Here is a 57,671-nt window from a genome sequence, read left to right on the forward strand (position 1 = left end):
TTCGGTACGCTGGCGTCGATGCCGTTTTTGCTGCTGCTGGCACCCTTGCCACTGTGGCTCTATGTATTGGTCCTTCTTGTGGCGTTCGGCTTCGGTTGTTACTTGTGCGAACGCGTGTCGCAAGACATGGGTGTGCACGATCATGGCGGCATCGTCTGGGACGAGTTCGTCGGTTTATGGATTACCTTCATCGCCGTGCCATTAAATGCCTGGACTCTGGTCGGCGGTTTTTTGCTGTTCCGCTTTTTCGACGTCATTAAACCCTGGCCGATCGGCTGGATTGATAAACGCGTCGCCGGTGGGTTTGGCATCATGATCGATGATGTCATCGCCGGTATTTTCGCCTGGGTGGTACTGCAAGGGCTGATGCTGTTGTTGTAACCACTGCCATGACCGAAGGAGTCGCGGTTCGATGAAGCAAGCCTGGCTGTTCTGTCTGACCGCCTTTTTCACGAGCGTTGCTTGGGCACAAACGCTGCACGAGCTGCACTGGTTCACCGAAGATTTCCCACCGTATAACTACGCTCAGGGCAACGGCGCGGGCGGCCTGATGGTCGATGTTCTGCAAGCGGTCAGTGCGTCGATGGAAGAGCCGGTCGATCCACAAACCATTGAAGTTTATCCCTGGACGCGCGCGGTGCATAACGCAGGCAATAACGATCGCTCCGTCCTGTTTAGCCTGGCGCGAACCGAACAACGCGAATCACATTATCAATGGGCCGGGCCAGTGGTGCCCATTCGGATTGTGTTGATCGGTTTGCCAGCCGCTGCGCAGATTCCTCCGCAAGATTGGCGCATCGGTGTGGTGCGTGATGACGTTGCAGTGCGTTTGGTGACTGCCGCCGGTCACCGCAGTGACCAGTTGGTGTTCAGCCAGTATCCGGCGTCGATAGCGCGCATGTTGCAAGCTGAGCGCATCGACGTGTGGGCGTATGGCGAATTACCGGCGCAGCGTCGGCTCGACGCATTGCCGGGCCACGAAAACTGGCAGGTACTGGAAGTGTTGTCGGCTACCGAAGCCTATTTCGGTTTTCACCCGGCCGTCGATCCGCAGTTGGTCGCCCGGTTTCAGGCGGGTCTGGACGCCCTCAAACAGCCAGACGACAGCGGCGTTGCACCGCTGGATAAACTGATCGAGCGTTACGCTACCGCTTACTGAACTCTCAAACGTTTACTGAACTCTCAAAGGTTTACTGGACTCTAAAACCTTTATTGAACCAAGGCACCCAAACCAAGGCTGCGAATGTGCGCGTTGAGCATTTCCCGGCGTTCGGCTTCGGTGCTGCAATCGCGCGATTTATCGAGCAAGGCGACGCAGTCGTTCAAATGCAGATGGCGAATCAGCCACTTGATGCGCGGTAAATGGAAAGCCGACAAACTCAGTGTGCGAATGCCCATGCCCAGCAACAAAATCACCGCGGCCGGATCGGACGCCATTTCACCGCAAATACTCACCGGCAAATTCAAGCGCCGACATTCGCGCACCAAACCTTGCAGTGCATCCAGCACCGCCGAATGCAGGTGGCTGTACAACGACGCCACGCGCGGATTATTACGATCAACCGCCAGCAAATATTGGGTTAAATCGTTGGAACCGATGGATACAAAATCGATGTTGTCGCGCAGACGCGGTAACAGCCACAGCACCGCCGGGACTTCTACCATGATGCCTACGGGCGGTTTGGCGACGGCGTGACCTTCTTCGTTTAATTGCGATACCGCTTCATCGACGATGGCGTGAAATTGCAACAGCTCATCTTCGCGACTGAGCATCGGAATCATCAGTTTCAGGTTTTGAGTGTTCAGATTGGCCAACAACATGGCGCGAATCTGGTCGAGCAAAATGTTGCGGTAATCGAGTGTGAAACGAATGCCGCGCCAGCCCAGGAAGGGGTTTTGTTCCTGAATGGGGAAATAGGGCAGGGCTTTATCGCCGCCGATGTCGAGCGTGCGCATCGTTACCGGTTTGGGGGCGTAGGCTTCCAGTACGCCTTGATAGATGCGCAACTGTTCTTCCTCGGTCGGGAAGTTGTTGTGCACCATAAACGGAATTTCTGAACGATACAGGCCCACGCCCTCGGCGCCGCGTTCCAGCCCCGGCGTAATGTCGGCGAGCAGACCGGTGTTGGTGTGCAGCTGCACGGTGGTGCCGTCTTTGCTTTCTGCGGGTAATTTTTTCAGATGCGACAAGTCGGCCTGCAAGGCTTTTTGCTGACGCTTCATGCGCTCAAATTCCGCCACCAGACTGGCCGGGGCATGCGCGATCACCTGACCGCGATAACCATCGAGAATAATTTCCGAGCCGTTCACGCTGGTCAGGTCTTCATCGCCAATGCCGACCACCGCCGGAATACCCAAAGCGTTTGCCAGCACCGCCGTGTGCGACAGCGCCGAGCCTTCCAGGCTGACAATGCCGGCGAGCTTACTGCGATCGATGCGGGTGAAGTGCGAAATGTTGATTTCACGGCCCACCAGAATCACCGGTTGTTCCGGATCGATGCGCTCGTTCAGGTCGTCTTGCAAACGCCGATAAATGCGAATGGCCAGCACGCGCAAATCTTCGGCGCGTGCTTTTAAATAGGGGTCGGCCATCGCTTCGAACACATCAATCTGTTGCTGAAAGGCGTGTTTTAGCGCCGTACTGGCGCTGACGCCGGTAGCGATCTGCGCTTCTATGGCGGTACTCAGTTCGGGACTGTCGAGCAGTAACTTATAGACATCGAGCAGCGAATTCAGAGTGTCGTTGGCGCTGTTGCCCAGCTGGTCGAGCCCGGAGTCGAGTTCTTCGCGAGTCTCGGCCACGGCTTCTGCAATGCGGCGGCGCTCTACGGCTTCGCCACTGCCGCTGCGTTCGGCAATGTCGTCCAGACGGATGTCGTCTTTTACCACCCAGGCCGGCGCAATTTCAATGCCCGGTGCGCCTTTAATGCCCTGAAAGCGGGTCACCGGCAATTGCTGGTTTTGGTTCGGGTCAATCGGCCGGACCGACTTTTTAATGTTGCCACCCAGGCTGCCCGCCAAATGCGCCGCCATGGTGATTAAAAAGGCTTCTTCTTCTTCGGTGAAGCGCCGCGTTTCGCGTACCTGCACCACCAGAACGCCCAGCGTATGGCCCAGGTGAATCATCGGAACGCCGAGAAACCCCTGATAATGCTCTTCGCCGGTTTCTTTGAAATAGCGGAACGCCGGGTGTTTATCGGCGTGATCCAGGTTCAGCGGATGCTGGCGTTTGGCAATGGTACCCACCAGGCCCTGGCCCGGCGTCATACGAATCTGGCCGATGGCTTCCTGCGCCAGACCCTGGGTCGCCGTGAGCACCAGCTCACCGTCTTCGTTCATCACATACAGACTGCACACATCCACATCCAAGGTGGTGCGGATGCGTTCCACGATCAGCCGCACCAGCGCGCTGCTGTCGGTCGCTTGTGCGGCCGCCTGCAATATTCGCTTGGCCGTGATCAAGGGGTTGAGCATTCGAAAATCCGTCCTGTGGTCATCGCGTTATTGTCCATGCTTTAGCCGGGCAGCACCACTGCCAATGGTCTTGATCATTGCGTGAGATTTGATGAACAACAGTGCTGGCTGGAGGTCGCGGGGCGGACTAAAGTCGCGTTAATCAATCGATTAATGTGGAGTCTGCATGGCCGATCTCAATGATGACAATGCCCGCGAGCGCTTATTAAACGCCGGGCGTTATCTGTTTTTGCGGCAGGAGTACCACCGGGTCTCCATTCGTCGCCTGGCCGAACGTGCCGAGGTGAACTCCGCCATGATTGCCTATTACTTCGGCGACAAGAACGGCCTGTTTCAGGCCGTGCTGCTCAGCTACATCGACCCGATGCGCAACGCCATGCTCGAACGGCTGGTGCAAACGCCGGAACTGACCTACGCCGAACTGTTCCGCTATTTCTTCCGCTACGCCCCGCGCGACTTAATGCGGCTGATCATCCGCAACGCGCTCTTTGAGCCGGATGAACACTGGCGCTGGATTCTCGACAAGCTGCTGCGTCCGTTGCTGACGGAAGTGGAGCAACGCTTTGGCCGGGTGTTGCCCGAAGGTCCGTTGCAGCGGCCCGAGCAAGCGCGGCTGGCACTGCAATCGTTGCTGGTGTTTCCCATCCTTGGGCAGACGCTGCTCGAATCGGTGCGCGGTGCACCCATGGACGACACCTTCTTTGATGACCTGGCCGACTACTTCGGCTTATTGCTCGACCGAGCCTTCGCACCGGAGACCGACCAATGAACCCATCACCCTCCTGGCTCGACCGCTACAGCGATGCGCTGATACACACGCCAAAGCGCATTTTACTGGCCGTGCTGCTGCTGGTCGCAGCGCTCGCCAGTCAGTTGCCGACGCTGACACTCGATACCAATCTTGAGCACTTTATCAGCGCTGACAATCCGGCGCGTCAGGCGTACGACCGGGTGAAAACCGTGTACGGGCGCAACGATGTCATCGTGGTCGGTATCAGCGCCAACGATGTGCTCGCCGCAAGCACATTAACGCAGCTGGCCGATCTGCACCGCCGCATCGAACAGGACGTGCCCTGGGTTAAACGCGTCAACAGCCTGATCAATGCGCCTTACCAACAAGGCCAAGGTGACGCCTTACTGGTTGATGACCTGATACCGCAACCCGTTGCCACACTCAGCCGCGCGGACATTGAAGCGCGGCTGGCGCAAACGCCAACGCTGGAAGGCATGGTCATCGACGCCGAGCGAACCTTTACCACCCTGGTCATTGAACCGTTCACCTACGACTTCGACCCCACTGCCGTGGCTCAGGAAAACGATGCCTTTGGCGATGCGTTCGGCGACGATTTCACAGCGGTTCCCGATGCCGCCGAAGCGAACACCACCAACGACGACTTTCTGCCCATCGGAAAAACCAACGAACTGATCGATGCCTTGCAGCAACAATTGTCAGCGTCGGATCTGCACAGCGTTGTTGCTGGTATGCCGGTGGTGAATCAGCAGCTCGAACAAACGATGAAGACAGAAATGCTCACCTTTATTCGTTTGACGGTGGCGCTGATTATTATTGTGCTGGTGTTGTTTTTCCGTCGCGTCAGTGCCGTGGTTGCCCCCATGGTCGCAGTGATTCTGGCCATCGTTATGACCTTTTCGCTGCTCGCCCTTTCCGGTCAGGCCGTGCAGATGCCGCTGATCCTGGTGCCGTCGTTTTTACTGGCTATAGCCGTCGGTGATTCGGTGCATGTATTGACGCATTTTTTTAATCAATACAATGCTGGAAAAACCCGCCGTGATGCCATGCGCCATGCCTTGGGTGTGACGGCCTTGCCGATTTTATTAACCTCACTCACCACGGCCGCTGGTCTGGCAACGCTCGCCAGTGGCGATTTAATTCCCATCGCCAACCTGGGTGTTTTCTCGGCCATCGGTGTCATGCTGGCGCTCTTGTTAACGCTGGTGGTATTACCCACCCTGATGGCGCTTTGGCCGTTAGCCGCACCCAAGGCGACGCATCCGTCGGCACAACAAATGCCGTTGCTGCAACGTCTGTCGAATGTGAACTGGCGCTTCGGCGGTCTCTTTGCAGGCATCTGGCTGGTGGTGGTTGTCGTTGCCATGGTGGGCGTGTTGCAACTGCGCTTTTCGTTTAATCCGCTGAACTGGATGCCTGTGAATTCGGCCATTCGTCAGGCCACCGAAACGGTCGATTCGCGGTTAAGTGGCACCATCAATATGGACGTGGTCATTGCCACGGGGCGCGACAACGGCATTAAAAACCCGGCGTTATTACAAGCACTCGATGACGCCCTGATCGATTTGCAGGAAGACACCCCCGGTGGCGTTCGCATCGGCCACGTCAATTCGTTAATCGATATTGTTAAAGGCACGCATCAGGCTTTGAACGAAGGCGATGCGGCGTTTTATCGTCTGCCTGACGATGCCGGTTTGCTGGCCGAAGAATTACTGTTGTTTGAAAACAGCGGCGCCGATGAATTAAGCCGACTGGTCGACTCATCGTTCAGCGAAACCAAGGTCACGCTGATCGTTCCCTGGCAAGACATCCTCGCCTATCAGGCGTTTATCGATGTTGTCGAGCAGCGTCTGGGCAACGCCGTTGAACCCTGGGCACAGGTTTCGGTCACTGGCTTATTACCATTACTCAGCGAAGCGTTGAATGCGGTTATTCGCACCACGGCCTGGAGTTATGCGCTGGCCGCGCTCGTTATTGCCGTCATGCTGATGCTATTGCTGCGCTCGGTTAGCCTGGGTCTTATTGCCATGTTGCCGAATTTGGCGCCCATAATTGTGGTGATGGGGCTGATGCACCGTGTCGGTATACCGCTCGATTTATTCACCATGCTGGTGGCGACCATTGCCATTGGCATCACCGTCGATAACACCGTGCACTTTGCGCATCACTTCCGCAGCGCACTCTTTGAACAGCGCGATGTGCGCCGCGCTACCGACAGCGCTTTTCAAAATGCGGGCAACGCTTTGCTGACGACCGCCGTGGTATTAACCGCTGGTTTCTATGTGTTTTTGTTCAGCGACGTCTCGAGCATTTTCAATTTTGGGTTTCTCAGTGGCACCGCCTTTTTACTGGCGTTGCTGTCGAACTTTACGCTGACGCCAGTGCTGCTGCGCTGGTATGCGCCGGTGTTATTGCGCCAATCGTCTTCGCAACAGGAGCATTAACTATGACTCGTTTTTCGCTCAATCCCATTGTTGGTTTACTCATCCTTTTGGTAGCCGCTGCGCACAGCATGTGTGCCCGCGCTGAAACCGGGCTCGAGATTATGACGCAGGTGGATGCGCAGCAAGATCCACCGGTGATGGCCGCCGACATGACCATGACGCTGATCGACCGCAACAATAATCAACGTGTGCGCTCGTTACGGTCACTGAGCAAAACCTTTGACGAAGCCGATCGCCAACGGTTGTTTTTTCTGGAACCCTCGGATGTACGTGGCACCGGTTTTTTGGTGGTCGACTACCACGACGCCGACCGCGATGACGACCAATGGCTGTTTTTGCCCAGCCTGAATAAATCGAAACGCATCGCTGGCAGCGACCAGAGCGGCAGCTTTATGGGGTCCGATTTATCGTACGCCGACATGGCGTCACGCAACCTCGACGACTGGACGTACGAACTCATTCGTGAAGACAGCGTGGGCGACGACGCGGTGTGGATCGTTAACGCCACCGCGGCAAACAGCAGGGTAATCGACCAGACCGGCTACACCGAATCGCTGCTCTACATTCAGCAAAGTAATTACCGCGTGATTCGCGCCATTCACACCCAGACCGGCACCAACCAGCGCAAGCTGCTGAACATTCCGCAGTGGGAGCAGCGCGACGGTTATTGGCTGCCCAAAGTCATGCAGGTGGTCAGTCAGGAAGGTGGGCAAACGGTGCATCGCACGCAACTGACATTCAGCCGTATTGACCTGAATGTTGATGCGCCCGATGCCGAATTTTCCGTGCAACGTTTGGAGCAAGGGCTGTGAACACAACGCCTTTTCTCGTCACGGCAGCACTGATGACCGCCGCTCCGTTGTGCGCCCAGGCCGAAGACGACCCCTTTGCCGATGCCTTTAATGATGCCTTCGAAAACGTACGCACCGACGCCCCCGAACAACAGACCCTTTATGTGTCGCATCGGCTGTTCACGGGTGGGCAACTGAACCTGGCGCACGACCAACCGGAGGCGGGTGAAACCGACCATCGGGGTTTATCGGGCCTGACCACCGGCTGGCAACCTCGCCTGGAATGGCGGCCGAACGATGCGCTCGACGCCGTGTTGGATGTTCGCCTCGAACAAGACTGGGTGTTTGCGTTAAAACCCGACGCTGACTGGCAAGACGATTACCGCGACAAACGCGAAACCCGGCTCGCCATCGAACAGGCCACGCTCGGCTATCGGTCGTTGCGCGGCGCGGCATCGGTGGGTAAGCAAACGCTGGCCTGGGGGTTTAACGATGTGCTCTCGGTGAACGAGCCGGTCAACCCGCCAAAACGCAGCCAGCCCGGTCTGCAAGATCCGGACGATGCCTTCGTGCCACGCTGGTTAACCGAAGGCCGGTATTACATGGGTGACTGGACGGTGCAGGGCGTGATCGCGCTCGACAACCCCGTTGCCGAGCAGCCGGTGTTCGGCAGCGACTACTACCCCATGCCCACCGCCCTCAATGACCAAACCCCAGCCTCACCCTTTGAAGACGCCGAAGCATTGTCCGGTGGTGTTCGGTTCAGCGGTTTGCTGTTCGGGGCGGATGCCGGTGCCTTTGTTTGGCGCGGCTATAACAGCGCCGGTCATATCCAAAACGGGCGCCGCCAATATGAGCGCCTCACTCAGGTGGGGGGCGGTTTCAGCGTACCGGTCGAGCCGGCGGTGCTGAAAGCCGAACTGCGCTGGGAAGACGGGTTGGTTTTTGCTGACCAGGCCACTGAACGCCTGGCCTGGACGCTCGGTGCCGACATCACCTTGCCCGCCGACAGCCGCCTGATCATCGAACACCAAAGTCGTTATTTACCCGGCTACCAATCCGCCATGGCGTCCATCGGCGATGAATTCGAACAGCAATGGGCGCTGGGTTTGGAACACAGCCGTTGGAACGAGCGGCTAACCTTCAAAGCCATGGTGCTCGGTTTCGGGAACGATTTGGACAACGGCCAGGTGATGCGCACCTCCGCGGAATGGACAGTGAGTGACCACTGGCAAACCGAAGTCGGCGGGGTGATTTACCGCGATGGCGATGCCGCTTTACCGAGCCTCGCCGCCGATAACGACCGCCTCTACTGGCGCCTCGATTACCGGTTTTAGCGACCTCAGCGCCAAGCGGCGACGCCCAGAAACATAATGAGGGAAGACGAACGGCTGAAAATCTGGACAATGGCGCCCTTCAGGCCCCAGGCAAACCCCATTACCCGGTATTCTCGTCATGGAAATCAACGTTCGTTTTCTCGACAACCTCAGGCTCGAAGCGCTGTTCGACGACTTCAGCGTCATCACCGACCAGCCGATTCGCTACAAAGGCGATGGCTCCGCGCCCAGCCCGTTCGACTATTTCCTGGCGTCCTCAGCCTTGTGCGCGGCCTACTTTGTACTGGTGTACTGCAAAGCGCGTGATATACCGACCGACAACATTAAGCTGTCGCAGAACAACATCGTCGACCCGGAAAACCGCTACAACCAGATTTTTAAAATTCAGGTCGAACTGCCGGAAGACATTTCCGACAAAGACCGCCAGGGCATTTTGCGTTCCATCGACCGCTGCACCGTGAAAAAAGTGGTGCAAACCGGGCCTAGTTTTGAAATTGAATCGGTCGAGCATCTGGCCGAAGACGCCAACGCCTTGCTGATGACCTTGCCCGAAGGCGACGCTCAAACCTATATCGAAGGCAAAGACCTGCCACTGGAAAAGACCATCGCCAACATGACCGGCATTCTGGCCAACCTGGGTATGAAGATTGAAGTCTCTTCCTGGCGCAACATCGTGCCGAACGTCTGGTCGCTGCACATTCGCGATGCCGCCTCACCGGCCTGTTTTACCAACGGCAAAGGCGCCACCAAAGAAGCCGCGCTGTGTTCGGCGCTGGGCGAGTTCATTGAACGACTGAACTGCAACTTCTTCTACAACGATCAGTTTTTTGGCGAAGCGATCGCCAACAGCGAATTCGTGCATTACCCCGATGAACAATGGTTCCAGCCGGGCGACGACGATGCCTTGCCCGACGGCATTCTCGACGACCACTGTCGCGCCATTTACGACCCCGATGGCGAGCTGTGTGGCTCGAACCTGTACGACACCAATTCCGGCCGCACTGACCGTGGCATTTGTTCGCTGCCGTTCGTGCGCCGCTCTGACAATGAGACCGTTTATTTTCCCTCGAACCTGATCGAAAACCTCTTCCTCAGTAACGGCATGAGCGCCGGTAATACGATTGAAGAAGCGCAGGTGCAGTGTCTGTCGGAAATTTTTGAACGGGCGGTAAAACGCGAGATCATCGAACAGGAAATGGTACTGCCGGATGTGCCGAAAAGCGTGCTCGCCAAATACCCACATATCGAAGCGGGCATCGCCGGTTTGGAAGAGCAGGGCTTTCCGGTGCTGGTCAAAGACGCCTCGCTCGGCGGCCAGTTCCCGGTGATGTGCGTTACCTTAATGAACCCACGCACCGGTGGTGTGTTTGCATCGTTCGGCGCGCACCCCAGCTTTGAAGTCGCGCTGGAACGCAGCCTCACCGAGCTGTTGCAGGGCCGCAGTTTCGAAGGGTTGAACGACGTGCCGCAACCGACTTTCAACAGCCTGGCGGTGTCGGAACCGAACAACTTTGTGGAACATTTTATCGATTCCAGCGGCGTAATTTCCTGGCGATTTTTCAGCAGCAAAGCCGATTACGAATTTAATGAATGGGACTTTTCAGGAACCAACAGCGAAGAAGTGACGGCGCTGTTCGGCATTCTCGATAAGCTGGGCAAAGAAGCCTACATCGCCAACTACGACGCGCTAGGCGCACCGGCCTGTCGTATTCTGGTGCCGGGCTATTCGGAAGTCTATCCGGTTGAAGATTTGATCGAAGACAACACCAATGTGGCGCTCGATTACCGCGCCGACATTCTCAACCTGCACCGATTGAGTGACGACGAACTGGAAGACTTATTGCAGCGTCTTGAAGCCAGCCAGCTCGACGATTACATGACCATCATCACGCTGATCGGCATCGAATTCGACGAGAACACGCCCTGGGGCCAGCTCACCATTCTGGAACTGAAATTGTTGATTTGCCTGGCGCTGCAATGGCATCAGGACGCGCTCGATCTGGTCGAAGCCTTTTTGCAATTCAACGACAACACCGTCGAACGCGGTCTGTTCTATCGCGCGGTCAATGCGGTGCTGGAAATTGTGCTCGACGACGATCTTGACCTCGACGACTTCGAACACAATCTGCGCCGCATGTATGGCGAAGCCACCATGGATGCCGTTATCGGTTCTTGCGCTGGCAGTGTACGTTTCCATGGACTGACCGAAACCAATATGCAGTTAGACGGGCTGGAAAAACATCAGCGCTTAATTGAAAGTTACCAGAAACTGCACGCCGCAAGAGCGGCTCAGGCGGGCATTAAACTGAGTTGATCGCAAGCCGATTGAGACCCACAACCACCTCCACTGTGGTTGCGGGTCTCAACCGGTGCTGCCGTTGGCTGGCGTTATTGATCCAGCCAGGCAGCCAGTAATTGCGACGACTGATGCATCTGCTGCGGCACGCGGTTGCCAAACAATTCCAGCAAGCGTTCTAGCTGATCGTTGCGGGTGTGGATGATTTTCCCCCACTGAGTTTCTTCATCGCGGTTACAAGCGGTGCGGGCTTCGGCGTCGTAACAATCCCACACCGCTTCGTGCGTGGTTTGCGAATAGCCGTCATAGCCTTCTTCGCCGTTAATGCTGAAATTCGTGGCTTCAACGTACGCAATGGGAATGCCCGAGCAGGCAAAGTAACGCTGGTCCGACCAATCGCCGGTTTCGCCCGGCGCATAACCGGGGTAACCCGGGTGTTCAATAAACGCCAACCCGGCTTGTTCCGACACCGCTATTAACTCTTCACGCAGATCGGCACTGGCGCTGTAGGTCGATGCGTCCGCGCAATGTTCCGACGGCGTGCTGGGCGCACTGTGAATGTACAGAATGTCACCACCGGCAATGGTGTCGAGGTTGACCATGGCATCCACATCGTCGGCGTGCCCGGCGCGCACAAATGCCTGCGAACCGTACATGCCCAATTCCTCGGCACCGAATAAGGCGAAGGTCAGCGTGAAGGGCGGCTGCTCATCGTGCAGTGCCAGGTGTTCGGCCAGGGCGACGATCAGCGCCACACTGATGCCGTTATCCGTGGTGCCGTGCGATTCGAACATCTGGCCGGCGTTGTCGTAATGTCCGCCAATCACGACATGGCGGTCGGACGCGCCATCAATCGTCACCCATAGATTGCGGCTGGCTTGGGTGCGGCTGGCGAATTCAAAATCGAAGGTCTGCCATTGCACCATTAAACCGGCGCCTTCCCACGCTTCGGCCAATACATCGGCGGTGGCGGTTTCTACCTGATTACCCGCAAAGCGGTTGCTCAGGTGCTTCTCCAAGACCTGGGTAATCTGCCAGGCGCGTTCACTTACCGCCAACGCATCCACCGCCAGCGCCGGCGCAGCCGACAGCAGCAAAGACAACATCACAACGGAACTTTTGAGCAAACGGGCAATCAGACTAGGTTGGCGAATCATCATAGGGGTCCCTTTTTACAGCCTTTGGTGACACAGTAGTCAACGCTACCGCTAAGCACGGAATATCAGCACAGGCCGGGCGATAACATCAAGCCGGGCAGTGCGATGAACCCACACACATAAAAACAGAGGTGACCATGCCAGAGATCAACATCAGCCTGAATCGTAAAGGCGCTACCGCCAGCGAAGCGCACATCCGCAACCACAGCGTGGTGATGGACCGCCCCACCGAAAAAGGCGGCGAAGACCAGGGCCCCATGGGCGGCGAAACCCTGTTGGCCGCACTGGGCGGCTGCTTTATGTCGAACCTCGTGGCCGCTGCGGCTGCCCGCGACATCGACCTGGGAGATATTGATGTCGCCATCACCGGCCACCTCGACGGCACCCCACCGGTGTTCAACACCATCGACATGGCCGTCACCGGCCCGGCCGGCATCGATGACCTGGAAAAACTGGTCACCATCGCCGAACGCGGCTGCATCGCCTCGAATACTTTAAAACAGGGTTTGAACGTGCGAGTGACCACCCACACGCGCTGATCACACAAGCCAGGCCCGCTGTTCCGGCCCATAACGCCAGCGGGCCGGAACCTCACCAAACCGCCTTTCTAACGCGGGCAGCCAAGACACCGCCTAAGCCTAGACTTGGCCGTCACCCACGTTATAATGCCGCCCTCGTTTTCAGACCAGCGTTCGCTGGCTGATCTCAAAGGGCCCATAGCTCAGTTGGTTAGAGCAGTCGACTCATAATCGATTGGTCGCTGGTTCAAGTCCAGCTGGGCCCACCATAGAATCCTCTAAAGCTTTATTGTGTTGTTGCGACCATAACTTGTCCGCTTCGGACAGTTTATGATCACAGTTACCCATAAACTGTCCTCATTAGCTTAACTGGGGCTAACCCTAGGCAGCGCCATCTCAAAGAATGTTTCGAGATGAAAATAGTCTTACCAAGATGGCAATGGTTAACGTCGCTATCTATGAGTAAACCGAATACTCAACCTTTATGACACAACATCCGTGCGCCTGTTAGTCCCTGCTCTGAATGTCTTTTTGATTAATACCACGAGAGATATGGAGAAAATTTCGAATCTTCTAGTTGTTAAAGGTCGAATTAATACGCAGATAATAGTGCTATCGTGACCTGCCCCCAAGATTCACTCCAACGGCGTCCTAGTAATGTCCGTTACGTTTGAACCTTTTGTTTTCTGTCGAACCATCGCTGCAAACTCCAAAGGCGTTGGATAATCCAATGATGAGTGCGGTCGGCATTCATTGTAATCCAGTCGCCAACGGTTGATCTCTTCCCGCGCATGCGCCAAGTCTCGGAACCAATGTTCGTTAAGACATTCGTCGCGGAATTTTCCGTTGAAGCTCTCGATGTAACCATTTTGCATGGGCTTTCCCGGCTGGATCAATTTCAGCTAGACGCCGTTGTCATACGCCCAATGATCCAACGCCTTGCTCGTGAACTCCGGACCTTGGTCAGTTCTGATCGACTTCGGATACCCTCTAAAAAAAGCAGCTATGGCATCGAGCGTTCGAACCACTTGGTTACCGGATATTCCCATGGCAACCGGAATATCCAAGCACTCCTTGGTGAAGACATCCACGATGGTCAGGCATTTGATGTGGCGGCCCGTGGCCAACGCATCCATGACAAAATCCATCGACCAGGTATGATTCGGTGCCTCGGGTAACATCAGCGGCTGTCGCTCAACCATCACGCCATGACGGCGCTTGCGCTTGCGAACCGCCAGCCCAGCTTCGCGATACAATCGGTAGACCTCCTTGTGGTTCACCTCCGTTCCCTGTCGACGCAGCATCTAATGGACGCGTCGGTAACCGAACCGGCGTCGCTCATAAGCAATGGATCGGATGCGATCCGACAACGCCCGATCCTCCACTGACGACTTGGGCTGATACCTCAGGGTGGCGCGGGATAAGCCGACGAGTGAACAGGCTTTGCGCTCCGATACGGACGTCTTTAAGACCATGGAGCGCACCGCCTCGCGCTTGTTCTCGACGGTCAGTACTTTCGGTTCAGCGCCACCTTCAGGGCTTTGGTATCCAGCATGGACTCGGCCAGCAGCTTTTTAAGCCGAGCGTACTCATCTTCCAGTGCTTTGAGGCGACGGGCCTCAGAGACCTCAAGGCCGCCGTACTTCTTCCGCCAGGTATAAAAGGTGGCATCCGAGATACTGTACTTCCGGCACAGCTCTTTGATGGGTAAGCCCGCATCGGCTTCCTTCAGGATGGGGATGATCTGTTCTTCGGTGAATCGCTTCTTCATGTTCATCGTCCTCTCTGGTGATGAACATTACTCAGTTCACTTTGGATTAAAAAGTTGGGGGCAGGTCACTGGCCGCTCTACGACAAACGCCCGAGTCAGATGGTTTGGAATATCCGGTCGTTCAACCGTGGCCTGTTTGTAGGCGCGAGGGCCTGGCTGCTTACAGATCACTCCCAGTTCACTCATCAGCCGTCGACCCTTGAAACGACCGACGACAACGCCTTCCTTACTGAGCAGGCCTTTGATGATCCGGCTGCCAGAAGAGCGACGACTCTTCGTACACAAAAGACTGGCCTGAGCCTTCAAGGTTAGGCGCGACACCGAATTTTAATGTTAATTTTCGTAAACTTATAAAAAATCACACGACTACTAAGTTTACGAAAAGAGTTGTTAAAAAATTCAAACAAATAAATCATCAATTTTTCTTGCAGTTCTTAAAAAGTGAACTAACTTCCTTTTCAAATCACTCCTAGGACTTTGTTCTTATTGGTGTTTTTACTAAACAAAGCGGACAGATGTGCGCCTTTTAAATGAATTAATTATTGGAATAAGAGCGCCAAGAGACACCAATATTCCGACTCTCTAACATCAAAATTAACGGACTAATTTATGTATTCCACTTAGACTTTTAAAAGTGGAACGGAGTTGCTTATGCTGTTAAAAAATCGTTTCCAGACCTTCCTTCGGATTCTTGTTGCCGTACTTTTTTTTAGTTTATCTTCGGCCAGCTTTGCGGTTAACAATGCTTACGAATTTTCCAGTGGCGATACTTTAACGCTTACGGGCGCTGCTGCTGAGTTGTCCGAACTGGACGAATTTACGATTGAGTTCTGGGTAAATATTGATAGCAGCCTCAACATATTGGGCACTGTCAATCTTGTGGAATTCGATGGTGCAGGGGGCATTGCCCTGCTTAAAACGGCATTAACTACAACGCTTATCACCGACCTGAGCGGAGATTTAATAACAGGCGTTACCGCATCAGCCAATTTCAACACGAGCCTTAGCTTCGATTCCTGGCACCACTTGGCTATCGTGTTCAACACAGGCAACTGGCAATTCTTTCTCGATGGAGTGCAAATTGGCAGCAGCATTCCTGATCTTGGACTTTTGTCTCAAGTTCCTGATTATGCCGGTAGCGGCAACAATCATTTGATTATCGGCAACTCATCATTAGTTGGCATAACCGACTATGAAGGTCGCTTTGACGATATTCGCCTTTGGAATATTGTCCGATCTGAAGCACAGATTAATGCCAATCGAAGCGTTGAGCTCGAAGGAAATGAAGCAGGCCTTATCGGTTATTGGAAGCTGAATGAGACAAGCGGAACGACGGCCAACGATAACGTCTCAGGCGGAATCTTGGATGGCACCTCCTCAGGCGTATCCCTGGCTGTTGAAGGTGCCTTCCCGGTCAATTCAGCGCCCGAGTTCTCCAACCTTGATGGCGACAGCGTGGCCTGGGCGGGCGTCGGCAATCTGGTTACGTTGGACGTCGGCAATGATGCCTCACTGATCGACCTCGATCTCGACTTACTCAACAGCGGCAATGGCAATTACGACGGCGCGACCCTGACGGTGGCACGACAGGGCGGCGCCTGGGACGCCGATGTGTTTAGCATTGATGACGACGGTGCCACATTCGATGACACCGGCTCCGCCTTGCAAGTTGGAGGCAATTCCTTTGCCACTTACACCAACAGCGGCGGTCAATTACAGATCACTTTTGATGACTCTCTGATCACGCCAACGGCTGCATTGCTCAACGATCTTCTGGGGCGTATTCAATACCGCAACGACACACCGGCTGGCGACGCTTTGATTCGTTTGTCGTTGAGCGATGGCCTTGAAGTGGGTGTTGCTGACGTTACGGTAACGGCCGATATTATTTACGTCACCAGCAACACCGACACCGCAGTACAAGACCTAAGCAATGGTGTGAGCTTCCGCGAAGCACTGGCGATGGTTGAAACCGATGCCAGCGGTTTGTTGACGTTGGTGCTCGACAGCTCCCTGAATAACGACACCCTTGCTATCAGTGGCACAACCACCTTACTCCATGATTTAACCGTCAATCTGGATTTGGTGCCTGATATCACTCTGAATGCCGGCATTCTTAATATTGATACCGGTGTCACTCTGACCCTTTTTAACGGCACTTCTGACACCGCCACCCTCGATATCACGCTGAGCGGTGCTGGCTCTTTGGTCAAAGATGGCGCTGGCACTCTGATCATGACCGCCACCAATACCCTGACCGGCCTGACTCATATCGTAGATGGCGTACTTAACTTAACCGGCAGCCTGCTGGGCGACCTGACCGTCGACGGTGATTTTATCAGCGCATCGTTGGTGAGTGGTCTGGTAACGGTCAACTCGGGAGGCACCATCGCGGTGGGCGACTCGCCTGGAACTCTGCAACTTGATGGCGGGCTGGACCTTCAGGCCGGTGGTCTTTTGACGGTGAGAATTAACGGCAGCACAGCCGAATCTGGCTATGACGTTTTTGAGGTGAGTAACAGCCTTACCCTGAACGGCGATTTGAATCTCATCGGTACTCACGTTGGCGTCAACAGTGATCTGGGAACCATCATTGATTACCTGACCGGCGGTCCGGTATCGGGCACCTTCAACACACTGACCGAGGGGGCCGGCATCGCACTTAATGGTATTACTTACCTGATCAGTTACCTGGCCGGTGACGGCAATGACGTCGGCCTGAGCGTCCTGCCGCCGAGCGTTTCTGCCAGCCACATCAGTGTCGGCGGCGCCGCTGGTGCGACCTTCCGAGTGGGCGAAACCATCGTCGTGGAATGGGATAACTCCGCCAGTGGCGATAACAATTCCAATATTGATACCGTCACCGTAGATTTCTCAGAGTTCGGCGGTGGTTCAGCAGTTGCCGCTACTGAACTTTCAGGCGTCTGGACCGCGAGCTACCTGATTCCTGCGGGCACCATTGATGCAACGGGTCTTAATGTGTCGGTCACAGCCACCACTGATCTGGGCTTGTCCAACACCACCGAAGGCACGGATGATGCGAGTCTCGATAATCAGGCACCGTCGGTCAGCGACAGTCGCCTCGACCTCTCAGGCAGCACCGGTAGCGACGACACCTTTATCGTCGGCGATACCGTCACTGTCACCTGGAACAACACCGCTGGCGGCGATAACAATGGCGATATCGATTCGGTAACGGTCGACTTCAGTGCCTTTGGCGGTGGCACTGCCGTTGCAGCAACCAACAGCAGCGGCACCTGGACAGCGACCTACACCCTGACGGCCGGCAGCCTGGATGGCAGCAACTTGAACATCAGCCTGACGGCCACAGACGATGCCGGTAACAGCACCACTCGCGCCGACAGCAGTAATGCCGATGCCGATACTCAGGCACCTGCGGTTACCTCGGGCAATATTGACGTCAGCGGAGCGACTGGCAATGGCGGAGCATTCATTGTCGGTGATACGTTGACCATCCGTTGGGACAATACCGCCAGCGGCGACAACAACGCCGACATAACAGCGGTGACCGTCGATTTCAGCGCCTTTGGCGGCGGCGCTGCGGTGAGCGCAACCAACAGTGGCAACACCTGGACCGCGACCTATTCCGTTACCGAAGGCTCAACCAGTGGTACCAATCAGAACCTGACCGTGACTGCCGTGGATGACGCTGGATTAACGGGCGATGATACCGTCAGCGCAACGGTCGATGCCCAGCGACCAACGGGTCACAGCGTGGCCTTCAACAATGCCCTCTACGACAGCGGCAACGTTGCCGGTGCTGAATTCACGCTCAGCGGCGCAGAAAGCGGCGCCGATTACAGTTTCAGTATCACCAGTTCGGGCGGTGGTACCCCTGTGACCGGCAGCGCTTCGGGTATTGGCGGTGGCCCAATCGACATTCCAGTGAACCTGAGTGGATTGGATGACGGCCAGTTAACGTTGACGCTGACGCTGACCGACGACTCTGGCAACGCGGCTGATCCAGTCACAGCTACTGCCCAGCTGGACATCAACGGAGTCGACAGCGATGGTGATGGGATTTCTGATGGACAGGAAGCCGTTGATGGCACCGACCCAAATGATGCGGACGATTACGTAGATACCGTTGATCCAACCATAACTGCACCTGCCGATCTTCTGGATATTGACGCCACCGGACAGTACACCGAAGTGACACTGCGGCTTCTACTCGGACTCCCAGAGGGTGCCAGCGACGCCACGCTTCAGTCGTCCTTACAAGCACTGGCTACCGACAACCTCAATGATTGCTGCACCATCGAAGTTCAATTCCCAGATGATAATCAGCAGTTGGAGTCCGGTAGCTATACCCTGACCTGGCAAGCAACCGATGGCAAAGGTAACACCGACCAGGATACTCAAACGATCAACATTTATCCGCAGGTGTCATTCAGCCCGGATCAGGTTGCTGTCGAAGGTGAAACGGCCACGGTTAAGGTCATTCTCAGCGGACTATCGCCAATCTATCCGTTCAGCATTGATTACGATATTGACCCGTCGAGCACCGCCAGTGGAGCGGATTATTCACTCAGCCCAGTGACACAGACAGTCACTTTTACAGTTGCTGAAACAGAGACGGATATTCAGGTAACCCTGGCCGATGAAGGCCCGGGCGATGGTGATGAATTCATTCTTTTTGAACTCGACGATAGCGAAAACCTGGGGGCCCAAAACACCCACCGGTTGACCATTGTTGAGACGAATTTACCACCTGATGTTCGTCTGGAGTTGGAGCAGAGCGGCGACCGCACGACCATTGCCGACCGGAATTCCGACATAACCGTAACTGCGGTGGCTACTGACCCGAATGGCGACTCCATCGACTTCGATTGGACCGACACAGATTCGCAATTGATCGACAATGACGGCAATTTGCTCAACAACACCTTTGTTTTTGATCCCGCCGGTCTTGCTAACGGCATTTATAAAGTGGCTGTTCGAGTCACCGATGCGCAGGGTGCAAGTACATACAGCCAACTGCACTTCGTTATGGTTTCCGCCAAACCCACTTTGGGCGCCGGCGACAGCGATGGCGATGGCACGGATGACGCAACCGAAGGCTCAGGTGACGATGACGGCGACGGCATCCCCAATTACCTCGACAACATCGACGCCACCAATTTATTGCCGGCTCACGCCAGCATTACTTATGCCTACATCCTGGAGTGTAACCCGGGGCTGTTCTGCCGACTGGGCCAGTACTCGTTGCAAGGCAGTACCGGTGGTGCCCGACTGGTGCCCAACGAATTGAACACCATGCAAAACATTGTCGCGGATACCAACTTTATTCCGGTCGATGGTCCCTTTGATTTCGAGGTGCATGATTTGCCGATTACCGGCCAGAGTATTCAAATGGTTATCCCTCAGCGCACGCCGATTCCCGCTAACAGCCAGTATCGTATTTTCGTCAATGGACAGTGGCAGGCCTTTGTCGAAAACACCTTCAATCTGCTGTTTTCCGCACCGGGAGAACCGGGCTACTGCCCACCTCCGGGTGATGATCAGTGGCGCCCCGGCCTGACCCCTGGTCACCGCTGCGTACAGCTGACGATCGAAGACGGCGGGCCTAATGATGCAGATCTCGAATCCAATGCTACAGTCAATAACACGGGAGCTGTCAGCCGTGCCAATGGACAGGTTAACTTCAACAGCAGCGGCAATGCTCTCGGTGGTGCCAGCGGTGTATTTTTCATTGTGTTACTCGGCCTCTGGCTAACGCGCTACAGGAGAATGATGGAGTAGAATCTTGGTAGTTAAGGGACGCATTGCGAGCAACTTTTTTTTTACAACACTCACTGTATTTATCGCCCTGCTGATTGGGCCCGGGGCACATGCTAAAGAGTTCGACATCGCCGATCTTTGGCTGTCCCTGGACGTTGGTTTGGCATCAAACTTGATTCAGGAAGATTATCAGCAAAGCGCCGACGACAAGGGACTGGACATTACCATTGGCGATCCACAAACCGCTCGGCTGTCGTGGAAAGTCGGGCTGGGCTGGGATTTCTGGGAGACCTCAGACGAGCAATTAGTGCTGTCGTCACAACTTGAATGGATCAATCTCGGCAACGTGAATCTGGACTACAGTGGCGAAGTTGCTAATGACGCTGAACTACAGGAAATCTACGATGGCCTGGCCGACATTCACCCCAACAGCGGCAATGGCATTGGTGTTGGCTTTAACAGCCGCTGGAAAGGGACCGGCGATCTCAATCTTGATCCCTTTGAATTTGGCTCCGAATTAGGGCTGTTTTTCTGGTGGCAAGATTACGAACTCGACGGCGTTAACGAAAGTGCTGTTCGAACTGATTCCATCAGTGGCATTGGCTGGTACGGTGGCTTGCACTTTGACTATCAAATAGACCCTCGCTGGTCAGCACGAGCAGGGACGCGCCTCTATGGCATTGGTGATGAACTGGTGCAATCCACTCGTGTCGGCCTGACTTATCGCTTTGGCGCCAAACCTGCCGAGCCAACCGTTATTGAGGTTGAAGTGCCTGCCGGCCCCAGTCTGGATGACCGCTATGTTCTATCACGTAGTTCAAGCCAGCCGCTTAATGTATTACTGAACGATACGTCCGTTGGCAATAATCTGCGTGTTGCACGTGTGAGCCAGGCGGAGTCGGGTGATGTATCCATCAGCAGTGATCAACGGCGCATCCGATATCGCCATAACGGCGACGATGCTGAAGTTGATCAGTTCGAGTACTGGATCGACAACGGCGATGAAGAGGTCGGGCCGGTGCAGGTCATGATCGAAATTGTTGCAGCGCCTCCCAACGCCAACGGGGACTCGTTCCAGGTCGGCTTTAACACCTCTTCGCGTCTGGATGTATTAGAAAATGACAGCGACCCGCAAGGGCGACCATTGACCATTGTCGAGTATTCCATCCCGGATTACGGCTCATTGTCGATGCTCGATAATGTTTTGATCTACGATCACTATGGCGATAACCACACCGAGGTCAGTTTCTTCTATTGGGTATCCAACGGCGACAATGAAGCAGGTCCAATTCGTGTTGATCTGATTATTCTGCCGGAAATCTTCACCATTCCGGTAAAATTCGATCCCTCGTCAACGGTGATACGAACCGAAGATAAACCGGCGTTGAATCGGCTCTCGGTGTGGATGACGGATAATCCGGGCACTCGGGTGTCAATTCTGGGGCACACCGATGACACGGGAATACCGGCTGCTAATCAGCTACTTTCCCTGGGTCGTGCGCAATCAGTGATGAATTACCTTGCCACGCAGGGCATCGACCCCAATCGACTAAGTGCTGAGGGTTTTGGTGACAGTCGTCCTGTAGCAACCAATGTCACACCGCAAGGACGTTTGCAAAACCGACGGGTAGAATTCCGATTGTTTTAGGTACATGTTTGTAGTGCTTCAATGATTCCGGACGCCAACGTGAGTGGTAAAGGTACCACCATAAATGAGGTTTCTAATGACCATAAAGCGACGTTCTTTTTCTCCCGGGTTCAAACAAGAAGCAGCCAACCTAGTGCTGGATTAAGGTTACACCTTTACACAGGCCAGCGTGTCCCTGTGCGTTGGTGAAATCGCAGTTCGGCGCTTGGTTAACCTACTGGACAAGGAGCGTGACGGCGTCACTCCAAAAAGCAAGGCCTTCATCCAGGCATCGGATCCAGGAACTGGAAGCCCGCTGTATCGCCTGGTACAGGAGAAGGCTGCCTTAAAAAGCTACCGTACTTTTGATGTCGGATGAAATGAATCCGACTCGCTGAAAGACCGATTGAGGAAGCAGACATCAACAAAATGGTCTGTGAAGCGTTTGGTGTCAATCGTTCCAGCTATTGCGAGTATCGCCACCGGCGAAACCATGTGGATGTCGAGCGCCTGACCCTGAAGGCTCTGGTCAATTGCTTGTTCACCAAGAGTCGCCGCTCTGCGGGCCACCGGACCATCAAAGGCCTGCTCAGTAATGGAGTCATTGTCATCGGTCGTTTCAAGGTTATACGGTTGATTAGTGAGCTGGGGCTGATCAGTAAGCAGCCCGGACCTCACGCCTACAAACAGGCCACGGTTGAACGACCGGATATCGCCAATCACCTGGATCGGGCGTTTGCAGTTGAACGGCCTAATCAGGTCTGGAAAGGCTGTTTCGGAGCCTGAAATCAGAGTGGATAGCCGCACCGGGTTATCGAAGCTTGTCCGAAGCCTAGAGAGATATTTGGGCTTACTTGATGGGCTACTACAACCGACAGTGATCTCACACATGCAACGGTGGCATATCGCCTGTTGCGGCTGACGAAATACTTAAAATACTGACCGAGGTTGGTCGACTAATACAGAGACTAATACAACATAGCATAAACATTCATTATCAGACCTTTTATCTGGGCGCTTCGCTCCAAACTGCCTATATAGGATAGATGCACACCACCCTGAACGTATGTTGAGCTGCAAGTGCTATTTGCAGCCACAAAGCGCTAAACCATTAACATTCTGGGTCAGGTTTCTATATGTCTACAGCTCAGATGGTGAAAAGCCGTATCAAGCTTTTGCGCAAAGGGGTTCCATTCTCAACCCGAGATTCCGGCTGGGCCGACTTTGGAACTTCCACGGCTAATAAATAAAGCGCTGAGCCGTTTAGTCCAATCTGGCGAGATTGAGCGCATTGAAAGAGGCATTTATGCCCGCCCAAAGTCACTTGTAATGGCACCCCATGTCATGGTTTCAACAAGTGCCGAAAACCTTGCTAGGTACTGGGCAAAGCTTAATGGACATGTATTAGTGCACCAGACTGATGAAGCCGCCTACCGCTTGGGCCTGCAGCTTCAAGCCCCATGAAACTCGTATTTTAGACTGATGGCCCCAGCCGGCAGTTCAAGCAAGGCGCCAATATCGTAGAAGTTAAACGTGTCAGATAAAAACTGCTCACTTGGCCAAACCAACCGAAAGGTGATGTCTTCCGCAGCTTATTGGTCATCTCACCCGACTCAGTGACAGCCGATATATGGCGCCATATGCTCACAAGACTATCCATACCGCACGGTGATATTAAGGACTAAAGTATCGTCTGCATAAAGCCGGTTTACCAAAGAGCTGGCGAGCAAAACTGGATGAGCTGTAGCGTGCACTCGACTGAATATAAACAAGGTTTTGAATAAATAGGGTATCAAACGGTATGCTCAAAGAATTGTCGTCTTAAATACCGCAGGGATCTTGCTTCAGTAGTATAGAGAACTATTTAGCCCTCAATATTTTAGGCTGCAGCCGCCCCTCCGGCCATCCAATCACCACCTATCGACCATCGTCTAACAATGAAGTCGATGAAAGAGTGAAAAATGAATCAGGCGATAACACGAACATAGTGCGGGGTAGCGGTCATAGGAGACCGGGCCAGGAGTTTGCCCTAACTGGAGATTATGAACCAAACAAACACGCAAGAACTCACCATTTTGAAGACCTCGCCTACATCGATTTAGATCCCCCCCCTGGGATAGTCTGTACAAGTTATTCGAGCACCATCGAATAGCCAAAATCAGGGGCAAATACCAATACAAACGGCGCCGAAGGAGGCATTTTTTCAGGCGGCTCTCGACGTGGCCACAAAAACGACATTGATCGAGCGATGTTCAATGCACCCATAGAACTAGAGTTCAGGCGCGTATTGCGAGATATGTGGCATGCCGTGAATTATCTACGTAACGTATTACCTGACCGCGTTACCGAAATTCACTGGTTCACCTTTGAAAATGGCTTTAGTAGAGAGACCGAACCCAAACTTATCGCACTCCGTCCATTCCGCGACGATGAGGTCGTTAGAAAATAAGTGCGAGATTGGCCGTTCAAAAGTAGAGATTCAACAAGACTACGTGGCGCTCTTGTCATGCACATAGAAATCGACAACGAATCCGTTTACATCCTAGCAATTGAACGTAGCCTAAGAACAACGCCAGACAGCCTAGATCGATTTGCAGCACCGATGAAAGGTTTAGTGTGTTGGGGGCGATTCAATGTGACCTTTAATCTGGACTGTCTCGATCGTGAGTTGGGATAGGTTAAGGGATAAGTGGCGACCGCCAGCAGCGTTATCGCGAAGATAGTGCAGTGAAAAGTTCGGAATATTGCTTTGGCCAATATGAGAAATTGACGTTTCCGCTGGAATGGCTGACCGGCAATATAGGCCAAAGTAGCCCAAGCGTCCGCCGCTGCTCAGGGTCTTGTGGAGTGTGCGATGCCGATCAGAAGCTCGCAGAGCAGTTACAAGGTCGAGACACACTGAAGACCCTCAAGAGAGACAATGTGTACCTGAATGAGCTTCCGGATATATCTTACCAAAGGCAGTTGTGTGCGTAGAATGCCTTAAACAGGGCGTTTTCGGGCATTCCGGACAAGTTATGGTCGCAACAACATATTGTGTTTTTAACCCTACGAATTTTTCGTTTTGGATAACATGTGCCGTCTCTTTCCTACGATAATCTTTTTATTCATTTGCAAAAATATGCACGAATTTAAAATGCCTAGGCGTATTGTTGTTGGGTACTTCCTATCGGATAACCAGTAAATCATGTCACTCAGTGAGCGTTGAATCTGTTAGCGCCGCTTGTGTTTTAGCTTTTGTAGGAATAGGGGGTGTGACAATCGGGATCAGTTTTCCCACGAATATGAGTGTTAATTGGACATTGAATTTAAAGCGAGTGATGAGTTCATCATGACAGCTAAAAGTGGTCATTTTGCTGAATAAACTAAAAAGCGTTGCGGTACTTTTTTGTGAATAAAATTGCAACGATAGGCGTTAAAGATTCACTACAGATAAAACCAAAATTAATACCCCCAACCCCTTTAGATAGCCCCCCGCAACAATAATCTTTATGATGCGTTTCAGGTAGGGAATCCCCTGTTTTAAAACCGTGCTAAGGAACAGATCCAATGACTCAAATTCAAAAATACCCAATCGCCTGGCGAGTGCTGCACTGGCTTATGGCGCTGATGATTTTCGCATTAATACCCGTGGGCATTGTGATGGCCGAACGGGCCGAGGCGAATCTTTGGGGGGCGCTGACCAATACCTTGTACAGCTGGCATAAGCTGATCGGCTTTACCGTGCTGTTATTGATGGTGGTGCGGATTGTGATGAAGGTTCGGCTCAAGGGACCGGCCTATCCGGATACCTTGCCGCGTCACCTGCAACTGGCCGCCCACAGTTTGCATCATCTGCTCTATGTGTTGCTGGTGTTGACGCCGCTGTTTGGCTGGGCCGGTGTGACAGCCTATCCGGCGCTGATTACCGTGGGTGGGTATCACCTGCCGCCGATGCCGTTTGTGCCAGTGGATGAAGCATTGGCTAGCCGGTTATTCGGGATTCACGGTGCGTTAGCGATTGCGCTGGGTGTGTTGATCGTTGGCCATATTGGCGCGGCGATGAAGCACCTGATCGATAAAGACGGCTTGTTCCGGCGGATGCTGTAACAGCCGTCTGGTTCTTTATTGAGCGATGCTTTATCGGCTATTAATCGTGGCCGAATAAGCATCCAGAAACGCCTGTCGGCGTTGCATGATCTCAGGTGGGGCCACTTCTTCGGGAGTGCCCAGCACGCCCCACCTTGCCAGCCACTGGCCGGCCGTTTCGCTGCCCGTCAGGGCGCACAGCGGTACGGCCAGTATCAGTCCGATGACCGTGGGCAACATCCAATACAACAGCGACGACGATAGCCCCAATAACAGTCCGAGCACCAGCACTCCGAGAATGGTCTGCATGCCATGACGGGCGATGAGCGGCCGCCAGATCACTCCACTGCCATGCCGCCGTTGAGCGGACCAGCCAGAGTCTTGTCCCCTTGCGATTTCCCAGAGATGGCGGCTGTGCACCAGCATGAAGATGGGCGCGTGCAGTACCGAGAACAGCAGTTCCAGTAGGGCACTGACGAAAAAGGTCAGTCGGCGGGTGCCGCCGCGTCGAGTTTTGCTCAGCAAACCACCCAGCAACCCCAATGCTTTGGGCAGCAGTAACAGCGCCATGGTGAACACGAACAGCCCGATCATCCGTTCTGAATCGAAGTGGGGTATCAGGCCACCGGTTAAGCTTTGGCTTTGTTGCAGCGCAAAGTGTGTGCTCAGCACCAGGCCGACCGTCACCATGGCGAGCCACAGCAGGGAGGTCAGGTAATTCATGACGCCCATTAACATGTGCGCCCGGCTTGGCCAGCGCAGGCCGCGGGTGCGTAACACGGCCAGGTGTTGAACGTTGCCTTGCGCCCAGCGCCGGTCACGAATGGCGGCGTCGCCCAGGGTGGGTGGGCATTCCTCCCAGGAGCCTTCCAGGTCGGGCAGCATGCGCACTGTCCAGCCAGCGCGCCGAATCAGCGCGGCTTCGACAAAATCGTGTGAGCGTATTTCGCCGCCGAACGGGCGTGGGCCGGGCAGTTCGGGTAAGCCAGCGGCGGCCGCGAATGCGCGGATGCGAATGATGGCGTTGTGCCCCCAGTAGTTGCCGCTGTCGCCCTGCCAGGCGCTCAGGCCTCTGGCGAACACCAGGCCATAGGCCAGGCTCGAAAATTGTTGCAGCCGGGCAAAGAGCGTTTCGCCGGCGTATTGGCGGGGCAGGGTTTGCAGAATGCCGGTGTTGGGGTCGGCATCCATTTCGCGCACCAGGGTGGCCAGCGTGTCAGCGGCAATCAGGCTGTCGGCATCGAGCACCACCATGTAGTCGTAACTGCGGCCCCAGCGGTTAATAAAGTCGCGAATGTTGCCGGTTTTGCGTTCGGTGTTCTGGCTGCGGCGGCGGTACCAAACCGCTAAACCATCGCCCAACCGCTCACGCAGGCACTGCACGGCGGTGGTTTCGGCGTGGATGACATCGGCTTTGTTGCTGTCCGAGAGAATGAAGATCTCGAAATGCGACTGCAGCTTCAGCCGGGCCAGATCTTCGCCCATGGCGGCCAGCGCCGCACAGGCACTGGCGGCGTCCTCGTTGTAAATGGGCATCAGCAATACGGTTTTGCCGCGCAGGGCCGCGTTGGGTTGGGCCTGGCGTTGCCGTGAACCGGGTTGAGTGCGGTAGAAAAACAGCGAGGCCATCGCGGCCGTCGCCGTCAGCGAAATCCATCCGAAGGTGAGGGTGAACAAGCCCTGCAATAACCACAGTAAGGCCGTTACCCAGAGGTCGCCGGAACCGGTCGTTGTCACGGCATGGCTGAGTGAATGGCTGAGCGGTAGCGTCAGATACATCTGGACGCTGGCGGCGATGGTCAGCGCCAGGCTACCGCCGAAGGTGAAGTAGCGCGCCAGCCAGGTGGTTATCGTTTTGCGGGCGGCAAATTTACTTGGGCGCTGTGACAGCTGCTGGGTGGGCATGGCCAGGGGCGATGCCGGTGGTGTTAGCGTTGCTGTCATCGCGTCCACCGATAGAGCCAGGTTTCACCCCAGGTCTGGCCGTTCACTTCCAGGGCGACGCGCAGTTCGGCCAGGTCGGCTTCGCCCGGGTTGAGTTTGACGTAGGCCTGGTAGTGGCCGGTGGCCGAGACCAGTGTGCCACTGACATCGGTGATTTCGCCGGCACTGGTGCTGGCGTTGATGCGCATGGCATCGGGGTTTTCGGTCAGATTGGGCAGTGCCGATCCGTCACTGTAATCGATCACAAAAATGCGGTCGTTGCTGCCCAGGGCGCGGCCGGAGGCGGTGTTGGTGATGCGTCCTTGTTCCGGTGCGTAGGCCGAGGCGGCGCCCCAGTGCAGACGGTATTGATAGCGATAGGTCTGGCCGGTTTTCAGACCGCCAGTCGGTTGCCAGTAGGCGGCAATATTGTCCTGGTATTCACCGTCGGTCGGGATTTCCAGCAGTTCTACGTGGCCTTGGCCCCAATCACCCAGCGGTTCCACCCAGAGTGATGGCCGTTTGTCGTAACGGGCTTCGTTGTCATTGAATTGTTCAAAGGTGTCTCGGCGCTGCATCAGCCCAAAGCCGGCCGGCATGGCTGAGTCGGCGGTTTCAAAGGACGAGGCTTGCCAATGCGTCGGGTTGGCCAGGGGTCGCCAGATCTGTTCGCCATTGGCTTGCTGAATCTGCAGACCGTTGGAGTCGTGGACGGCGTTACGGAAATCATCGAAGCGGGCGTGGTTGGTGCTGTCGAACATAAACATGGACGTCAGCGGCGCGACGCCAATGCGTGGCGTGTCCACGCGCGGGTAGAGGCTGGCGTCAACATCCATGATGGTCTCGTCTCCGGGCATCACGGTAAAGCGGTAGGCGCCGGTGACCGAGGGGCTGTCGAGCAGGGCGTAGATGACTATTTTATCGTCGTCGCTGGTGGGCTGTTCAATCCAAAAATCGGAAAAGTGCGGGAATTCTTCGTCGCCTTCGCCAACGGTATTCACCGCCAGGCCGCGTGCAGAAAGCCCGTAGAACTGATTTTTAGCGACGGCGCGAAAATAGCTGGCGCCCAGGAACACTAAAAACTCGTCGTAATGTTCAGCGCTGTTGATGGGGTGGTGAACCCGAAAGCCGGCATAACCGTCGGCGCTCAGGCTGTTCACATCAATGGAGCGGTCGTCGTAGCTGAACACCTCGGTATCGAAATCCAGGCGACGGGCCACGCCGTTTTCCACCAGGTGAATGCCAACGGGCGTGGTGTGGAGGAACCCCGGGTGAAACAGTTGCAGTTGAAACGAGCTGTGTTCATCGCTCCAGGCTGCGTGGTTCGGATCAAACCGGATGCTCCGGAATTGGTCATAGCTTAAGGCGCGCAGCGCGCTGTCGTCGGCCAGTGTGTCGGGCGTAAAGGCTTGGTTCGCCAACTCACGGGCCCGTTCTTCAAGCCAGCGCTGGTTGAATGAAGTGGTGTTGGGCTCTAACGCCGGTGGCGTCATGAGCGACCGGCTGAACAGCAGGCCGGCCACGACTAGCAATAGCAAGGCTGCCACAGCCACGGCCCAATAAACGGGCCGGGTACTTCTTGGTAGCATGATGTTTTCCCTTTCCATCAAGTGCGGGTCAAGAGTGATGCGCGTGTATTCTAACCAGGTGTGGGGTCGGTTACGGTGCTAGCGCTAGTCCCTTCCAGCGCTCGGGTCGTATACTCCGGCCCCATCTTTTTCGGGGTCTGCATTATGATCATTATTCGCCTGCTTCGCATTAACCGGATGACTTATGCCGGGTTTAACTGAGCGTTTTGTCACAGTATTTGGCGCCCGTGGGCCATTGCCATTGCACCGCGAATGGGTGCGCATCGCCTTGCTGGGTGTTGCCGCGTTGCTGGCCGGTGCTCTGGTGTTGTCGGTTTTTAACGGGCCCATCACAGGCGCGCGCTGGTTCGGCGGCGGTCTGGTTGGCTGGGCTTTTGTGTTGTGGCAGTGCCACCGGCGGCTGCATTTGAATGTCGCCAGTCTGGATAACCGACCCTTCACCGGCCTGGGTACGGCCAACCGCATTACGCTGCTGCGCGGCTGGCTGATCGGCGCGACCGCTGGTTTTCTGGCCATCCTCCCGCTGCCGACCTCCGCTGGTTTGCTTTACGTGCCGGCTGTGTTTTACAGCGTGGCAGCCGCGTTAGACGGGCTCGATGGCTATGTCGCCCGGCGCCAGCAGCAGACAACACGACTGGGGACCGAACTCGACACCGTTATGGACGCCTTTGGCTTGTTCATTGCGCCTTTAGTGGCTGTTTTTACCGGCAAGCTGCCGGTGGTTTATCTGTTGGTCAGCGTGGCTTATTACCTGTTTCAGTGGGGCATTCGCTGGCGAGTGCAACGCGGACGACCGGTGTATGCGTTGCCGCCGAGTCAGCTACGTCGATACCTGGCCGGCGCGCAAATGGTGCTGGTGGCGTTTGCCTTATGGCCGCCGTTGCCCGGGTCGGTTTCCCAGTGGCTGAGCATTGCCCTGATGATTCCGCTGCTGCTCGGCTTCTGCCGTGACTGGCTTCATGTCAGCGGCTGGCTTGGCGCTCGCCGGGAGCCGGCTGCATGACGCAACGCCGCGCTTTCAATCGATGGAACCTCACTACCGGTGGCCTCTGGCTGCTGGCGCTTGTGCTCGCCGGTTGGACGCTGAGGCAACTGCCGCTGAACAGCATTACCCACCAGCTTGAGCAACTCAGCTGGCACAATTGGCTGCTGTGGACGCTGGTCAATGGCGGCATTCTCTATATGGCCGTTAAGCGCTGGCAACTGCTGGGGCAGGCATTACAGGCACCCTTGTCGTTGATCCGTCTGTTTCGGATGCGCCAGGCAGGCAGTGCGGTCAGTTTTCTGACTCCCGGTCCTCATTTCGGTGGTGAGCCGCTGCAGTTGCTTTGGTTAACCCGTGTTTTTGCTCAGCCTCTGCATCGCGCGGTGGCCATGCTGGGGCTCGATCGCTTTGTGGAAACCGCGACCAATATCGCGGTATTGCTCGCCGGTGTGTTGCTGCTGCTTGGCACGTCCATGGTGCCGCTCGATGACGGCTTGCAGGTGGCGGCCATACTGGGCGGCGTCTTGGTGGCTTTGTTCGTCGCGGCGGCGCTGGTCGTGTACCACCCGCTGTGGCTGGCGAATCGGCTGCGTCCTTTGGTGCAACGCTGGCGCTCTGATTCGGCTGAAGCGGATGCCAATCAGGAAAGTGGCTGGCAGGCGCTGGTGCGGTTGATGCAAGGCGCACTGGCAATGCATCGGGGGCGATTGGCGGCTGCGTTGCTGTTGTCGTTGCTGGGTTGGGTGGCGCTGGTGGCGGAGTTGTGGCTGTTGTTGCATTTTCTCGGCCTCTCGCCATCGCTGACCGATCTGCTGACGATCATGGTGGGCATGCGGCTGGCGATGTTGCTGCCGGTGCCGGGCGGCATTGGCACCATCGAGGCATCTTTGTTGTGGTCGTTTCAGTTGCTGGGGTTGCCGGTCAGTGCGGCCCTGGGGCTGATTGCACTGACGCGGCTGCGCGATGCGCTGGTGTTGCTGGTGGGGTTGGGCTGTTTGTACAGCTTTCATCGTCCCCGTCTGGCGGGCAAAACAGCCTCAGCCGAATGAGTGCCGGTAGGCCGCCCAGCAGGTGTCGTTCTCCCAGAGTTTGACGGTGAGAGCGCCGGTGCCGGGTGGGGTAATGCCGGCTAACAGCTGTTCACTGAGAATGCGGCTGAAATGTTCAATGCTCGGGTTCAGCCCGGCGAATTCCGGTTTGTCGTTGAGCATGCTGTCGCGGTAGTAATCCACCACCTTGTTCAGGGCGGCTTCGATTTCAACGATGTCGACCAGATAGCCATGCTCGTTGAGGGTGTCACTTTCGATCTGCACTTCGAGTACATAGTGGTGGGCGTGCGGGTTGTTCTCGGAGCCCCAGTCCCCGCCAATCAAATAATGGTTGGCAATAAAGTCTTGTGTAACGGCGACGGTATACATAGAAATCCTTATCGGTCAGTCAGCGGAATAAACGAACAGCGGCTGCACCATGGCGTCTTGAGAGCCAGTCCGGGCATCGTGCAGTTGCTGGTAAAGGGTGCCGGCTTCGCGCAATGGCAACCGGTGGGTAATCAGTTGGGTCGGGTCGAGGCGGCGAATCATTTCCCAGGCAACATCGAAGCGGCGTTGTTTGCTCCAACGGCCGCTCAGGGCCGGGGCCAGAGTGCTGACCTGGCTGGTGATCAGCTGCAGGCGGTTACGATGCGCTTCGCCGCCTAAATCAACCGATACCGGTTTGTTGCCATACCAACTGCCGATCACGATGCGGCTGGCATAGCCACTGAGGCCAACGGCCAGATTCAGCGCCTCGGGGTGTCCGCTGATCTCGTAGATTAAATCGGCATCAGCCAGATCGGGTTGCGGGTTTGCGCTGGCGTCGGCCGGGCTGAAGACGGCCTGCACGCCCAGTTGGAGAGCCAGTTCCTGGCGCTTGCTTTGGCCTTCAATGGCCTGCAAAGAGGCCAAGGGGTATTGCGCCAGCACGCCCGATAACAGCAAACCGACCACACCCTGGCCAAGCACCACAACGCGCTCGCCAAGCATCGGCTGGCCATCCTGCACCAGGTTAACGGCCGTTTCCATGTTGGGCAGAAAGGCGGCGGCTTCGGCGGAAATGCCGTCGGGTACGGCAATGAGCTGGTCTGGCCGGGCATTGAAATGACGGGCGTGGGGCTGGAAGGAAAACACGGTTCTCCCCAACCAGGCCGGGTCAACATCCGCGCCCACTTGTTGCACGTCTCCAACACAGGCGTAGCCGTATTGCACCGGGTACTGGGACGTGCCCTGCAGGGCGTCGAGCGTGCTGTCGAGTGCCATCGAATCCGGCAGTTGGTTGCGATAGAGCAGCAATTCCGTGCCGGGGCTGACGGCCGAACAAAGGGTGCGTACCTGAAGTTCGTCCGCCGCCGGTGGCGCCAGCGGCACGCTGCGCACTTCTACCTGAAACGGCGCGGTGAACCAGAGCTGATCGGTGGTTGTCGTGTTGGTCATGATTCGAGCCCGGGTTTGGCGTCACTCACATAGCACAGCCGACCCCAGACAATCAACTCGTTGCCCAGTTGCTGGCTGTGCAAGTCGCCGATCTGAGGGAAAGGCAGGTTGTCGGCATCGCCCAATGGGCCGACGGCGTTGTAGCCGCCCACAAACATCGGGGCGACAGTCAGTATCACGGCATCGGCCAGTCCGGATCGCAGAAAAGCGGTAATCACTGAAGCGCCCCCCTCGACCATTAAGCTGCGAATGCCGCGCTCGTACAAGACGTCCATGGCGGCATGCAGGTTCACGTGTCCATCGGCATCGCCGGGTACGACGATGAGTTCGCAGTCGTCACGATCGGTCTGTGCTTCTGGCGTGGTCAGCACCCAGCAACCGCGCTCGGCTTTCTGGCACAGCTTGCAGCTGGGCGGCATGCGCAGTTGGCTGTCGAGTACGATGGGTTGCGGGTCATTACCGGTCCACTTACGCACGTTAAGTCGCGGGTTATCGGCCAGTACGGTGCCGATGCCGACCAAAATGCCGTCGTGCAGGCTGCGCAACTGGTGCGTCATCTGCATGCTGGCATCACTGCTCAGTGCCATGGTTTCACCCGGGACGGTGGTAATGCTGCCATCCCAACTTTGGGCGTAACTCAATGTGACATGGGGGCGATTCGGCGCTGAATCCTGAGTGGTTTTTTGTTCGGCCAGCAGCCAGTGTTCGATGTCCTGATTCAGCGTCATGAGCTTACAGGCTTTTCGAGGGGTTCGATGGGCAGCAGATGATCCATACGCTGCACCTTGGTGAGCAGGTAGCCGACGTTGTCGGTGTTGGCCGCAACGGCCAGCGATACTCGCCCTGAGACAGTAATGCCTTTGGCTTCCAGCGCGCTGATTTTGGCCGGGTTGTTGGTGATCAGCTGTACTGAATCCACGCCCAGGTCTGCCAGTATCAGAGCGGCCAGTGAGTAGTCGCGTTCGTCGGCGCCGTGGCCGAGCATTAAATTGGCATCGACGGTGTCGTAGCCCTCGTCTTGCAGGTTGTAGGCGCGCAGCTTATCAAGCAAGCCAATACCGCGGCCTTCCTGGCGCATGTACAACACAACACCAGCGCCTGCCTTGGCGATCATGGCCATGGCGCGGTCGAGTTGTTCACCGCAATCGCAGCGCCGGGAGCCGAGTACATCGCCGGTAAAACATTCGGAATGAACCCGAGCCAGAACCGGCCCGGCGTGGGCAATATCGCCCATGAAAAATGCCAGGTGTTCTTTGTTGTCGAGGGTGTTGGTGTAATAGCACAAGTGAAAATCGCCGTATTCAGTGGGGATCCTTGTGCGGGTCATACGGGTCACGGCAGGTATAGACATGAGGTACTCTTAATGTTGGTATAACGATCCTTGTATGTCTGGGCGTCTTGCTATTCATGCCCGGACACAACTCAATAAGTTACGACCCCCCTGATTGGAACGGATCACAACTCTGTTGAACTTCACCACCTTGTTTTTTGTTTTCCCCGGCGACCTGGCGACGCCGACGGGCGGCTATCGCTACGATCGCCGGTTGATCCGCGAGTTGCGGCAACTGGGCTTTGACGTTCAAACTATTGCGCTTTCCAGCCAATTTCCCTTCCCGGATAAACGGGCGCTGGAAGATGCCCGCCAGAAACTGGCGGTGGTGCCGGATGGTGCGGTCGTGATCTTCGATGGGCTCGCCTTCGGCACGCTGGATCAGCTGGCTGAAGCCGAAGCACAACGACTTCGCATCATCGCATTGTGCCATCATCCGCTGGCGCTGGAGTCGGGTTTGGACCCGGCACAACGAGCGCGGTTTCAGGCATCGGAGCAGCGCGCATTGTACACCGTTCGCGCTGCACTGGTCACCAGCGGGCACACCCGGCAGATATTGATCGACCAGTTCGCCATGCCACCGGAAAAGGTGGTGGTGGCGCAGCCCGGCACCGACCCGGCGCCTTTTGCTCCTTGCATTGGGTCGCCGCGTCAAATACTGACCGTTGCTTCCCTGACCCGGCGCAAAGCTCACGATGTGCTCATTGATGCGCTGGCACCTTTGGCCGAATTGCCCTGGCAGGCTCGCTTTGTCGGTGGCCAGGATTTCGACCCCGACTGGACCGCAGCCTTACAGCAACAGATAAACCGGCGGCAATTGCACGATCGCATTCAACTGACAGGGCCGGTGGATGATCTGGCGGCCGAGTTCCACAATGCCGATCTGTTCGTTTTGCCGTCCCGCTACGAAGGTTACGGCATGGTTTTCGCCGAAGCGCTGGCGGCGGGCTTGCCGGTGATCGCCGCCCGGGCTGGCGCGGTACCGGATGTGGTACCTGAGTCCGCCGGCCTGCTCGTACTACCTGACGACACAGCCGCGCTAACAGATGCACTGCGTACCTTGCTGACCGAAGAAAATCTGCACCGCCAACTGCAAGCGGGCGCCCGTGAAGCGGCCGCCAAACTACCTACCTGGGCTGATACCGCCGGTCAGGTGGTTCGCCTTATCCAATCCATACACCCATAAGGAAATACCTCAACCATGAGTGGATTCAGCATCGATTGGCTCGATCTGCGCGAAGCCGCCGACCGGCGCGCCCGCGACAACAGCCTGAGGGCGCAGGCAATGCAGTGGTTGGCGGGCGACGAAACGCCGGTGGCGGTTGATCTGGGCGCGGGCACTGGCTCTACCTTGCGTGCGCTGACAGCTTCGAACCCGCAAGCGCTGATCTGGCGACTCGTGGATAACGACACGGCCTTACTCGACGAAGCCGTACGCCGGCATGGCGAAACGCACCGAATAGAGCCGTGCAAAGCGGATCTGTCGGCGTTGGCATCACTGCCACTGCAAGGCGCGCGTCTGGTCACAGCGTCGGCCCTGTTCGATCTGGTCTCTGAGCATTTTCTGGCTACGCTGGCAGCCGAACTGAAAGATCAAAACCAGCAACACTCAATCGGCCTCTATGCGGCCCTGAATTACGACGGCACTACACAGTGGACACCCCAACACCCGCTGGATAACACCGTACTGGCGGCGTTTAATCAGGATCAGCGTACCGACAAGGGCTTTGGCCCGGCGCTGGGGCCAGACTCCGGTGCGGTTCTGCAGCGTCTGTTCACTGAAGCCGGTTTCCGGGTGTATCTGGCCAGCAGCCCCTGGACGCTGGATGGTGCTGATCAGGCGATGGTGGCGGAATTAATCACGGGCATTGCAAGCGCCGTTGCCGATCATCCAGACATCCACCCCAGCACGCTGGAAGACTGGGTTCAGTTTCGGCAGTCCAACGCGGCCTCGGGTACGTGCGTCGTCGGCCATACCGACGTTCTGGCGTTGCCGGGTTAAGCGTCCAACCGTCTGGCATACACATCGCCACTGCCTTCGTGAGTGGCTTCCAAATTACGTTTCATCTCAGCCGGAGTTAGCCAATGCTGGAACGTCATTCGGTGGCTTTCACCGGGGGCGAGGTTGTATTGGTAATTCCCCAGTTCTTCCAAACGATCGATACAGGCCAGCGCGGTGCTCATGCTGGCCGGGATGTACTCGAACGACAACGCCGCCAGCGGTCGTGACAGCCCCTGCAACACAGCCAGTTCAAAGCCTTCAACATCGATTTTGCAAAAGCGTGGCTCGCCGTGACGCTCGATCAGGGCATCGAGCGTCGTGACCGGCACCGTCACTTCGCGGTCCCAGCGGACCGACTGAAAGGAGGCATCCTGTTGCACCTGAGACATCCATTCCCGCGATAACGTAGTGACCGTAGGCGTACGCGTGCTGATAAACAGCGTGGCTTCTCCGGGCTCGGCGCCTACGGCTTCTTCGATCAGCGTGATCTTGGCATCGGTGCCATAGCGCTGCCGCAGGGTTTGCATCAGCAACGGTTGCGGTTCCATGGCCACAATTTGAGCACCCAGGGCGCGCCATGCCATCAGTCGATTACCGACGTGAGCGCCGACTTCGAAACACACATCACCGGGGCGAATAAACTGCCCGTAACAGCGACGCAAGCGCGACTGGCGCCCGGGAATGCCGTAATACATCATCAGTGAACGCCAGAGGCCAAGGCGTTCACGCCAGGTTGTATGCGCCATCAGTTGGACTCCTTGTCGGGGTTGGAAAATGCATCGATAAAGCGGTCGCGAACCTCATCCATTCGCCAGACGGGCGCGTCGGCATCCGGCTTCATGCCGGGTTGCCATTGCCAGCTGTCGATGGCGTCGATCACCGCCGGATCGCTGGCAATCAGGTGCACCGGTACGTCTCGGTTATCGGGGTCGCCGGTGATCATCGGCGCAGCCTGATGATCGCCCAGGATCAGCACCACCAGATTATCGTCGCCATATTCCTGTAGATAAGACACCAGCGTCTCCAACATGTATTCGATCGACTGGCGGTAATAGAGGCGAATGGAATTCACATCGCTCCACACGTCTTCCGGGTTGGGTCCGGCCTGAGCCTGGTCGTTAAAGATGGTACCGTCGCCGACCTGATCCCAAGGCACCAAGTGGGTGTTGGGTGTCCAGGGAGCATGCGATGAAATCAGCGCCACTTCTGCCATAACCGGTGGCCGGTTTTGCCCGCTGCGCTCGCGCGCCTGTAAGGCCGACCAGACGTACTGATCGGGCATGGTTACCCAGTTGAAGGGCCGCCCTTCGTAGCCGAAAGTATGCGCATTGTAGATTTGGTCGTAACCGTAATAGGCGCCTTCGGGCCAGGCCAGACTGATCGCCGGCATCCCGGCCACGGTGCGCCAACCGGCCTTCCGAAACAGCCGGTTCAGGGTCACCCGTTCGCTGAGCATCAGGCTTTTGTAGCGGTTTTCGCTGTCGATCCAGGCGCCAGAGAGCAGCGTCCCGTGGGCCAGCCAGCTCAGACCACCCACCGTCGGTGACGTCAGAAAGGCGCTGCGCATTTGCAGGCCCTCGGCCACCAGCGACGCCTCTGCCCAGTTCAGCTTTTCGGTAATGGCCGCCTGAAAGGGGTCTTGCTCCAACAGCACTCGCCCGTAGGACTCGGCGAAGACGACAAAAACATCCTTACCTTCCAGCCGTGAAAACAAACCGTCGGCGGGCAGTTCGTCGGCGGCATCGTCACCGACTGTGGCGGCAAATGCCTGCAAATCCTGAAGACTGTGCAGGGTATCCCGCCCATGGGCGAGCAGATGATCCCAGGCAAAGGTATCGGCCCGCGACCAGCCTGCGGTTTTGAGCCCACCCCAGACCAGCAACAGCGCCAGCAGCGCAATGCCGGACAGACGAGCGTCGGTGTGCAGAGTGCGCTGAATCCGCCCGAGCATCACATAGGCCAGCCAGCACACCAGAGCGACGACCAACACCAGCCCCAGAGCAACCAAGACGGACGCCAGACTGCCTAGCACCCCGCTCAGCAAACGGCTGGCGTCGGCCAACAGGTGACTGTCGAAAACCGGATTAAAACGCCGCGCAAATATCTCGTGGGTCACCAGATCGGCGCCGCGCAGCAGCATAGCCAGACCTAACAACACCGCCAGCAAAGCATGAACGGCCTTGCCGGCAACGCCCGGAATCAGCAATAGAAAACCAATGACGAGCAACTCGAGCGGGAAGAAAACAAAGGCGGGCGGACCAATCCAGGCCAACCGGTTGGGGAGTGAAAGCGCGATAAAGAGTCCAACAAAGCACACAAGGGTCATAAGGTGCCGGACGACTGGGTGATGAGGCATGTAGTGATCTCATATCAATAAAAGATGGTTAACGGAGGTGCATCAAAATACGGCTCAAACCAGTCGGGGATATTGAGCATACAAGCAACATCGAACGGATGATCCGGCACAGAGGGGAACAGTCGCCCACTACTGTTACCGGTCGGGTATTGCTCACGCCGATTAGGCTATGAACCTGGCAACAGGGAAGGAGGGAGAGCATCCTGCTGACGAGATTCCCTATTAACGCGTTTGATGAGCGCTGACTCACGGTGTCCGCGTGCGCATGCTATCAACTATTTAACAAGGCGTGAATTCTGAACCCTAGGAGGATTGGGTGAAGCGCCTAGGTCACCTGTGTTACGAAAAATTGGAAGGTTATGGCTCGAGGGCAAAGTTATACAACAGCAACCCAGCATCCGCACAATCCGCACCCAGGCAACGAACTGACGCAATAGGCCCGGAAGCAGATCATCGAGAACCTGAGAGAAGAGGGGAGCTCTAATGGCCAATGAACGGAACTGAAAAGGCCATACCGATTCGATTCACCGAGTGTAGATGTAAGCACCTAACTGTTAGTTTGCTAGCGCTCTGGCAGTCATTAATCCTATGAACGCGATACAGTTTTCAGGGAAAAAGTCAGGTGGCACATGTGTCCGCTTCTGTATTTTTCTGTAAGGCATCATCAGTGATATTTAAGGTAAAGTAGGTCGATCATTATATTGGCTTAAAAGGAATTTCCGGTGTCTAAAAAGAAAGGAAAAACGCTCTGCAGCTCGATACTGATATGGATAGCACCTACCGCTTTTGCATTTCCAGTTGGGCCACCCAGCTATGACTGTGACGCTGAGCTGAATCAGGTTGAGCGGATGATTTGCGATTCCGATGTGCTGTCTTATGTCGATAGGAGCTTCAGTGTCGTTTATCAGTTTTCGATCGGAGCTCGGATTTATCAACATGACGTGAATGTTCAGGAAGCGCAGAGGGCTTGGCTTGCGCAACGCGACCAGTGCAAAACGGTTAAATGCATTGGTGATATGTATTTAAAGAGAACATCGCAATTGCAACCGTGGGGTTTGTGGGAATACCCGGATGAGGCGTCTGCCTACTGGATAAGTTATCTGTTCTGGTCTCAACATACTAATAAAAGCTGGGCGGCGTTCGAACAATTGATTGAGTCTAACGAACAACCATACGTCGGTCAGGATGCTGAGTTTGATGAAAGTTTTGGTCCGGGCTCTGTGTTGGTTATCGATATTGATGGCGACGGAGTCGAAACCGTCGGGTTCGATGTAAACATTCAATTTGATCACGATGCGGACGGATTCGCTGAGTTGACTGGGTTTGTGCATCCAGATGATGGCATTTTAGTTCTTGACCGAAACGGTGACGGAGTGATTAGCGATGGTCGTGAGCTATTGGGTGCAGCCACCCTGTTGCCGGACGGGACACTGGCGGAAAATGGTTTCCAGGTACTGCTGCCCTTGTTTGATTCGAACGATGATGGATATTTCAACCTTCATGATGAAGGGTTCGATTATCTGAGTATATGGCGTGATCTCAATCAGGATGGTGTCTTCGATAGAGGGGAATTGGTTCGATATGGGGACGTGGGTATTGAGTCTATCTATCTGCGCGCTTCAAACCAATCTTATGTTGATGAACACGGGAATCAGTATCGGCGGGTTTCTTTTTACACAAACTACGATGGGCAAATTCGGGAAATCTCCATTGTCCAGTTTCCACGAGACACAACCGACACCCAAGAGGTTTTTATTCCTGTCTCGGACGATATAGCAGCTTTACCCGATGCAACGGGGTTTGGGAATGTGCTGTCGTTGCATCAAGCCATGGCGCGCGATGAGTCAGGTGAGCTGCAGCGATTAGTCCAGCAGTTCATGGATTCAACCTCGTCCGAGGAACGTCAGAACTTGTTAGCGCCTATTCTCTATAATTGGACAGGCCAGGAAGGCGAATACCGGCCTTATTATCAAGCGTCGATTGATGAGCGAAAAATTAAAACAATGGAAGCCTTTGCGGGTCGCGAGATTGGAACGCCCAACGGTTCAGGCCAACCCTATACCACCCTGTATGAAGCTGAATTCGAAAAGTTGAAAGACACTCTATTTTATCAGTTGTCAGCGCTGACCCACTTAAAACCATTCTTTGAAAAAATTACGTGGACGCAGGATGAATCGTCGGGAGTCTGGTTGGGTGATTTCACGCTGGTGTATGGTGAAATACTCGAGCAACTCGAGGAGAACTCTCGCATAGGTGTGAGCATGCTGGACGATTTTACTCGAGCGTTGAACGGTATCCAGGGCAGTGATCTGGATATCCAGACTCAATTTAAACAACAACTAACGGCCTATTTAGACAGTGAGGATCTTTCGGGTTACTCGCAGCGGTCGATTGAACTGATCAGCCGATTTGAAGCCGAGCTATAGCCCGTTTCTTTGTTCGTTACGGGATCAACATCGTATTTACAGAGGCAGGCTAGGGTTGCTGGCGTCAGCATGGTATTTTCTGTGGAGTGATGGCTAGGAAGCCGTCGCTGCCTACCCTCTGTTCCACTCACCCATCAAAGAGACTTTCAAGGATGAAAGACAATCATCGTTCCATTCAGGCTTGGGTTGCCGAGCGTACTCATTTTTCGTTTCTATTCCCCGATGGCAGTACGATTGGGCGGTCTTTTGAGAGCCACTATTCAGTCGAGCGGGTTGAGCAAACCGTTGATCAGCTGGTTGTTTATCTGTCGGACAATATGGTGTTTGAGATAGACGGCGCATTCGAGGTGCTTGAAGAGGGTTATCGATATGAGATGTCGGGTTTCACCCGCTTGCGGTTTTTTATAGGCGGGGTTATTCAGCGCGAATATACCCTGGGTACTTTCTGTTTGGCCGGGTTCTGAGCGGTATGCGGCTTGTGTTAAAGGCTGGCACAAAAACTGGTCGTTTGAATAACTGTTAGTTAGGCCCTTTCAAAGTTTCGGTGGGTTATCAGGTTTGTGGAAAGGGTGAGTGAATATTGGTTTTTCTGGCTTGAAAGGCGCTTGAAAAGCCTATTCAGTAAAGGTCACCTGTTCATTGGAATACTTATTGCTCTTTGAGAAGCAGCCTACTTAATGCCGGTCATTTTTGTTGTCGGTCGGCGCACTGAAAGAATGGTTTTTTAAAAGCTGTTCTTAACGCAGCCACTTTTCAATGAAGGGGAACCGATGAAAGCCGACGCAATGATGACGATGAACCCGATTGTGCGACGGGGCCCAGAGACGACGAAACCTGGGAACGAACCGGGTATTTCACAGGCAAAGGCTATTGCCACTGATGCGCCGGTAAGCATTTCAGCCAATGCTCAGCAGATCATCAAATTAGAGCGAATGATCCAGTCGGTGGACAACCCGACCGGCAATAATCTGCCGGAACCGATCGACGTCGGCAGGATGGACGCGCTGATGGAGCGCATGAAGACGGAGCTGGTCGGTGAAGATGACATCTTGCTGGCAATGGGCTGGAGCATGATGGGCGCAATGGCTGAAGGCTGGGCTGCGCAGGGTTTTGAAGTAACGGAAGAATCCGTCATCGAGGCGGGCCGGGTGTTGAATGACGCCTTTAAAGAAGGGTTGGAAAACAGCCAAGGCCGGTTTGGCATCGCTCTGGATCAACACGCCATTGTGGCCAGTCAGCAACCTGTGCCGGACTGGTTTATGGATGAACGGGCGCTGCAATTGGATGCGTTGCCCGATGCTTACCGCGACGATTTTGAAAACGGTCAGGCGTATCACATTACCTACCTTGTTTAGCGCACGGCTCATTTCTGTTGACGGGTTCCCCCGTTTTTTATTCACGTCTGTTGTTGGACTGGCGCGCCTGCGCCGGTGTATGCCCGGTCCATTGCCGGTAAGCGCGACTGAACGCGCTGTGTTCGGAATACCCCAACAGCAACGCAATTTCACTGAGTGTTAAGGACGCGTCGGCCAGGTAGTGGTGGGCGAGTTGTTCGCGGGTGCGGTCGAGCAGGGATCGCCAGGTGAGCTGGCGCTGTTCCAGCCGGCGTTGCAGTGTGCGCACCGAGACGTGCAATTGCGCGGCCACACGTTTCAGGCTGACCTGACCTTCGGGCAGTAAGCGCACCATGGTGTGTTGCAGCGCGCGGTCGAACGGGTCGGAATCGGGCAGGGCTTGCAGTAACGCTTGTGCCTGCTGGTCGAGCAGGGCGCGTAGGCTGGTGTCGTTGTGCGGCAGACGAATGCTCAGCAAGCTTTGTGGAAAGCGCACACTGGTGTGGCTGGCATCAAAGTGAACCGGGCAACCGAAGAAATCTTCGTAGGCTTGATGCGCTTCCTGTGTGGGCGCCGGGAAGACGAAGCTTACGTCGGTCAACGACGGTGGTTGTGACGCCAGCCGACGCATAAAGCGGATGAGCGCCGCAATGGAAACGCTGTCGGCCAGGTCGCCCACCGACGCCGAGGCGGGCCAGCGCAGGTTAATAACGCTGCCTTCACTCAGCACCTCGACCAGATCTTGCCCATAGAACAGGCTTTCATAACGCTGATAAGCCAGCATGGCTTCGCCCAACGTCTGGCAGGTGAGTGTGAGATAACCCAGCACGCCTAGATGCCGTGGCTGTACAAGCCCGCCAATGGCCAGGCCCGGCGCCGGTTGTTGCGGGCGCAACGCCACAGCGCTGGCAAGCAGTTCCCGCCACAGCGGCAGGGCGACGATGTCGGCCGGGCCACGGCTATCGAGCACGGCCCGCAATTCCGGTGCGGGCAGGTTTTCCTGATCCAGCCAATCACTTAACAACTGAACCCAGGCTCCGGTCACGCGGATATTCGTAGCCATAGAGACTCCTTGGTGAGATTGGCATCAATTGTCAAAAACTGGGCATGATTCGTCAATTAGCTGGTGTTAGGCCAGCGCACAATAGGAGGCAACGCTCAGGCTTCGCACAGGCGACGGCGGGCCTGAGCCATAACAACAAGATCGACGATGGAGACACCCAATGACACTGATACCCCTGTTCGAGGCCGTGTGGCATGACAGTGGGCTCGCCAGTGTGTGGCAAACACTGGCGCCCTGGTTGGCGCTGGATGAGCGGCAGTTGATTTTCGTGGTTGCCACGCCCTTCTTTATTGGTGTGTTTTTGTGGGAATACCTGAAGATTCGCCACGATCCAGTGCGCGTCGATGGGCGTGAATCGATCCGGAATTTTATGCTCGGTGCCGGTTACCAGACCACTGAGTTGCTCTTTGCCGGGGTGATTTCCTTTCCGGTGTATGCGCTGGCCTATCACTATCGGCTGATGGATATTCCACTGAACTGGGCAACGGCTATACTGCTGTGGGTGCTGACCGATTTTTGTTTTTACTGGTTTCACAGGGCGTCGCATCGTGTGCGTTGGTTATGGGCTGCGCACGTAACGCACCATTCTTCCGAACGCATGAATTTTTCCACGGCGATGCGTCAGAACGCGACCAACATTTTTAACGGTGGCTGGCTGGTGTATGTCCCGTTGGCGTGGCTGGGTTTTAACCCGGTGTGGATTGGCGTGTGCTATGCGTTGTCACTGGTGTATCAGTTTTTTATTCACACCACCTTGGTGGGCCGGCTGCATCCGCTGATTGAATGGCTGTTTAATACGCCAAGCCATCACCGCGTTCACCACGGCCGCAATCCGAATTACATCGACCGTAATTACGGCGGTGTTTTTATTGTGTTCGACCGTTGGTTTGGCACCTTCGTGGCAGAACGTGATGACGTACCGGTGGAATACGGTATCACCCGACCGGTCTACAGCCACAACCTGATCGTGAACTGGTGTCACGAATATTGGGATCTGTTTAAAGCCATGGCCGCCCCAGGCGGATCTGTAATACAGCGGTTGCAGCACCTATGGAAACCACCGGAGTGGGAGCGAGAGCGTTCGCCCAAAGGTGCTGGATTAAACCGTGAAGTAGATTGATGGTTACGCTCTTATCCATCGATATTTCTTACAAATCGGTAGTCATCGATGCCTGGGCGGGTTTTATACAGCATAGCGGGGCGACCTTTATCGATAACTTTGGTTTCGCCCGTTTCTTTGAGTACACCGGAACTTTCAATCCGTCTTAAAAAGCTTTTCCGCTGAATGGTTTTGCCAATCAGTAACTCGTGGACGCGACGTAATTCGTAGAGTGTGAACGGTTCAGCCAATGCCCGGGCGGTTACCAAAGAATACAATGCTTTTTGCCGGAAACGTTCGATGCCAGCTTCGATAATGCGCTGGTGATCAAATGCCAGCTTTAGGGTCTTAAGTCGATCCACGTCAAACCACTGACTATCGGAAACGCTATCAATGTGAGCGGCGCAGGCGGCATAGGGAATAAGAGCGGTATAGGCCACCGTTGTTGACCAGCCACGTGGGTCTCGATCGGCACTTCCAAAAGCGCCCAGTTGTTCAATGTAGGGTGGGGCAACACCGGTTTTATTCTTCAAGCTGCGCATGGCAGCGTCTTCTAATTGGTTATCCGCACGTTGATCAATAAACCCACCGGGCAGCGCCCAGCAGCCAATGGCCGGATGGCTGGCACGTTCCACCAACAAGACTTTCAGTCGGTCTTCATGATAGGTCAGTAAGACAGCATCCACGCTGAGCAACACAATGGGGTAATCGGCTGCGTTGTAGGTGTTGAGAAAGGACTGTTCTGATTCGCTCATAGTTAGCTCTATAAGTGTCAATGAGACACATAGTGTCGGCTTGTCAGCGGGTTCGCAAGTGGAAAATGGCTTCTCAGCAGAGCCTGAACTGTAGTGATACTATTTTTTTGTCATGGAATTTTGTCTCTATCTTATTGTTTTTTATAGAGTTTTAACTTAACTCTCTGTTTTTGTTTCTCAATATAGTGACAATTAGACACTAAATGGCTTGACTGATAAGTGTCAAAGAGACACTATTATTTCATTAAGTGCCCTAAAGACACAAAAGGAGAGTAAAATGATCAACGTTCGTTATTTCAAAGCTGATGCCAGCACCTACGTCATTAAGTCGAATCACGGCAAAGTGGTCGAGCAGGGCCGGGGGTTAAGCTTTTTTTATCTGGAGCAGACCACTTCCATTGCTGCCGTTCCGATGAGTGCTCAGGAAGCACCCTTTGTATTCAATATGCAATCAGCTGATTTCCAGGATGTCCGTGTGCAAGGGCAGATCACCTTTCGGGTGGTTGATGCGATTAAGACCACTGAAGTGTTGAACTTCACTCTGAACCGCAGCGGCTTTGGCTATGTCAGTGAAGACCCGATGAAACTCAATGAGCGGGTTATTCGCGTGGCTCAGAGCATCATCCAGGCGCGCATTCAGGAACGCAGCTTACGCCAGGTGTTAAAGGATGGTCAGGCAACACTGCAATTATTAGAGCAAGGTCTGGATGGGCACAAAACTCTGGCGGCTATGGGTATTGAAGTATTGGACGTTAGCTTAACGGCCATTCGTCCTAATACAGAAACCGCTCGTGCTCTGGAAGCAGAAGCGCGTGAAGCCATCCTGAAAGAAGCCGACGATGCTGTTTATCTGCGCCGTATATCTGCAGTTGAGCAAGAGCGCACGATCAAAGAAGCCGAGCTTCAAACCGACTATTCAGTGCAACAAAAAGAACAGGAAATAGCGGAACAACAAATTGAAAACAAGCGTCGGTTGATGCTGGGTGATATGGAGAGTCAACGTGAACAACAACTGGCTGTTATCGCGTCGAAGAAAGTTGCGTTGGAAGCAGATGTCGCTAACGAGGCGGAGCGTCAGAAACTGATTGAATTGAGTGTTCTGAACCGCAAGCAGGAAGCTGACGCTGAGGCATATCGTTTGAAAACGCAGATGGAAGCGATGAACACATTACCCGTTGAAACACTCAAAGCGTTGGTCATGGGTAACATGAATGCAGAACAGTTGATGGCGGTGGCAATGGAAAACCTGTCTGGCAGTGTGACGTCCATTGGAGAATTAAACCTCAGTCCGGACCTGTTGGGTCAAGTATTCAAGAAGGGAATGCGTCAATGAGTCAGTCAGCCCGCTTTGTTTTAATTGAACGTAAAACCCGGCTTACCGAACTGGTGGAGCGGTTCAATACCTGGTCACAGGCCCGGTTTTATTTGGAGCATGCTAACGCCGATGTGAACGACTATTTGCAGGAGCACGATCGGTATCAAAAAGCGTTATCGAACATCGAAATAACACTGCGAGCACATGGACGTGTCGCCCGATTAGAAAGGGCCTTGTTAGATACGTACCAGTTCCACTCCGAGGACATCATCCTGGTAGTGGGTCAGGATGGCCTAGTAGCCAATACTCTGAAGTATTTGCAGGGTCAACCGGTGATTGCTATCAACCCTGACCCGCAGCGTTGGGATGGGCCACTGCTGCCTTTTACGGTGGAAGACGCTGAGCAAGTGGTTGTCGATACACTGGCGGGACACGCATCAATAAAAACTGCGTCGTTTGCTGAAGCGACCACCAAAGACGGGCAGCGGATGCTCGCGGTAAACGACTTATTCATTGGTCCAAAAACCCACAGTTCAGCGCGTTATTCACTAGCCTGGAACGGTCAACAGGAAGTGCAGAGTTCATCCGGAATTATTGTTTCAACGGGGTTGGGCAGCACGGGCTGGTTGCAATCGATTTTAGCGGGCGCGGCTGGCATCTCGGGACAGGCTGTCCCCAGTGATCTGAAGGGTGGGTTTTCATGGGAAGCGGACTATCTATATTACTCAGTGCGTGAACCCTTTCCCAGCCAGACAACTGGGACAGACATGGTAATGGGGCGGGTGACAGCAAAGAATCAGTTAGTCCTAACATCGTTTATGCCGATGAACGGGCTGGTTTTTTCCGATGGTATTGAAAGTGATGGGCTGGAATTTAATGCAGGCACAGAGCTTACGATTGGGCTGGCCGATGTACGTGGCTGTTTGGTCGCCCGGTCGTAAAACGGGTTTGTAGGTGGACAGATGTGACACCCACAAAGTTATGTTTTTCACCGTTCAGCCGAATAAAGACCTGATGCGTCATAGAGTCAGGGAGGCTTCCGGCGATGATGGAAAACTATTATGGGTTTTTCACCCAACACCCAGTGCTGCTACAACACCACAAGCAGTTTAATGAAGACATACATCGTCATCTGAGCGCGATGGATCATACGAGCGGCCCCACTGTACCCGATGAAGAGACGTTGCAGTTTATACAAGAGGCGATGTCTAAGGAGGTGCCGAGCGGTGTCGTGGTTACCATTGCTGAGAACCAAAACGCAGGCCCTCGTATTACGCCACCTCCCGATGTTTATGACGACCTGACTTTTGAGCCGGAAGAAGGCGTTCTGGTTGCGACCGATAAGCCGTCGCTGCCGGGGCGCGAGAATATTCAAGCTCGTATTTCCATGGTCCAAGCGTTCACCAATTACGACGGTTTGGACTCACAGCGCTTACAAAACCTCGCGGATGAGCAGAAAAAAGCCCGCTTTTCGCTGGCGGACACCCTGAACTATGCCGGTGTGTTTCAGGCGGGCGTGACTCGTTCGGTGGTTAACGGTGTGGTTGAAGTGGGTGATTTTACGGGCAACCTGAACACTCGGGGGTTGGCTGTTGAGGACCCGTTAATCTATGACTTTAGTAAATCACTGATAGGCAAACATAAGGATAACAGTCAGGTTAATCTGTCGGTTACGACGGCGTCAGGGAATAGCATTGAGGTGACCGTTTCGATTAAAGAAGCCTTTAATACAAAAACGGCCGAAGGTGCACAACGCAACCTGAATGTCTCTTTTCAGGCATCCTCAGAGTTGACTGACGAAGAAGCGACGGCGCTAAATTCGCTGGTCCAATCACTCGACCCGCTCATTTATGGTTTTAATAAGAATAAATATGTTACCGATTCATTAGTTGATTCTTATGCAGCTAGGATCGGTGATTTAAGCGACATCTTCAGCGATGTTGATACGCAGTTTACTTACCGTGGCTACATAACTGAGAAAACCATTTCGCTGACTTCCGAACAGTCTGGTTTGAAGGTGGCAACAGACGAGAAGAATATGTCGCTCTATTATCAGACAGAGTATTTCGTAGCTAATAATACGGCGATCGCCTTTGGCAAGAGCAGTGAGGTTGGATTCGATTATTTTGAAAGTCTGTTTGATCGGTAAAAACGAAGAAACAGAGCGTTTTAAATGTTAATTTTTAATTGGATAAACCGTTAAGAGTCGTTAAGAAACAAGCATTTAATTGTACTGCAAACTCAACACCTAACAGCGTGCGGACAGTGTCGACACCAATGAGATTGACTCTCATCTTACAAGTCGATAATTATTGTTCCGCATCTAAAAAGGAGTGCAGTATGAAAAAGGCTATTTCTACAATTGGTTTGGCGTTTGCCATGGGATTTCCTGTGGTGGCCAGTGCGGATGACTCAGCAGCGGCAGCTGTTCAGTTGCAGGCTGAGAACTCCATCAACAACCGGATTGCGATAACCGGTAAACAACTACCCTCTCAAATCTCCAGCGAAGTAACGAGTGAGTCGGCCATCAAGAATGTGACCGATGAGAGTATCACGCTCACGGGTATTCCTTCAGCAGAAACGGACGAGCAGGAAGCTCGTATCCAGAGCTTTTCTGCTCAAGCGGATACTCCCAGTCCACAGGTTTTCGACCCTGCGTATACGCCTATCTGTACTGAGCTCAGTGTGGACACCGTTTACACTTTAACGGGAACGGTAACCGGCGAATCCTACTGCTATTATTTTGCGGTGACCGATGACCCTGTGCGCATCGACAGTGTGTTGATTGGCCAGCAAGCGGGTAATGATCACGACGTTACCATCGCTCAGGACGACCCGAACAACCCTTACACCTTTCCAACGTCTTATAGTTCGGTTTATGTGGGTAACCACGATGAGCGTGTGTCTTTTGTGTCCGATGCCGGCCACTATTATTTCCTGATCGAAGCCGTTGAAAGTACGGGTGCAGCGTTTAACTTTGCGCTTCAGTCGATTGATAATTTTGACGAATACGAAGTTAACGATACGTTAGCGACGGCCACCGAGCTGGTTCACAGCGAAACCTTTACCGGCAACATCGACTCCGGTATTGACGAGGATTACTACACCTACACGACGGTCGGGGAGAGCATCACCGTTGAAGTGACGCAGTACGACCCTAACCACAATCTGTTTGTGTCGTATGACGAAGGCGCCAGCTGGTCAATCATCAGTGGTAGTGGCCGCTTTGATCCGCCGACGGAGCCAGGTGATGTAATTACGTTTGGGGTCGCCTATGGCGGGTCGCTAAACCCGGCTAATCCTTACTCGATCACGGTTTATGACAATCGCGGATTGAAGATCAGTAAGTTAGTCGGTCTTATCGTTAACCTTCATTCGTCATCAGGTCAGAATTATCTGAACAAGACGTTGGGCAATTACCGAGTTGACGGCTACCCTGTTAAGGGTGGTGTGCGAGGTCATTACGTTCGGTTCTTTGGTCAGCTGAAGTTCCCTTATGATGAACCCGCTCCCTATATGGATTTCATCTTCGACTATACCTTGACCGAGGATGGCATTGGCCATTGGTTCCATGAAGTCGATGTGAAGTCGGATTCCGATGGTTTCTTTGAGATTCTTGTTCCGCTGAATGAATGTTCGAGCTTCAATACCTATACCCAACGGGTTCCGGGTGAAGACCCTGATATTCATTATAACTTCGACCTGGAGCGCTTCCATATCCGGGCGGATACGGTAAACGGCGAACAGGTTTTGAATACGGCCAATGAATATTTCTTCAACCTCTGCTCTGCCAGTCCGGGTGCTGATATCCTGGATCCTTTGTAAGACTATTACTTGACCGAAAGGGCCGGTTTATTCCGGCCTTTTTTGTTAAGAAGCACCATCCATGGGTTAGTACTGTTTGACAGTTCGAGTGAGGCGATATACTGAGCGCCACCGCATAGAAGAAAGCTGTCTACCAATGAGCAAATACAACGATCAGTACTACATCGTTTTTAACCGATACAACAAAGACACACTCTATTTAACAACACATGCCAGAACCGGTCGCCGCGACGGAGTGGGCAGTGAACGCCTAGTTGGTAACAAACCTTACTTCCTGTGCAATGCCTATCGGGAAAAAGACACGCAGGAAGGGATTCGCAGACCGGTACAGCAGGCTCATCTGTATGATACCTATCCGGTCGTCGTAAATGACGTGCGTGAGTCGATTCGTTGGGTTGAGAACGACCAGCTTCAGTTTTATCCGGCCGTTATAATTGATGACGACGATAAATGGCTGGAAAACTACTGGATTATGAACGTGCATGCCGCCATCGATTGCCTGGATTTAGAAGCCTGTGATATCGATGACGAAGAGGACGATGAGCTTTGTAACAGCATTGATCGATACAGCTTTGACGATGCCAAGCTCGATGCCATTCCGGAACCACAACGATGGGTGATCAAAGTTAAAGGCGGTGATGTCGACTACGTCTTCTTTCACGAGAAAGTTGTCGAGCAATTTAACAGTGCCGGTGTGAATACGCTGAGATTCATCAAGGTATCAGATTGGGAAATGGGCGTTCAATTCCAGTAGCCTCGGCGGTGCTAATCTTGGCTAAATCATCGTCGTATAACGGTGATCATCATTCTGCGAAAAATTGCCAATGCACTGACTCATAATTGGCTTGCAGCTTGTCGATGTTGATCGTAGCGGAACCGCTTTAGTAGTCATAATCCTAGAAAAGTTCAAGTTCAGACAGGTCACCCTTGACTTATATAGGATGTTCAAGAGTGACATTTCTCTTATGAGTGTTTTATTGTAACCACTAAGGCGTTTCATCAATAAAGCGCCTTACCGCTTCTAAAAAAACCTTAGCGGCTGGTTCTCTGCCAAGCAGCGAATGGTTACTGGTGTCGAGACTCAGGAACTCGGCATTCGGAATCTGAGCGGCTAATTGCAGGCCATTACCAATGGCGACTTGCTGATCTTCGCGTGAGTGAATCACCAAGGTTGGAACGGTGACCTTTTGCAATAGATCACGAACATCAATTTGGTCGAAATTGGACAGCAATCGGGCCGCATTTTCGGGCGATGTTGTTGATCGTTGGAATTCACTGTACCAAGCTGTTTCTGTGGTGTTGGCGTTGGGAATATAGACCGACGAAAAGATTTGCCGATAGGCCGGGTTGTCCCGCGACCAGCCGGTTTCCGCCAGTGTAATCAATGCTTGCTTTTCGCGTTTTGTGTTTTCGTTGGCATTCAATCCGGCGCTGACGGCATAGCCGCCAAACAACACCAGATGAGACACTTTCTGTGGGTGTTTTACCGCGTAGGCAATGGCAACAGCGGCACCTTGAGCGATGCCCAGCAGGGTAAATTGATTGAGCTGGTTGGTATCGACAACGGTTTTCAGGTCGTTAACGGAGGCGTCAAAAGATAAGTCTTCAACGTCCCACTCTGAGAGGCCACTGCCGCGCTGATCATAACGGATAAACCGATGGTCGGTGGCGAGGTCGTGAAACAGCGGGCTCCAGACGGGTGCATCCCAGTCGTAATCGATGTGGTTCGGCCAGCTGGCTACTTTGACAATGGGAGCGCCAGTACCGGCGGACGCATACGCAATACGGACGTTATCTTGGGTGGTACAAAACCCGATCTTTTGTTTCAGGTTCTGATTTTCATGCGCTTCGACTTCGACGTTTGAATGGCCGCGAATGGTACCATCGATGCTGTCTTCATCGCGTTTTTTATGTGACCAGGCAATGCCGGCCGAACGGAGCCTCGCTGCGAAATCGGTCGCCAAATTCTCCATCTCTTCTTTCATACCCAAGGATTCCAGCAGTGTCATAACACGAGTGCCAGCGGCTGGATTGAACGGTTCGACTTCCAGTCTACGTCGAGCCCACTTTAATCGCTGCGTTGCATTTAACTCTGGGTGTGTGGATAGCCTCATTAAGACTCGGGCATGCAGAAGAACAGCATCATGCCGTTTGATCATCAGCCATCTCTGATACCGTTCCTGGTCGGGCAGTTCGGTGCCATCTAAAAACGTTTCAGCGAGTGAGTCGCCAATGCTTTCCAGTTCCTGAATCGTGGTAAACGGGTCGTTAATCTTGAGTTCTATCTCCTGTATGTCGATAAACACATCATCAGTGAGCAGTGATACCCGGTCTCTATTGGTGACTAAACGTTCTTTGTTGGTCTGATTGACTAACGGCCTTATTTTGCTGAGCGACCAGCGTAGGGTGCTTCGAGGATCATTGGGCTCTTTCCAGAACAATTCACAGAGATGATCTCGCCGGAATGATTTGTCAGCCATGGCCAGATAAGCGAGTAAGGCCCGGGTTTTTTTTGAGCGTGGAAGGTCAAGTTGTTGGCCGTTCTGGAACAGAGTGAGTCCGCCCAGAGTTTTGATGGTCAATGTCATAGTGAGTCCCGCAATGATGTGTGTAAAGGCTCTTAAAACCAGTCTTTGTTCAAACGAAGGCGTCGAAATACCACGATTTTTTAAACGTTTAATTAAACGATCCTAAGTTATCGTCGTTCAGGTCAGAGTCATCTTTGACAGCAAAGGAATGGCGGTAGAAGGAGGGTTATCGAGGTTTCAAGAGCCAACGTTGCAGGGAAGCTCACGGATTAAAACCATTCTTACTCAAAAAAATGCTGTAAGACAACCCGATTTAAATGGACTGACAGTGGAGCAGAAAATGACGAAACATCATCGCAGTGGTATTTGCTCAGTCGATTATTTATGGGTCGATGGAAATCGCTATATCGCACGCCTGAAAAGTAAATCACGTGTTCTTGCACTGCCCGATGTTCCCGACCTAGTACACTTTCCGGCCTGGACATTGGACGGCAGCCTTACCGGTCAGGGTGACAGCGAAGAACTTATTCTCAATCCGGTCAGGTGGTATCTGAACCCCTTAAAAGCAGGCCGTCATTACCTGGTTTTGTGTGAGGTAAACGATGTCACCGGTTACGCTCATTTTGGCAACCATCGCTCGGGGTTACGGTTGCTTTTGCGTACTGCCGACATTGCTGCGCACCAGGTATGGATAGGCCTGAGCCAGCAGTACAGCCTGTTGCAAATAAGTGATCTGGCCGACGGCAGCGTTGGCCGTGTTCAGGAAGAATGCCAGGAACAATCGAGTCTTCATGCCTTGATTGCGGACGCTCATGCAACCGCCTGTTTGGAGGCTGGCCTGCATTTGCACAGTTGGCATTTGGTGCCCCACCTACAACTCCCGGTGTTTCAACTCGGTATGCGCAGTGATGACGATGACTGTGACCCGCTGAAAGTAAGCGATGATTTGTGGGTTGCGCGTTATCTGCTGGAGCAACTGTCAAGCATTCATCATCAAACCGTTATTTACGATCATTTGGCGACGCCGGCTTCTTTGAGTCTCAGTGTTTCTACCCTGAACACGCGTGATAAATCCGCGGGTATGGCGGCCATGCTGCGTATTATTGCTGTGTTGGAAATGCTGGAGGTTGTTGACAAAACAAGTCGCGAATTTAAACACCAGTTTTTCCCGTCTGAAAATTTTGAGTCGGGTTACACCAGTCGAAAAGCTGCGTTTCGTATTCCATCCCAGGTCGTTTTGGCGCGGCGTGGTCATTTGGTGGATCAGCGGCCTCGGGCCAAGGCCGATCCATATCGCCTTGTTCAGTATTTACTGGGCAGTCTGAGAGTCAGTGATTTTAGTACTGATCGTCGATCAGAGAGCTTGAGTCAAATACAAGTGAGTATCTAAAACTAAATAAATGTGCGCCATTTTGGTCAGGATATCGAGAGGGTTATGGCTTGAATTTAAAGTGGGATTTACGGGCATTTCTTTTGCGAATTGTAATGGCAGGTGTGATTTTTTTTTGTGCCGGATGTGAAACGCACCCTTATTCAGACGATACCTATCGCATTGGCGGTTTTATTTCCGGGTACCAGCTGCCTGAAGGGCTGACAATCAGAAGTCAAAGTGGTGAAGTGATGGAAGTGGTTGGTCGTCAGTTTTCGTTTGATAAACAATTAATGGATAACGACGTGTATTCGGTCACGATTGCAGAACAGCCTGATGTTCAGATTTGTAAGGTGATTAATGGCAGTGGGGTGGTTGATGATGCGCATGTTGACGATATTGAAATCCACTGTCGCTCCTGGCTTATGGAGAAAACCTTCTTTAAAGAGAACTCAAGTAAAGCACTGTCATTAGCACTGGATAAAGACTCGAACCAGCACACTGTTGCTGCCTGGCAAGAAGATAAGGGAGGCAGTCAGTCGGAAATTACGGTCAGACTGTATAAAGATAACGAGGAATACTGGTTTGGAAGTTTCGACATCAATCGTTCATCGAACGCCACCGACCCTCAGTTAAGTGCACAAGGCGAACGAGAGTTTGTGTTGGCGTGGGAGTCGTTGGATCTCAACGAGGCGTCGCCAACATCCCAAATACGGATTACGCAATATAACCCGGTAGAAAGTACGGGTCCGAATGTGTCTGTCAGCAGGCCAGGCTCGAACGCGACCGAGCCGGCAGTGGCATCCAATGACAATGCCGATGCTATTGTGCTTTGGAAGCAAGCCGATGAGAGCGGCACTCAACGGGTTTGGTCCAGCAGCAAAACGGACGCTGAAGGCTTGGGTTGGACATTGCCATCTTTGGTCAGTACCGATTCGGCCGGTGGTGACGTATCCCACCTTCAGGTAGCCATGAATCCCAATGGAGAAGCCGTTGCGATTTGGCTTGAACAAAACAATGAGGGCATCGACAAAGTACGCGCTAATTTCTACACCCCGGAGAACGGATGGCTCAACGTGCCATTTAATCTCAATGCCGATTCACAAACCGATGCCTTGACGCCAGACCTGACGATCGATGGTAACGGCAATGTCGTCGCCGTTTGGGTTCAGCAGGGTAATGAGAAAACAACCCGCAGCGTGTGGATTAATACCTATGTTCCCGGTGTGAATAGGAATCAGTGGAATGTGCCTCGGGAACTGGAAGTCGAAGCGGCCGGAAACGCAGCATTGAGTCCTCAAGTTATGGCTTACAAAAGCACGCAGGCAATGGTTGTGTGGTCGCAGGATGACGGTACCGGTGTGAATCGTATCTGGGCCATGACCCACAGCCCCAACGGCGAATGGAGTGTTTTTGCACTCAGCAATATTACCGCTCAAATGGATGTGGAAGGCGCCGAGCAACCGCAGATTGCGCAAGACGACGATGGCAATGTCATTGTGGTATGGCGTCAATCCATCGACGGGAAAGCCTCCATTTGGAGCAATACCTATACGCCTGTGAGTGGTTGGGGAGACCCTGTGCAGATTGAAAGCACCAACGCCGATGATTCGACCGAGCCCTTGATAACGATGGGAAAAACCGGGCAAGCGGTGGTTATTTGGCGAAAAGAAACCAGCGGAGACTTGCTGTTTAATCGGTTTGAATAATGAACCGTTATTGGCATGCCTTCAGTTGTCTTTGGGTGCAGTGCTCAAACAAAAACCAGATGAACAGTAAGGCTATATTGGTATTTAAGTTAGGCACCAATGAGGGCTGAACCTGTACTTTATTGACCCGAAGCAATACAAATTTATCTCAAATAAAAAATACTGTTAATCGCCATTGAGAATCAATGTCATTATAGATTAGGATGCGCTCCAAATTACTAGAAGCGAGTAGTCCATCCCATGTCCCTGTTTTCTCGTTCAATCCATAGCCAGTATTTGGCGGCCTTTTCTCTGGCAGCATTGCCGTTAGCCGCCATGGCTGAAGCTGACTCAGCTGAATCCGAATCCTCTTCGTTGAGTGCTGTGACCGTTATTGCTGATCGTTACGATGACGAACAACCGGGCGCCGAATATTTGGACGGCCAGGTTTCCACCGGTGGGCGTGTTGGTGTATTGGGTCAGGTCGATGCTTACGACGCACCTTTTAGTTTAATGCGTTACAACAAAGAACTGCTCGAAGAGCAGCAGGTTGAATCCCTTTCCGACATCGCCAGCTTTGATGCGGGCGTTCATACCTATTTGGGTTACGGTAATTTTTCTGAGCAGTTTGTTTTGCGTGGCTTCCACCTGAATGGTGACGATGTTCTTTATGGTGGTATGTATGGTGTTGTGCCACGTCAGATCGTATTAACTGATATTGCTGAGAGTATTGAAGTACTGAAAGGTCCGAGTGCGTTTGCCAATGGAGTGTCACCAGGTGGTTCCGGCGTTGGTGGCAGTATCAATGTTGAACCGAAATACGCGGGCGATAATGAAACTTCCGTCGGCCTTAGCTATAGCAATAACACCTACCTCAGTACCAATATTGATGCTAGTCGTCGCTTTGGAAGTGATGAAGCTTTTGGCGCACGAGTAAGTGCTGTTTTGGGTCAGGGTTCTACCAGTATTGAAGATGAAGAGAGAGGTAATATTTCTCTTTATACCGGTCTGGATTATGAGACGGATGAAAGCCATACCTATCTGAACGTTGGGTTTATGCGCTCATCGGTCGACAGTGGTCGTCCGGCGCTGGCTGTTGGGTCTCTCACCAGTATCCCAGATGCACCAGAAGGCGATGTTAATTTCAAAGCTGACTGGAGTGATTTTGAATCGACTAACTACTTTGGCATCCTGCGTCACGATCAAAGTTTGTCTGATCAATTGGCAGTGTATGCGGCCTTAGGTGCAAACAAGACCCGTGAAGAGGGGACTTACGCCACACCAAAGCTTAATGACACCGATGGCAATGTAACCATCACTGGGTTGGATACGACTTATGAGTCGCAAAATATCACAGCTCAGTTTGGTTTGGAGGGCCGGGTTAATGCTTTAGGTTTGCAGCACACCCTAAACCTCGGTTACTCCGGCGTCATTAAAGAGTATGGCGATTACAGCGAGTATTCATCTGGGTCAGAGAACTCAAATATTTATAATCCGGTAGCTGTTAATAAACCGGTTAATAACAATGATTCTGGTGCGGGTAGTTTCGAAAACCCCGAACTGTATACCCGAACAAGCGCACATGGATTGGCGTTGACCGACAGTTTTGATGTTTTGGATGCGCTGATTAATGTCACAGC

Annotated in this window: 42 protein-coding genes, 1 tRNA gene and 2 pseudogenes (2 of these 45 cut by a window edge); 30 read left to right on the forward strand and 15 right to left on the reverse strand. The window is 53.9% G+C overall.

Annotation, left to right across the window (positions count from 1 at the left end; translation table 11 throughout):
• Positions 1-381 carry the 3' portion of a phosphatidylglycerophosphatase A gene (locus tag BGP77_RS08640; RefSeq protein WP_108164299.1) on the forward strand. The gene continues 96 nt to the left of window position 1, outside the view, so only the last 381 of its 477 coding nucleotides appear in the window; its start codon lies off the left edge, out of view; the stop codon is at positions 379-381.
• 31 nt (positions 382-412) lie between these two features.
• Positions 413-1,159, forward strand: a complete 747-nt coding sequence (locus tag BGP77_RS08645; RefSeq protein ID WP_108164300.1) for an ABC transporter substrate-binding protein — start codon at positions 413-415, stop codon at positions 1,157-1,159.
• A gap of 50 nt (positions 1,160-1,209) precedes the next feature.
• Here the strand turns inward: BGP77_RS08645 and ptsP are convergent, their stop codons facing one another.
• Entirely contained in the window at positions 1,210-3,474 is a 2,265-nt protein-coding gene (gene ptsP / locus BGP77_RS08650; protein ID WP_108164301.1) for a phosphoenolpyruvate--protein phosphotransferase, read from the reverse strand.
• Positions 3,475-3,640: 166 nt separating this feature from the next.
• Here ptsP and BGP77_RS08655 point away from each other — a divergent pair, with 166 nt between their 5' ends.
• The 5 genes from BGP77_RS08655 (at position 3,641) to BGP77_RS08675 (ending at position 11,111) form a co-directional block, all read left to right on the forward strand.
• Positions 3,641-4,243, forward strand: a complete 603-nt coding sequence (locus BGP77_RS08655; RefSeq protein WP_108164302.1) for a TetR/AcrR family transcriptional regulator — start codon at positions 3,641-3,643, stop codon at positions 4,241-4,243.
• Positions 4,240-6,669: an RND family transporter gene (locus BGP77_RS08660; protein WP_108164303.1), complete on the forward strand. Its 2,430-nt coding sequence runs from the start codon at positions 4,240-4,242 to the stop codon at positions 6,667-6,669. The genes BGP77_RS08655 and BGP77_RS08660 overlap by 4 nt, the downstream gene beginning before the upstream one ends.
• A gap of 2 nt (positions 6,670-6,671) precedes the next feature.
• Positions 6,672-7,481, forward strand: coding sequence for an outer membrane lipoprotein-sorting protein (locus BGP77_RS08665; protein WP_108164304.1), 810 nt, complete (start codon positions 6,672-6,674; stop codon positions 7,479-7,481).
• On the forward strand, positions 7,478-8,797 hold the full coding sequence (locus BGP77_RS08670; RefSeq protein ID WP_108164305.1) for a hypothetical protein: 1,320 nt from the start codon (positions 7,478-7,480) through the stop codon (positions 8,795-8,797). Before BGP77_RS08665 ends, BGP77_RS08670 begins: the two co-directional genes overlap by 4 nt.
• 118 nt (positions 8,798-8,915) lie before the next feature.
• Positions 8,916-11,111: an OsmC domain/YcaO domain-containing protein gene (locus tag BGP77_RS08675; RefSeq protein ID WP_108164306.1), complete on the forward strand. Its 2,196-nt coding sequence runs from the start codon at positions 8,916-8,918 to the stop codon at positions 11,109-11,111.
• Positions 11,112-11,185: 74 nt separating this feature from the next.
• On the opposite strand, the gene BGP77_RS08680 is transcribed toward BGP77_RS08675, so the two are convergent.
• Entirely contained in the window at positions 11,186-12,250 is a 1,065-nt protein-coding gene (locus BGP77_RS08680; RefSeq protein WP_158269321.1) for a M28 family metallopeptidase, read from the reverse strand.
• Positions 12,251-12,387: 137 nt separating this feature from the next.
• Between BGP77_RS08680 and BGP77_RS08685 the strand changes: the two genes are divergently transcribed.
• Both BGP77_RS08685 and BGP77_RS08690 read left to right on the forward strand, forming a co-directional pair.
• Positions 12,388-12,789 carry an OsmC family protein gene (locus tag BGP77_RS08685; protein ID WP_108164308.1) on the forward strand — a complete coding sequence of 134 codons (402 nt, stop codon included), beginning with the start codon at positions 12,388-12,390 and terminating at the stop codon, positions 12,787-12,789.
• 171 nt (positions 12,790-12,960) lie between these two features.
• Positions 12,961-13,037 (forward strand) — tRNA-Ile (locus BGP77_RS08690).
• A gap of 366 nt (positions 13,038-13,403) precedes the next feature.
• Here BGP77_RS08690 and BGP77_RS08695 read toward each other — a convergent pair.
• A pseudogene (locus tag BGP77_RS08695) lies at positions 13,404-14,539 on the reverse strand (IS3 family transposase).
• Positions 14,540-15,190: 651 nt separating this feature from the next.
• Between BGP77_RS08695 and BGP77_RS18390 the strand changes: the two are divergent.
• The 3 genes and pseudogenes from BGP77_RS18390 to BGP77_RS18125 all read left to right on the forward strand — a co-directional run.
• Positions 15,191-15,781 (forward strand): annotated as a pseudogene (locus tag BGP77_RS18390) (LamG-like jellyroll fold domain-containing protein); the annotation flags it as partial.
• A 120-nt stretch (positions 15,782-15,901) separates the two neighbouring features.
• The gene (locus BGP77_RS08705; RefSeq protein WP_233252325.1) at positions 15,902-20,302 is read left to right on the forward strand and encodes a hypothetical protein; all 4,401 of its coding nucleotides are present in this window, start codon (positions 15,902-15,904) and stop codon (positions 20,300-20,302) included.
• Between the two features lie 4 nt (positions 20,303-20,306).
• Complete coding sequence (locus BGP77_RS18125) at positions 20,307-21,929, forward strand: OmpA family protein (RefSeq protein WP_199224219.1); 1,623 nt, start codon at positions 20,307-20,309, stop codon at positions 21,927-21,929.
• A gap of 333 nt (positions 21,930-22,262) precedes the next feature.
• On the opposite strand, the gene BGP77_RS18395 is transcribed toward BGP77_RS18125, so the two are convergent.
• On the reverse strand, positions 22,263-22,715 hold the full coding sequence (locus BGP77_RS18395; protein ID WP_158269322.1) for a hypothetical protein: 453 nt from the start codon (positions 22,713-22,715) through the stop codon (positions 22,263-22,265).
• 417 nt (positions 22,716-23,132) lie between these two features.
• Here BGP77_RS18395 and BGP77_RS18400 point away from each other — a divergent pair, with 417 nt between their 5' ends.
• Positions 23,133-23,372: a DUF6088 family protein gene (locus tag BGP77_RS18400; protein ID WP_158269323.1), complete on the forward strand. Its 240-nt coding sequence runs from the start codon at positions 23,133-23,135 to the stop codon at positions 23,370-23,372.
• 2,085 nt (positions 23,373-25,457) lie between these two features.
• Positions 25,458-25,997 carry a cytochrome b gene (locus tag BGP77_RS08730; protein WP_108164313.1) on the forward strand — a complete coding sequence of 180 codons (540 nt, stop codon included), beginning with the start codon at positions 25,458-25,460 and terminating at the stop codon, positions 25,995-25,997.
• Between the two features lie 30 nt (positions 25,998-26,027).
• On the opposite strand, the gene mdoH is transcribed toward BGP77_RS08730, so the two are convergent.
• On the reverse strand, positions 26,028-27,920 hold the full coding sequence (gene mdoH / locus BGP77_RS08735) for a glucans biosynthesis glucosyltransferase MdoH (RefSeq protein ID WP_108164314.1): 1,893 nt from the start codon (positions 27,918-27,920) through the stop codon (positions 26,028-26,030).
• Positions 27,917-29,488 (reverse strand): glucan biosynthesis protein, encoded by a 1,572-nt coding sequence (locus BGP77_RS08740; RefSeq protein WP_158269324.1) that lies wholly within the window; start codon positions 29,486-29,488, stop codon positions 27,917-27,919. The genes mdoH and BGP77_RS08740 overlap by 4 nt, the downstream gene beginning before the upstream one ends.
• A gap of 184 nt (positions 29,489-29,672) precedes the next feature.
• On the opposite strand from BGP77_RS08740, the gene BGP77_RS08745 reads away from it, so the two are divergent.
• Positions 29,673-30,491, forward strand: a complete 819-nt coding sequence (locus tag BGP77_RS08745) for a CDP-alcohol phosphatidyltransferase family protein (protein WP_108164316.1) — start codon at positions 29,673-29,675, stop codon at positions 30,489-30,491.
• A complete protein-coding gene (locus BGP77_RS08750) occupies positions 30,488-31,522 on the forward strand; it encodes a lysylphosphatidylglycerol synthase transmembrane domain-containing protein (RefSeq protein WP_108164317.1) in 1,035 nt (344 codons plus the stop codon). The genes BGP77_RS08745 and BGP77_RS08750 overlap by 4 nt, the downstream gene beginning before the upstream one ends.
• Here the strand turns inward: BGP77_RS08750 and BGP77_RS08755 are convergent.
• From BGP77_RS08755 to ribA, 4 genes are read right to left on the reverse strand one after another with little or no spacing between them, the layout of a single operon-like run.
• Complete coding sequence (locus BGP77_RS08755; RefSeq protein ID WP_108164318.1) at positions 31,511-31,891, reverse strand: 6-carboxytetrahydropterin synthase; 381 nt, start codon at positions 31,889-31,891, stop codon at positions 31,511-31,513. The genes BGP77_RS08750 and BGP77_RS08755 overlap by 12 nt on opposite strands.
• Before the next feature lie 15 nt (positions 31,892-31,906).
• A complete protein-coding gene (locus tag BGP77_RS08760; protein WP_199224220.1) occupies positions 31,907-32,941 on the reverse strand; it encodes a zinc-binding alcohol dehydrogenase in 1,035 nt (344 codons plus the stop codon).
• The gene (locus tag BGP77_RS08765; protein ID WP_108164319.1) at positions 32,938-33,669 is read right to left on the reverse strand and encodes a RibD family protein; all 732 of its coding nucleotides are present in this window, start codon (positions 33,667-33,669) and stop codon (positions 32,938-32,940) included. The genes BGP77_RS08760 and BGP77_RS08765 overlap by 4 nt, the downstream gene beginning before the upstream one ends.
• Positions 33,666-34,292, reverse strand: coding sequence for a GTP cyclohydrolase II (gene ribA, locus BGP77_RS08770; protein ID WP_108164320.1), 627 nt, complete (start codon positions 34,290-34,292; stop codon positions 33,666-33,668). Before ribA ends, BGP77_RS08765 begins: the two co-directional genes overlap by 4 nt.
• Before the next feature lie 94 nt (positions 34,293-34,386).
• Between ribA and BGP77_RS08775 the strand changes: the two genes are divergently transcribed.
• Positions 34,387-35,457, forward strand: coding sequence for a glycosyltransferase family 4 protein (locus BGP77_RS08775; protein ID WP_199224221.1), 1,071 nt, complete (start codon positions 34,387-34,389; stop codon positions 35,455-35,457).
• A gap of 15 nt (positions 35,458-35,472) precedes the next feature.
• Positions 35,473-36,273 (forward strand): class I SAM-dependent methyltransferase, encoded by an 801-nt coding sequence (locus tag BGP77_RS08780; RefSeq protein WP_108164321.1) that lies wholly within the window; start codon positions 35,473-35,475, stop codon positions 36,271-36,273.
• Here the strand turns inward: BGP77_RS08780 and BGP77_RS08785 are convergent.
• Both BGP77_RS08785 and BGP77_RS08790 read right to left on the reverse strand, forming a co-directional pair.
• Positions 36,270-37,019 (reverse strand): FkbM family methyltransferase, encoded by a 750-nt coding sequence (locus BGP77_RS08785; protein ID WP_199224222.1) that lies wholly within the window; start codon positions 37,017-37,019, stop codon positions 36,270-36,272. The two genes, BGP77_RS08780 and BGP77_RS08785, sit on opposite strands and share 4 nt — an antisense overlap.
• Positions 37,019-38,599 (reverse strand): hypothetical protein, encoded by a 1,581-nt coding sequence (locus BGP77_RS08790; RefSeq protein WP_108164322.1) that lies wholly within the window; start codon positions 38,597-38,599, stop codon positions 37,019-37,021. Before BGP77_RS08790 ends, BGP77_RS08785 begins: the two co-directional genes overlap by 1 nt.
• A gap of 752 nt (positions 38,600-39,351) precedes the next feature.
• Here BGP77_RS08790 and BGP77_RS08795 point away from each other — a divergent pair.
• The 3 genes from BGP77_RS08795 (at position 39,352) to BGP77_RS08805 (ending at position 42,410) form a co-directional block, all read left to right on the forward strand.
• Positions 39,352-41,055, forward strand: coding sequence for a lysozyme inhibitor LprI family protein (locus tag BGP77_RS08795; protein WP_108164323.1), 1,704 nt, complete (start codon positions 39,352-39,354; stop codon positions 41,053-41,055).
• Positions 41,056-41,207: 152 nt separating this feature from the next.
• On the forward strand, positions 41,208-41,519 hold the full coding sequence (locus tag BGP77_RS08800; protein ID WP_108164324.1) for a hypothetical protein: 312 nt from the start codon (positions 41,208-41,210) through the stop codon (positions 41,517-41,519).
• A gap of 306 nt (positions 41,520-41,825) precedes the next feature.
• Positions 41,826-42,410, forward strand: a complete 585-nt coding sequence (locus tag BGP77_RS08805; RefSeq protein ID WP_108164325.1) for a hypothetical protein — start codon at positions 41,826-41,828, stop codon at positions 42,408-42,410.
• 37 nt (positions 42,411-42,447) lie between these two features.
• Here BGP77_RS08805 and BGP77_RS08810 read toward each other — a convergent pair whose 3' ends face one another.
• Positions 42,448-43,452, reverse strand: coding sequence for an AraC family transcriptional regulator (locus tag BGP77_RS08810; protein WP_108164326.1), 1,005 nt, complete (start codon positions 43,450-43,452; stop codon positions 42,448-42,450).
• Between the two features lie 160 nt (positions 43,453-43,612).
• Between BGP77_RS08810 and BGP77_RS08815 the strand changes: the two genes are divergently transcribed.
• A complete protein-coding gene (locus BGP77_RS08815) occupies positions 43,613-44,572 on the forward strand; it encodes a sterol desaturase family protein (RefSeq protein WP_108164327.1) in 960 nt (319 codons plus the stop codon).
• Positions 44,573-44,583: 11 nt separating this feature from the next.
• On the opposite strand, the gene BGP77_RS08820 is transcribed toward BGP77_RS08815, so the two are convergent.
• The gene (locus BGP77_RS08820; RefSeq protein WP_108164328.1) at positions 44,584-45,306 is read right to left on the reverse strand and encodes an NUDIX domain-containing protein; all 723 of its coding nucleotides are present in this window, start codon (positions 45,304-45,306) and stop codon (positions 44,584-44,586) included.
• Between the two features lie 277 nt (positions 45,307-45,583).
• Between BGP77_RS08820 and BGP77_RS08825 the strand changes: the two genes are divergently transcribed.
• From BGP77_RS08825 to BGP77_RS08845, 5 genes are all read left to right on the forward strand, one after another.
• Positions 45,584-46,639: an SPFH domain-containing protein gene (locus BGP77_RS08825; RefSeq protein WP_108164329.1), complete on the forward strand. Its 1,056-nt coding sequence runs from the start codon at positions 45,584-45,586 to the stop codon at positions 46,637-46,639.
• Positions 46,636-47,562, forward strand: coding sequence for a sugar kinase (locus BGP77_RS08830; protein ID WP_108164330.1), 927 nt, complete (start codon positions 46,636-46,638; stop codon positions 47,560-47,562). Before BGP77_RS08825 ends, BGP77_RS08830 begins: the two co-directional genes overlap by 4 nt.
• Before the next feature lie 104 nt (positions 47,563-47,666).
• Positions 47,667-48,770, forward strand: coding sequence for a hypothetical protein (locus BGP77_RS08835; RefSeq protein WP_108164331.1), 1,104 nt, complete (start codon positions 47,667-47,669; stop codon positions 48,768-48,770).
• A 191-nt stretch (positions 48,771-48,961) separates the two neighbouring features.
• Positions 48,962-50,446: a hypothetical protein gene (locus tag BGP77_RS08840; protein ID WP_108164332.1), complete on the forward strand. Its 1,485-nt coding sequence runs from the start codon at positions 48,962-48,964 to the stop codon at positions 50,444-50,446.
• 136 nt (positions 50,447-50,582) lie between these two features.
• A complete protein-coding gene (locus tag BGP77_RS08845; protein ID WP_108164333.1) occupies positions 50,583-51,200 on the forward strand; it encodes an imm11 family protein in 618 nt (205 codons plus the stop codon).
• Positions 51,201-51,432: 232 nt separating this feature from the next.
• Here the strand turns inward: BGP77_RS08845 and BGP77_RS08850 are convergent, their stop codons facing one another.
• Positions 51,433-53,034 (reverse strand): alpha/beta hydrolase, encoded by a 1,602-nt coding sequence (locus BGP77_RS08850; protein WP_108164334.1) that lies wholly within the window; start codon positions 53,032-53,034, stop codon positions 51,433-51,435.
• Positions 53,035-53,314: 280 nt separating this feature from the next.
• Here BGP77_RS08850 and BGP77_RS08855 point away from each other — a divergent pair, with 280 nt between their 5' ends.
• The 3 genes from BGP77_RS08855 to BGP77_RS08865 all read left to right on the forward strand — a co-directional run.
• Positions 53,315-54,364: a hypothetical protein gene (locus BGP77_RS08855; RefSeq protein ID WP_108164335.1), complete on the forward strand. Its 1,050-nt coding sequence runs from the start codon at positions 53,315-53,317 to the stop codon at positions 54,362-54,364.
• Positions 54,365-54,459: 95 nt separating this feature from the next.
• Positions 54,460-56,052 carry a hypothetical protein gene (locus BGP77_RS08860; protein WP_108164336.1) on the forward strand — a complete coding sequence of 531 codons (1,593 nt, stop codon included), beginning with the start codon at positions 54,460-54,462 and terminating at the stop codon, positions 56,050-56,052.
• A 240-nt stretch (positions 56,053-56,292) separates the two neighbouring features.
• Positions 56,293-57,671 carry the 5' portion of a TonB-dependent siderophore receptor gene (locus BGP77_RS08865; RefSeq protein WP_108164337.1) on the forward strand. It continues 778 nt past the right edge of the window, so the window shows 1,379 of its 2,157 coding nt (coding positions 1-1,379); it begins with the start codon at positions 56,293-56,295; its stop codon lies off the right edge, out of view.

Origin of the sequence: Saccharospirillum sp. MSK14-1 (genome assembly GCF_003054965.1) — a bacterium.
Classification (GTDB): domain Bacteria; phylum Pseudomonadota; class Gammaproteobacteria; order Pseudomonadales; family Natronospirillaceae; genus Saccharospirillum.

Coding starts and splice junctions, on each gene's coding strand:
- BGP77_RS08645 (WP_108164300.1), top strand. CDS start 413: ATGAAGCAAGCCTGGCTGTTCTGTCTGACCGCCTTTTTCACGAGCGTT.
- ptsP (WP_108164301.1), bottom strand. CDS start 3,474: ATGCTCAACCCCTTGATCACGGCCAAGCGAATATTGCAGGCGGCCGCA.
- BGP77_RS08655 (WP_108164302.1), top strand. CDS start 3,641: ATGGCCGATCTCAATGATGACAATGCCCGCGAGCGCTTATTAAACGCC.
- BGP77_RS08660 (WP_108164303.1), top strand. CDS start 4,240: ATGAACCCATCACCCTCCTGGCTCGACCGCTACAGCGATGCGCTGATA.
- BGP77_RS08665 (WP_108164304.1), top strand. CDS start 6,672: ATGACTCGTTTTTCGCTCAATCCCATTGTTGGTTTACTCATCCTTTTG.
- BGP77_RS08675 (WP_108164306.1), top strand. CDS start 8,916: ATGGAAATCAACGTTCGTTTTCTCGACAACCTCAGGCTCGAAGCGCTG.
- BGP77_RS08680 (WP_158269321.1), bottom strand. CDS start 12,250: ATGATTCGCCAACCTAGTCTGATTGCCCGTTTGCTCAAAAGTTCCGTT.
- BGP77_RS08685 (WP_108164308.1), top strand. CDS start 12,388: ATGCCAGAGATCAACATCAGCCTGAATCGTAAAGGCGCTACCGCCAGC.
- BGP77_RS08730 (WP_108164313.1), top strand. CDS start 25,458: ATGACTCAAATTCAAAAATACCCAATCGCCTGGCGAGTGCTGCACTGG.
- mdoH (WP_108164314.1), bottom strand. CDS start 27,920: ATGACAGCAACGCTAACACCACCGGCATCGCCCCTGGCCATGCCCACC.
- BGP77_RS08740 (WP_158269324.1), bottom strand. CDS start 29,488: ATGCTACCAAGAAGTACCCGGCCCGTTTATTGGGCCGTGGCTGTGGCA.
- BGP77_RS08745 (WP_108164316.1), top strand. CDS start 29,673: ATGCCGGGTTTAACTGAGCGTTTTGTCACAGTATTTGGCGCCCGTGGG.
- BGP77_RS08750 (WP_108164317.1), top strand. CDS start 30,488: ATGACGCAACGCCGCGCTTTCAATCGATGGAACCTCACTACCGGTGGC.
- BGP77_RS08755 (WP_108164318.1), bottom strand. CDS start 31,891: ATGTATACCGTCGCCGTTACACAAGACTTTATTGCCAACCATTATTTG.
- BGP77_RS08760 (WP_199224220.1), bottom strand. CDS start 32,941: ATGACCAACACGACAACCACCGATCAGCTCTGGTTCACCGCGCCGTTT.
- BGP77_RS08765 (WP_108164319.1), bottom strand. CDS start 33,669: ATGACGCTGAATCAGGACATCGAACACTGGCTGCTGGCCGAACAAAAA.
- ribA (WP_108164320.1), bottom strand. CDS start 34,292: ATGTCTATACCTGCCGTGACCCGTATGACCCGCACAAGGATCCCCACT.
- BGP77_RS08780 (WP_108164321.1), top strand. CDS start 35,473: ATGAGTGGATTCAGCATCGATTGGCTCGATCTGCGCGAAGCCGCCGAC.
- BGP77_RS08785 (WP_199224222.1), bottom strand. CDS start 37,019: ATGGCGCATACAACCTGGCGTGAACGCCTTGGCCTCTGGCGTTCACTG.
- BGP77_RS08790 (WP_108164322.1), bottom strand. CDS start 38,599: ATGACCCTTGTGTGCTTTGTTGGACTCTTTATCGCGCTTTCACTCCCC.
- BGP77_RS08800 (WP_108164324.1), top strand. CDS start 41,208: ATGAAAGACAATCATCGTTCCATTCAGGCTTGGGTTGCCGAGCGTACT.
- BGP77_RS08805 (WP_108164325.1), top strand. CDS start 41,826: ATGAAAGCCGACGCAATGATGACGATGAACCCGATTGTGCGACGGGGC.
- BGP77_RS08810 (WP_108164326.1), bottom strand. CDS start 43,452: ATGGCTACGAATATCCGCGTGACCGGAGCCTGGGTTCAGTTGTTAAGT.
- BGP77_RS08815 (WP_108164327.1), top strand. CDS start 43,613: ATGACACTGATACCCCTGTTCGAGGCCGTGTGGCATGACAGTGGGCTC.
- BGP77_RS08820 (WP_108164328.1), bottom strand. CDS start 45,306: ATGAGCGAATCAGAACAGTCCTTTCTCAACACCTACAACGCAGCCGAT.
- BGP77_RS08825 (WP_108164329.1), top strand. CDS start 45,584: ATGATCAACGTTCGTTATTTCAAAGCTGATGCCAGCACCTACGTCATT.
- BGP77_RS08830 (WP_108164330.1), top strand. CDS start 46,636: ATGAGTCAGTCAGCCCGCTTTGTTTTAATTGAACGTAAAACCCGGCTT.
- BGP77_RS08835 (WP_108164331.1), top strand. CDS start 47,667: ATGATGGAAAACTATTATGGGTTTTTCACCCAACACCCAGTGCTGCTA.
- BGP77_RS08840 (WP_108164332.1), top strand. CDS start 48,962: ATGAAAAAGGCTATTTCTACAATTGGTTTGGCGTTTGCCATGGGATTT.
- BGP77_RS08845 (WP_108164333.1), top strand. CDS start 50,583: ATGAGCAAATACAACGATCAGTACTACATCGTTTTTAACCGATACAAC.
- BGP77_RS08850 (WP_108164334.1), bottom strand. CDS start 53,034: ATGACATTGACCATCAAAACTCTGGGCGGACTCACTCTGTTCCAGAAC.
- BGP77_RS08855 (WP_108164335.1), top strand. CDS start 53,315: ATGACGAAACATCATCGCAGTGGTATTTGCTCAGTCGATTATTTATGG.
- BGP77_RS08860 (WP_108164336.1), top strand. CDS start 54,460: ATGGCAGGTGTGATTTTTTTTTGTGCCGGATGTGAAACGCACCCTTAT.